Annotated in this window: 54 protein-coding genes and 1 tRNA gene (1 of these 55 running past the window's edge); 43 read left to right on the forward strand and 12 right to left on the reverse strand. The window is 44.0% G+C overall.

The genetic code is table 11. From position 1 onward, the window contains the following. Nucleotides 1-374 precede the first annotated feature (374 nt). Both H0R92_RS10575 and H0R92_RS10580 read right to left on the reverse strand, forming a co-directional pair. A complete protein-coding gene (locus H0R92_RS10575; protein WP_432964353.1) occupies nucleotides 375-1,049 on the reverse strand; it encodes an ImmA/IrrE family metallo-endopeptidase in 675 nt (224 codons plus the stop codon). 1 nt (nucleotide 1,050) lies between these two features. Further along, the gene (locus H0R92_RS10580; protein ID WP_432964356.1) at nucleotides 1,051-1,389 is read right to left on the reverse strand and encodes a helix-turn-helix domain-containing protein; all 339 of its coding nucleotides are present in this window, start codon (nucleotides 1,387-1,389) and stop codon (nucleotides 1,051-1,053) included. Between the two features lie 341 nt (nucleotides 1,390-1,730). On the opposite strand from H0R92_RS10580, the gene H0R92_RS10585 reads away from it, so the two are divergent. From H0R92_RS10585 to H0R92_RS10640, 12 genes are all read left to right on the forward strand, one after another. Further along, entirely contained in the window at nucleotides 1,731-1,976 is a 246-nt protein-coding gene (locus tag H0R92_RS10585; RefSeq protein ID WP_432964359.1) for a hypothetical protein, read from the forward strand. Continuing rightward, nucleotides 1,969-2,427, forward strand: coding sequence for a retropepsin-like aspartic protease (locus tag H0R92_RS10590; protein ID WP_432964361.1), 459 nt, complete (start codon nucleotides 1,969-1,971; stop codon nucleotides 2,425-2,427). The genes H0R92_RS10585 and H0R92_RS10590 overlap by 8 nt, the downstream gene beginning before the upstream one ends. Nucleotides 2,428-2,711: 284 nt before the next feature. Continuing rightward, complete coding sequence (trpS, locus tag H0R92_RS10595) at nucleotides 2,712-3,773, forward strand: tryptophan--tRNA ligase (protein WP_432964364.1); 1,062 nt, start codon at nucleotides 2,712-2,714, stop codon at nucleotides 3,771-3,773. 47 nt (nucleotides 3,774-3,820) lie between these two features. After that, on the forward strand, nucleotides 3,821-4,291 hold the full coding sequence (gene dut / locus H0R92_RS10600) for a dUTP diphosphatase (protein ID WP_432964367.1): 471 nt from the start codon (nucleotides 3,821-3,823) through the stop codon (nucleotides 4,289-4,291). Between the two features lie 41 nt (nucleotides 4,292-4,332). After that, on the forward strand, nucleotides 4,333-5,445 hold the full coding sequence (locus H0R92_RS10605; protein WP_432964370.1) for an LptF/LptG family permease: 1,113 nt from the start codon (nucleotides 4,333-4,335) through the stop codon (nucleotides 5,443-5,445). Between the two features lie 17 nt (nucleotides 5,446-5,462). Continuing rightward, a complete protein-coding gene (locus H0R92_RS10610) occupies nucleotides 5,463-6,503 on the forward strand; it encodes an LptF/LptG family permease (RefSeq protein WP_432964372.1) in 1,041 nt (346 codons plus the stop codon). A 44-nt stretch (nucleotides 6,504-6,547) separates the two neighbouring features. After that, the gene (tgt, locus tag H0R92_RS10615) at nucleotides 6,548-7,678 is read left to right on the forward strand and encodes a tRNA guanosine(34) transglycosylase Tgt (RefSeq protein ID WP_432964375.1); all 1,131 of its coding nucleotides are present in this window, start codon (nucleotides 6,548-6,550) and stop codon (nucleotides 7,676-7,678) included. Beyond that, the gene (locus tag H0R92_RS10620) at nucleotides 7,675-9,069 is read left to right on the forward strand and encodes a HEAT repeat domain-containing protein (RefSeq protein ID WP_432964378.1); all 1,395 of its coding nucleotides are present in this window, start codon (nucleotides 7,675-7,677) and stop codon (nucleotides 9,067-9,069) included. The genes tgt and H0R92_RS10620 overlap by 4 nt, the downstream gene beginning before the upstream one ends. 149 nt (nucleotides 9,070-9,218) lie before the next feature. Further along, the gene (locus H0R92_RS10625) at nucleotides 9,219-9,443 is read left to right on the forward strand and encodes a FeoA family protein (RefSeq protein ID WP_432964381.1); all 225 of its coding nucleotides are present in this window, start codon (nucleotides 9,219-9,221) and stop codon (nucleotides 9,441-9,443) included. A gap of 2 nt (nucleotides 9,444-9,445) precedes the next feature. Further along, nucleotides 9,446-11,467: a ferrous iron transport protein B gene (feoB, locus tag H0R92_RS10630; RefSeq protein WP_432964384.1), complete on the forward strand. Its 2,022-nt coding sequence runs from the start codon at nucleotides 9,446-9,448 to the stop codon at nucleotides 11,465-11,467. Nucleotides 11,468-11,640: 173 nt separating this feature from the next. After that, nucleotides 11,641-12,390, forward strand: coding sequence for a triose-phosphate isomerase (tpiA, locus tag H0R92_RS10635; RefSeq protein WP_432964387.1), 750 nt, complete (start codon nucleotides 11,641-11,643; stop codon nucleotides 12,388-12,390). Nucleotides 12,391-12,416: 26 nt separating this feature from the next. Further along, nucleotides 12,417-13,328, forward strand: a complete 912-nt coding sequence (locus H0R92_RS10640) for a hypothetical protein (protein ID WP_432964390.1) — start codon at nucleotides 12,417-12,419, stop codon at nucleotides 13,326-13,328. Between the two features lie 65 nt (nucleotides 13,329-13,393). On the opposite strand, the gene ilvC is transcribed toward H0R92_RS10640, so the two are convergent. After that, a complete protein-coding gene (ilvC, locus tag H0R92_RS10645; protein WP_432964393.1) occupies nucleotides 13,394-14,881 on the reverse strand; it encodes a ketol-acid reductoisomerase in 1,488 nt (495 codons plus the stop codon). A gap of 181 nt (nucleotides 14,882-15,062) precedes the next feature. On the opposite strand from ilvC, the gene ilvD reads away from it, so the two are divergent. The 3 genes from ilvD to H0R92_RS10660 are packed head-to-tail and all read left to right on the forward strand — an operon-like array spanning nucleotide 15,063 to nucleotide 19,757. Then, a complete protein-coding gene (gene ilvD, locus H0R92_RS10650) occupies nucleotides 15,063-16,754 on the forward strand; it encodes a dihydroxy-acid dehydratase (protein WP_432964396.1) in 1,692 nt (563 codons plus the stop codon). Continuing rightward, nucleotides 16,751-18,490, forward strand: coding sequence for a biosynthetic-type acetolactate synthase large subunit (gene ilvB, locus H0R92_RS10655; protein WP_432964399.1), 1,740 nt, complete (start codon nucleotides 16,751-16,753; stop codon nucleotides 18,488-18,490). The genes ilvD and ilvB overlap by 4 nt, the downstream gene beginning before the upstream one ends. Continuing rightward, nucleotides 18,483-19,757, forward strand: coding sequence for an LL-diaminopimelate aminotransferase (locus tag H0R92_RS10660; RefSeq protein WP_432964593.1), 1,275 nt, complete (start codon nucleotides 18,483-18,485; stop codon nucleotides 19,755-19,757). The genes ilvB and H0R92_RS10660 overlap by 8 nt, the downstream gene beginning before the upstream one ends. 97 nt (nucleotides 19,758-19,854) lie before the next feature. On the opposite strand, the gene H0R92_RS10665 is transcribed toward H0R92_RS10660, so the two are convergent. Beyond that, the gene (locus H0R92_RS10665; RefSeq protein ID WP_432964402.1) at nucleotides 19,855-21,048 is read right to left on the reverse strand and encodes a hypothetical protein; all 1,194 of its coding nucleotides are present in this window, start codon (nucleotides 21,046-21,048) and stop codon (nucleotides 19,855-19,857) included. A 145-nt stretch (nucleotides 21,049-21,193) separates the two neighbouring features. Between H0R92_RS10665 and H0R92_RS10670 the strand changes: the two genes are divergently transcribed. From H0R92_RS10670 to H0R92_RS10685, 4 genes are read left to right on the forward strand one after another with little or no spacing between them, the layout of a single operon-like run. Next, entirely contained in the window at nucleotides 21,194-23,716 is a 2,523-nt protein-coding gene (locus H0R92_RS10670) for a chemotaxis protein CheW (protein ID WP_432964405.1), read from the forward strand. Between the two features lie 39 nt (nucleotides 23,717-23,755). Beyond that, nucleotides 23,756-25,276 carry a CheR family methyltransferase gene (locus H0R92_RS10675; RefSeq protein ID WP_432964408.1) on the forward strand — a complete coding sequence of 507 codons (1,521 nt, stop codon included), beginning with the start codon at nucleotides 23,756-23,758 and terminating at the stop codon, nucleotides 25,274-25,276. A 17-nt stretch (nucleotides 25,277-25,293) separates the two neighbouring features. Beyond that, the gene (locus H0R92_RS10680; RefSeq protein WP_432964411.1) at nucleotides 25,294-25,758 is read left to right on the forward strand and encodes a chemotaxis protein CheX; all 465 of its coding nucleotides are present in this window, start codon (nucleotides 25,294-25,296) and stop codon (nucleotides 25,756-25,758) included. Nucleotides 25,759-25,781: 23 nt separating this feature from the next. Then, nucleotides 25,782-26,216, forward strand: a complete 435-nt coding sequence (locus tag H0R92_RS10685; protein WP_432964414.1) for a response regulator — start codon at nucleotides 25,782-25,784, stop codon at nucleotides 26,214-26,216. 17 nt (nucleotides 26,217-26,233) lie between these two features. Here the strand turns inward: H0R92_RS10685 and H0R92_RS10690 are convergent, their stop codons facing one another. Further along, nucleotides 26,234-26,908: a hypothetical protein gene (locus tag H0R92_RS10690; RefSeq protein ID WP_432964417.1), complete on the reverse strand. Its 675-nt coding sequence runs from the start codon at nucleotides 26,906-26,908 to the stop codon at nucleotides 26,234-26,236. Between the two features lie 34 nt (nucleotides 26,909-26,942). Here H0R92_RS10690 and H0R92_RS10695 point away from each other — a divergent pair. Next, a tRNA-Val gene (locus H0R92_RS10695) sits at nucleotides 26,943-27,016 on the forward strand. A 96-nt stretch (nucleotides 27,017-27,112) separates the two neighbouring features. Here the strand turns inward: H0R92_RS10695 and efp are convergent. From efp to H0R92_RS10710, 3 genes are all read right to left on the reverse strand, one after another. Continuing rightward, nucleotides 27,113-27,676: an elongation factor P gene (gene efp / locus H0R92_RS10700; RefSeq protein ID WP_432964420.1), complete on the reverse strand. Its 564-nt coding sequence runs from the start codon at nucleotides 27,674-27,676 to the stop codon at nucleotides 27,113-27,115. 85 nt (nucleotides 27,677-27,761) lie between these two features. Continuing rightward, nucleotides 27,762-28,757, reverse strand: a complete 996-nt coding sequence (locus H0R92_RS10705) for a class I SAM-dependent methyltransferase (RefSeq protein WP_432964423.1) — start codon at nucleotides 28,755-28,757, stop codon at nucleotides 27,762-27,764. A 2-nt stretch (nucleotides 28,758-28,759) separates the two neighbouring features. Then, nucleotides 28,760-29,410 carry a redox-sensing transcriptional repressor Rex gene (locus tag H0R92_RS10710; RefSeq protein WP_432964426.1) on the reverse strand — a complete coding sequence of 217 codons (651 nt, stop codon included), beginning with the start codon at nucleotides 29,408-29,410 and terminating at the stop codon, nucleotides 28,760-28,762. 170 nt (nucleotides 29,411-29,580) lie between these two features. Here H0R92_RS10710 and flgB point away from each other — a divergent pair, with 170 nt between their 5' ends. The 8 genes from flgB (at nucleotide 29,581) to fliJ (ending at nucleotide 36,489) form a co-directional block, all read left to right on the forward strand. Next, nucleotides 29,581-29,994 carry a flagellar basal body rod protein FlgB gene (gene flgB, locus H0R92_RS10715; RefSeq protein WP_432964429.1) on the forward strand — a complete coding sequence of 138 codons (414 nt, stop codon included), beginning with the start codon at nucleotides 29,581-29,583 and terminating at the stop codon, nucleotides 29,992-29,994. Nucleotides 29,995-30,049: 55 nt separating this feature from the next. After that, the gene (flgC, locus tag H0R92_RS10720) at nucleotides 30,050-30,505 is read left to right on the forward strand and encodes a flagellar basal body rod protein FlgC (RefSeq protein ID WP_432964432.1); all 456 of its coding nucleotides are present in this window, start codon (nucleotides 30,050-30,052) and stop codon (nucleotides 30,503-30,505) included. Between the two features lie 29 nt (nucleotides 30,506-30,534). Continuing rightward, the gene (fliE, locus tag H0R92_RS10725; RefSeq protein ID WP_432964435.1) at nucleotides 30,535-30,876 is read left to right on the forward strand and encodes a flagellar hook-basal body complex protein FliE; all 342 of its coding nucleotides are present in this window, start codon (nucleotides 30,535-30,537) and stop codon (nucleotides 30,874-30,876) included. A gap of 93 nt (nucleotides 30,877-30,969) precedes the next feature. After that, a complete protein-coding gene (fliF, locus tag H0R92_RS10730; protein WP_432964438.1) occupies nucleotides 30,970-32,679 on the forward strand; it encodes a flagellar basal-body MS-ring/collar protein FliF in 1,710 nt (569 codons plus the stop codon). 1 nt (nucleotide 32,680) lies between these two features. Further along, the gene (gene fliG / locus H0R92_RS10735) at nucleotides 32,681-33,745 is read left to right on the forward strand and encodes a flagellar motor switch protein FliG (RefSeq protein WP_432964441.1); all 1,065 of its coding nucleotides are present in this window, start codon (nucleotides 32,681-32,683) and stop codon (nucleotides 33,743-33,745) included. A gap of 10 nt (nucleotides 33,746-33,755) precedes the next feature. Next, a complete protein-coding gene (gene fliH, locus H0R92_RS10740) occupies nucleotides 33,756-34,688 on the forward strand; it encodes a flagellar assembly protein FliH (protein WP_432964445.1) in 933 nt (310 codons plus the stop codon). Nucleotides 34,689-34,702: 14 nt separating this feature from the next. Further along, nucleotides 34,703-36,061: a FliI/YscN family ATPase gene (locus H0R92_RS10745; protein ID WP_432964448.1), complete on the forward strand. Its 1,359-nt coding sequence runs from the start codon at nucleotides 34,703-34,705 to the stop codon at nucleotides 36,059-36,061. Next, complete coding sequence (gene fliJ / locus H0R92_RS10750) at nucleotides 36,058-36,489, forward strand: flagellar export protein FliJ (protein WP_432964451.1); 432 nt, start codon at nucleotides 36,058-36,060, stop codon at nucleotides 36,487-36,489. Before H0R92_RS10745 ends, fliJ begins: the two co-directional genes overlap by 4 nt. Nucleotides 36,490-36,570: 81 nt before the next feature. On the opposite strand, the gene H0R92_RS10755 is transcribed toward fliJ, so the two are convergent. From H0R92_RS10755 to H0R92_RS10765, 3 genes are read right to left on the reverse strand one after another with little or no spacing between them, the layout of a single operon-like run. Next, complete coding sequence (locus H0R92_RS10755; RefSeq protein ID WP_432964454.1) at nucleotides 36,571-38,223, reverse strand: nucleoside kinase; 1,653 nt, start codon at nucleotides 38,221-38,223, stop codon at nucleotides 36,571-36,573. Between the two features lie 15 nt (nucleotides 38,224-38,238). Next, complete coding sequence (greA, locus tag H0R92_RS10760; protein WP_432964457.1) at nucleotides 38,239-40,932, reverse strand: transcription elongation factor GreA; 2,694 nt, start codon at nucleotides 40,930-40,932, stop codon at nucleotides 38,239-38,241. A 28-nt stretch (nucleotides 40,933-40,960) separates the two neighbouring features. Further along, nucleotides 40,961-41,893, reverse strand: coding sequence for a tetratricopeptide repeat protein (locus tag H0R92_RS10765; RefSeq protein ID WP_432964460.1), 933 nt, complete (start codon nucleotides 41,891-41,893; stop codon nucleotides 40,961-40,963). A 159-nt stretch (nucleotides 41,894-42,052) separates the two neighbouring features. On the opposite strand from H0R92_RS10765, the gene H0R92_RS10770 reads away from it, so the two are divergent. From H0R92_RS10770 to H0R92_RS10805, 8 genes are read left to right on the forward strand one after another with little or no spacing between them, the layout of a single operon-like run. Continuing rightward, nucleotides 42,053-43,603: a hypothetical protein gene (locus tag H0R92_RS10770; RefSeq protein ID WP_432964463.1), complete on the forward strand. Its 1,551-nt coding sequence runs from the start codon at nucleotides 42,053-42,055 to the stop codon at nucleotides 43,601-43,603. After that, a complete protein-coding gene (locus H0R92_RS10775; RefSeq protein WP_432964466.1) occupies nucleotides 43,593-44,543 on the forward strand; it encodes a RibD family protein in 951 nt (316 codons plus the stop codon). Before H0R92_RS10770 ends, H0R92_RS10775 begins: the two co-directional genes overlap by 11 nt. Before the next feature lie 57 nt (nucleotides 44,544-44,600). Further along, nucleotides 44,601-45,386 carry a class I fructose-bisphosphate aldolase gene (locus H0R92_RS10780; RefSeq protein WP_432964469.1) on the forward strand — a complete coding sequence of 262 codons (786 nt, stop codon included), beginning with the start codon at nucleotides 44,601-44,603 and terminating at the stop codon, nucleotides 45,384-45,386. Nucleotides 45,387-45,400: 14 nt separating this feature from the next. Beyond that, nucleotides 45,401-46,432, forward strand: a complete 1,032-nt coding sequence (locus tag H0R92_RS10785) for a zinc-dependent alcohol dehydrogenase (protein WP_432964472.1) — start codon at nucleotides 45,401-45,403, stop codon at nucleotides 46,430-46,432. Nucleotides 46,433-46,434: 2 nt separating this feature from the next. Then, on the forward strand, nucleotides 46,435-47,886 hold the full coding sequence (locus H0R92_RS10790; protein ID WP_432964475.1) for a xylulokinase: 1,452 nt from the start codon (nucleotides 46,435-46,437) through the stop codon (nucleotides 47,884-47,886). Further along, nucleotides 47,879-48,805: a RibD family protein gene (locus tag H0R92_RS10795; protein ID WP_432964478.1), complete on the forward strand. Its 927-nt coding sequence runs from the start codon at nucleotides 47,879-47,881 to the stop codon at nucleotides 48,803-48,805. The genes H0R92_RS10790 and H0R92_RS10795 overlap by 8 nt, the downstream gene beginning before the upstream one ends. A gap of 11 nt (nucleotides 48,806-48,816) precedes the next feature. Continuing rightward, nucleotides 48,817-50,388: a hypothetical protein gene (locus H0R92_RS10800; RefSeq protein ID WP_432964481.1), complete on the forward strand. Its 1,572-nt coding sequence runs from the start codon at nucleotides 48,817-48,819 to the stop codon at nucleotides 50,386-50,388. Between the two features lie 33 nt (nucleotides 50,389-50,421). Then, entirely contained in the window at nucleotides 50,422-51,003 is a 582-nt protein-coding gene (locus H0R92_RS10805; RefSeq protein WP_432964484.1) for a flavodoxin family protein, read from the forward strand. Here H0R92_RS10805 and H0R92_RS10810 read toward each other — a convergent pair. Further along, nucleotides 50,997-51,722, reverse strand: coding sequence for a GntR family transcriptional regulator (locus H0R92_RS10810; RefSeq protein WP_432964487.1), 726 nt, complete (start codon nucleotides 51,720-51,722; stop codon nucleotides 50,997-50,999). The two genes, H0R92_RS10805 and H0R92_RS10810, sit on opposite strands and share 7 nt — an antisense overlap. A 188-nt stretch (nucleotides 51,723-51,910) precedes the next feature. Here H0R92_RS10810 and rpe point away from each other — a divergent pair, with 188 nt between their 5' ends. The 7 genes from rpe to H0R92_RS10845 all read left to right on the forward strand — a co-directional run. Next, nucleotides 51,911-52,552, forward strand: coding sequence for a ribulose-phosphate 3-epimerase (gene rpe, locus H0R92_RS10815; RefSeq protein ID WP_432964490.1), 642 nt, complete (start codon nucleotides 51,911-51,913; stop codon nucleotides 52,550-52,552). Further along, nucleotides 52,549-53,559: a tetratricopeptide repeat protein gene (locus H0R92_RS10820; RefSeq protein ID WP_432964493.1), complete on the forward strand. Its 1,011-nt coding sequence runs from the start codon at nucleotides 52,549-52,551 to the stop codon at nucleotides 53,557-53,559. Before rpe ends, H0R92_RS10820 begins: the two co-directional genes overlap by 4 nt. 1 nt (nucleotide 53,560) lies before the next feature. Further along, nucleotides 53,561-54,586 carry a hypothetical protein gene (locus tag H0R92_RS10825; RefSeq protein WP_432964496.1) on the forward strand — a complete coding sequence of 342 codons (1,026 nt, stop codon included), beginning with the start codon at nucleotides 53,561-53,563 and terminating at the stop codon, nucleotides 54,584-54,586. Nucleotides 54,587-54,590: 4 nt separating this feature from the next. After that, on the forward strand, nucleotides 54,591-55,682 hold the full coding sequence (locus tag H0R92_RS10830; protein WP_432964500.1) for a tetratricopeptide repeat protein: 1,092 nt from the start codon (nucleotides 54,591-54,593) through the stop codon (nucleotides 55,680-55,682). Between the two features lie 101 nt (nucleotides 55,683-55,783). Then, entirely contained in the window at nucleotides 55,784-56,953 is a 1,170-nt protein-coding gene (gene recA, locus H0R92_RS10835) for a recombinase RecA (protein WP_432964503.1), read from the forward strand. Between the two features lie 3 nt (nucleotides 56,954-56,956). Continuing rightward, nucleotides 56,957-57,481: a 2-amino-4-hydroxy-6-hydroxymethyldihydropteridine diphosphokinase gene (gene folK / locus H0R92_RS10840; RefSeq protein WP_432964506.1), complete on the forward strand. Its 525-nt coding sequence runs from the start codon at nucleotides 56,957-56,959 to the stop codon at nucleotides 57,479-57,481. Nucleotides 57,482-57,504: 23 nt separating this feature from the next. Continuing rightward, nucleotides 57,505-57,671, forward strand: partial view of a segregation and condensation protein A gene (locus tag H0R92_RS10845; RefSeq protein WP_432964509.1) — the beginning only. The gene runs 580 nt beyond the window's last position; the window shows 167 of its 747 coding nt (coding positions 1-167); it begins with the start codon at nucleotides 57,505-57,507; the stop codon falls past the right edge of the window.

A 57,671-nucleotide genomic window follows, 5' to 3' on the forward strand; every position in this document is an offset into this window, starting at 1 on the left:
AGGACGCTTTCCACTTTGTTAGGAAATGCCATTTACACAGATTTTGTGACAGGCTCGTTTTAAAAAAACAAGGGTGCGCAAGACCTAGAATCATCAGTTTTGCACACCCTTTAAAGATAACTAAGGCTATCGAGCCTTATACTTACTTACCGGAATTACAAGTCTGAATGCTTTGAGACCATACTGTGACGCATAGATTCTCTTGCCGTTCCTTGTAATCCACTTAGTAAATATTACAATTGAAGAACTATTTTTGTTCATAGTTTACTTCTCCTTGACAAATCGCAGAAGACACAGTAAACTATATCAGCTTGAGTTACTCGTCTGCTGGACTTGTCGCTTGTATTACTTGTTTCAATTGTTCTTTAGATTCGTCAGGACACTTGAAACAGCCTCATAAGGCCTTGAATGCTGGTAACATTCAAGGCTTTATTTTTTATAACTTCATTGCGTTTTTTCTCCATGTTTAATTTTAAGACCGCCCGAGTTCTCGCTTCCGCTGCACGCACCGAAACACCGTAAATATCTTTTACCTCCTGTACAGTTTTTCTATCTGAATAGTTACTTTCATACAAGGTACACAAAAGAGGAAGCAGCGTAACAATCGGCATGAGCAACGCGCCTGCGGCATGTTCTGCTTGCCACTCTGCGTCCTCATACGTTTTAATTGGACGCTCCGTATTTCGCCGTGCTGCCAACAGAGCGAGCTGCATCACAATCTTGCTATGTAAAATAATATGCCCTATTTCGTGTGCAAGTGTATATCGACTTCGGGGATTTTCATTTTCAAGTTCAATCATGAATTTTTCCGTTACTTCGATTTTGTTTGCAGGAAAATTCGTCTGAGCCTCGATTGATTCGAGGGGATATTCCTCGACAAGAACAATTTGACATCCGTGAGAATTCCATACAGCCCTTTCCATGTCTTCTTGTATGAGCCGTTCCGGTTCTATTAAATGGTGTGGAATATAGCCTGACAGATACCGCTCGACATAGTTTTCGATAGCCGCCGCGCTTAGCGGCGGCATAGGGTGTGTTTCCAGTAACATATTATTTTCCCCCTCCGTTTCGCAAGAAACTTTCCAGAGCGCTTATGGCTGCAGGGCTTTTTCGTGCTGCAGAAAATGCCTGTGCAAAAGCCCCTTCCCTTGCCGTTTCAAGCACAGCATTCTTGATGTCTTCTTGTAAAAGGCTGTTCAACTCATTAACATCTTCGTTGTAATACTTTGCGATTTTCGGTATCACCTCACTACGAGCTGGCTTTTTTGCGCCTGTCTCCAATTCTGAAAGGTACATGGCAGAAATACCAAGCGCAGTAGCGGCGGCACGAAGCGTCTCCCTTTTCCCGTTTACCCGTAAATCATAAATCCTTGTACCGAATTTAGACATATACACTCCTATAAAAATTTTACCTCTCTCCTATCCTTAGGGAATTATATATTATCTTACAAACTATGTCAATATAAAAAATAAATTACTTTTAGCTTACAAATGGCTTGAATTTAACCCCGCCAAACACTGTATAAAGGTGCTTGGCGAAAACGAAAAATACGCGCCGATAACTATTAAGGAAAACGGCGGGGATAATCTTATTGTCAATGGGCGGGTAATCTTAACAATGCACCGGGTTGTGTAACGTAGTGTGCAGCGGCGTTGTTTAACGGTATGTAAAAGGACAATATATTGACCTTTTGCTTAACGTGGTATATCATAATTAAACGGGGGTAAACATGGATAAATTGAAAGATTTATATTTATGGTTCGATAAAAACCGTGATAGAATAATCGAAGGACATGAAAATAAATTTGTCCTGCTTGCAAATGATACAGTAATTGATTATTACCCCAATATGGAAGCGGCATTGACAGGGGCGCAAAAAAACAACTTTAAAGTAGGTTCTTTTTTAATTCAACGCTGTATTACAAAAGAAGATGATACGCTTGTATATCACAATATGGCGGTAACTTTTGGCTAATGCGTTTACTTATAATATCCCCGATGACAAAAAAAAGTCAATCATAATTCCTGTCAAAGTTGGAATTCACCCGAACATAAACGGCTTCCCCGAAAACAGAAAGGTACTACTTGACGCAAAAGCATTGATAGATACGGGCGCTTCCGGTTCTTGTATAAGTAAGCAATTTGCTAATTCGGTAAAGTTGCCGATAATAAGTTATGGAGTAGTACGCTCCGCCCAAAGTTGCGATACAGTTCCTATTTATACGATAGATTTAGCTTTGCCGAATAACGTAATGTTTACCGATATTCAGGTTACGGAGTTTAACCAGCAATCGGAATTTGCCGTAATAATCGGAATGGATATATTTATGCATTGCGACATGGCTATTACCAACGCAGACAATAAAATGTGTTTTTCAATACGGATTCCGGCAGGACAAGAACATATTGATTTTACAAAAACATAGCTGTACACAGAATTGTATACAAAACTGCGGTTTGTAGCGTTATCCGTAGTGCAACGAAAGCGGTTAAATCTTTGTATTGCTTATCGCTACATATCACCATTTAACGGGCGGTTCGTTTTCAATTCCCCCCATCTCCAACCTTTGAATCCGTATATGTTCTCCGCGTTGTATAATCGAAACGGCAACACCGCGCACAATACGCAGCCGATAATAGCTTTTCGGCGTCTTCCATTAACCGTATCTTTTTGCTATACTGTTTTTAATATCATACACAGTGAGGACTTATGGCAGACACATATACGGCAGCGCTTGAGCGCAGTAACCGGCTTGAACGGGATATTCAAACAAATCCGAAAAAATATCGGGTATTGACCGGAGACCGTCCCACCGGAAGGCTCCACATAGGACACTATTTCGGTTCCCTGCAAAACAGGGTGCGCCTTGCACGTTTGGGAATTCCCGTCTATATTGTCATAGCCGATTATCAGGTTTTAACCGACCACGACGCTTTTGCCGAAATAGCTCAAAACACCAAACAGCTTGCAATCGACTATCTTGCGGCGGGCATCAAGCCGTCCGAAGACGTTTTTATTTTTCCGCACAGCTATGTGCCCGAAGCGAATCAGCTTATGCTGCCGTTTTTAACTTTGGTAACAAATGCCGAATTAAGCCGCAATCCCACGGTAAAAGAAGAAATCGGTTCGGCCGGCTTAAAAAGCGTCAATGCGGGAATGTATACCTATCCGGTACATCAAGCTTGCGATATTTTGTTTTGCAAGGCAAACCTCGTACCAGTCGGTAAAGATCAGCTTCCGCACTTGGAAATGACACGGACAATCGCGCGCCGCTTTAACGAAAAATTTTGTACCGACAAAGCCGCATTCCCCGAGCCGGAAGCTTTGTTAAGCAAAACGCCTTCCATCCTCGGTTTGGACGGAAGTCAAAAGATGAGCAAAAGCCGCGGAAACGCGATTATGCTTTCGGCAAACGAAGACGAAACGGCCGCCCTTATAAAAAAGGCAAAAACCGATTCCGAACGCTTTATCACTTATGAACCTGAAAAACGCCCCGAAGTTGCAAACCTTCTTATGCTCATTTCCCTGTGTACTGCAGAAGAACCTCAGGCTATTGCCGAAAAAATTGGAGAAGGCGGCGGCGGAAAATTAAAGGCTGTTTTAACCGAAGCTTTAAACGAAAAACTGCGTCCTCTTCGCGCCGAACGCAAAAAACTTGAAGCCGATGAAGCTTATATCCGTCAAGTGCTTACCGACGGCGCGCAAAAAGCGCAAAAAATCGCCGCCTGTACTTTGGAAGAAGTGAGGACGGTTATGAATATGAAAATATGAATATATCGGTTGCCTCGGCGGTTTACCGATATGCGGAGTGCGGGTCTATGAACCATACTGAAAAAGACGAAAAAAAATCAAGCGCCGTTTGTGTAAAATGCCTCGTTTCTGCCGGTGCGGTTCTTCCTTCGTATGAAAGCGAGGGTGCCGCCGGAGCCGATATACGGGCCTTCCTTGGTGAACCTCTATGTATAAAAAGCGGCTGTTATGCCGCGGTTCCTACCGGCCTTTGTTTTGAAATACCCGAAGGGTATGAAATACAGGTACGGCCCCGTTCGGGACTTGCCGCAAAAAAAGGTGTTACCGTTTTAAATGCGCCGGGAACCATAGATTCGGATTACCGCGGCGAAGTAAAGGTTATTTTAATAAATCACGGCAAAGAAGATTTTACCGTATCAAACGGAGACAGAATCGCCCAATGTATTGTTGCTCCGGTTTTGCGCGCCGAATTTACCGCAGCTGAAAATCTTTCGCAAACTGTGCGGGGTATGGGAGGCTTCGGAAGTACCGGGTTATGAAAACGTTTTTTTTACGCTTGCCTTTTGTTCGAGAGCGGCGGATGAAAAAAGTTTTGCTTCGCTATTTGTTTCGTGAACTCAGCGTATATTTTTGCGTATCGTTTTTATTTTTCTTTTTGATTTTTTTTGTCAATCATATTCTTTTAAATGCTTCCGATATATTGGAAAAAAGGGTGCCTTTAACTAAGGTTGCCTTGTTTATTTTTTATGCGCTTCCTTTTGTTATCGCTCAATCCGCCCCCTTTGCAACCTTGGTAGGATTTTTAATGTGTATCGGCCGTATGGTAACCGATAAAGAGTTTTTAATATTGCGTGCCTGCGGCATATCACCTTTTTTTGTTTTACTGCCTGTTGCCGTAACCGGTTTACTTATTTCCGTATTTTCGTTTATGGTAAATGACTATTTGCTTCCTTTGGGGACAATTTCGTACAATAAACTGTATATGTCTATTATTGTTTCCAATCCCGCCGTAGAACTGGAACCTCACTCGATAAAACGTACTCAAAATTCAACCCTTGTTATCGGAGATGTTTCCGGGCAACATGTATCGGATTTATTGCTTTTTGATACCGATTCTTCCGGTCAGCAGCGGGTTGTCATTTGTTCGGGCGCGGATATTGCCCCTCATAAAGACGATGCCGTTATAATGCAGCTTGATATGAAAGATGCGCTTGTTGTTTTTTTCGATCAAACGTATAGAGATTCCTTTGATTATATGCATTCAAGCCATGCAATGTTAAATGTATTTTCTTCATCGTTTTTGCCGACATTTGCCGGTAACAATCCTCAGGAAATGACATCTCATGATTTAAAACTGAAGTTAAAAGAAATGGAAACGTCCGGTTCCGGAGTAAACCGGTCCGTCCGCAATACATACCGAATAGAATATTACCGCAAATTTTCCCTTCCGTTCGGCTCTCTTTTTTTTGCTTTTTTGGCATTTCCTTTAGCGGCATTATTTGCAAAACGGAACGGTCAAACCGTCGGCTTGGTTATCGGTATCAGTATAGCCGTATTTTATTGGGCTTTGATGATTTTGGGCCAACAGTTCGGCTTTCGAAACGGCCTTAACGCTTTTTTTGCCATGTGGCTTCCGAATTTATTAGTCGGTATGTTTGCCCTTATCTTTTTTTTCTTTTTGGTACGCGAATGATTTTAATACGCTATATTTTGAAAAAGTTTATTCCCGTATTTTTAGGTGCACTCGGTTTTTTTTCCCTTGTTTTGCTCCTTATAGATTTGCTTACCAATTTGTGGCAATATATGCTCGAAGGAACGCCCGTGCCGGCCATACTTTATATTTGCCTTTTGTACCTTCCGAAAGCAATTTCTTTTTCAATACCCCTAGCGGTTTTGTTCGGAGCCGCCTTTACTCTCAGTTCTTTGTATGCGGCAAATGAGTTGACGGTGGTTTTTGCTTCGGGAATATCATTGTTTCGATTTACCTTGCCTTTACTTTTGTTTTCGCTTTTATTGAGCGTCGCATTTTTCTTTTTTGAAGATATTGTGACCGTTCCCTTTTACAAAAAAAAGATGGATATGCAAAAGCAAGCGCTCAATCAACCCGTTTCGTATGACAACGATCGTATCGTTGTGCTTTCCGAAGGCGGTTTTACCGTATATCGTGCCGATTATTATGATGATTTACAAAAACGCCTCTATGATCTTATGATTTTTATTCGCAATCCGGACAGAACATTAAACCGTATAATATCCGCCGACAGTGCATTGTGGGACGGCGATAAATGGATTTTTTTTAATGCGGTTACTTATACACATAAGGATTCGAAAATTATTTTTTCCGAAGGAAGCGATTTTATCTGTGTTGAAGAACCTGAAATCTTTAAAAACATTTCGGTTTCGGTTGAAGAAGTCGGTACCGCCCAGGCACGGGAATACATTGCAAAATTAAAGCGGACGGGCCTTCCTTATGCCGAAGAAAGTTCCTTGTACCATAAAAAATTTGCCTTTCCGCTTATTACCTTTATTGCCGTGTTCCTTTCCATCGGTTTGGCGGGAAAGTCGCGTAAAAATATTTTACTTATCAGTTTAGTATCCTGCGTGAGCGCTGCGGTCGCTTTTTACGTAACGCAAATGGTTACAATGCTGCTTGCACAATTCGGTTACATATCGCCCTTTGCAGGTGCATGGTTCCCCGTTTTTTTGTTTACGGGAATCAGCATTGCCCTGCTCCGTTTTGCGCGTACTTGATTTGATTGTAAAAAACACCGATTATTTTATAAGGATTATAATACATGAAAGAGATTTTTACCTGCACCCATAAAGACGAACATTGCGCGGCCCGCTGCGGCGTTTTGGAACTTCCGCACGGAAGCGTACAAACCCCCGTATTTATGCCTGTAGGAACAAACGCAATCGTAAAGGCTCTTACCAAAGACGATTTGAACGAAATAGGCTTTGAAATTATTTTGGCAAATACCTATCACTTGTATTTGCGTCCCGGAGCCGATGTTTTGGAAAAAGCCGGCGGTTTGCACGGGTTTTCGCAGTGGCAAAAAAACTTTTTAACCGACTCCGGCGGTTTTCAAGTGTTTTCTCTCGCACCCTTCCGTAAAATCACGCCCGAGGGAGTGCGCTTTCAAAGCCATATAGACGGTTCCAAACACTTTTTAACGCCCGAAAATGTTGTAGACATTCAATCCCGCTTTCAAAGCGATATACAAATGCAGCTTGACGTATGCACCGGCTACGGCATAAGCGAAAAAAAAGCGCTGGAAGCCCTGCGTATCACCGAAGATTGGACAAAACGCGCTTTCGAACGCTGGAATTGCCGAAAAAATGACGGCTATAAGGGCTTTTTATTTCCGATTGTACAGGGAAACTTTTATAAGGATTTACGAAAACGCAGTGCCGACTTTGTATCCTCGTTAAATCCTGCGGGAATCGCAATCGGCGGCCTTTCGGTCGGAGAACCGCCTGAAATTTACGAAGAATTCTTACATTACACCGCTTCTCTTTTACCTCATGAAAAACCGCGCTACGTTATGGGTATCGGCACCCCCGAATACATATTGGCGGCCGTCGGCGAGGGTATCGATATGTTCGACTGCGTGCTTCCTACGCGCAACGGACGAAACGGCTCGTATTTTACCAAAGACGGCCCTATCGCGATAAAAAAAGCGCAGTATGCCGCCGATTTTTCACCGATAGACAGCGAATGTACGTGCAAAATCTGTAAAACATATTCGCGCGCATATTTACACCACTTGTATAAACAAAACGAAATGGGCGCTTCTATGCTCGGAAGCTATCATAACCTTGCCTTTTTGCATACAATGATAAAAGAAATCCGCACGGCAATCAACGAAAACCGCTTCGACGATTACCGCCGCTCCTTTTTACAGCGCTACGGAGGAAATAAATGAAATCGAAATATAAAATCGGCCGCGCCGCCCTTTGGTGTGTGTGTTTGGTTTTATGCACCTTTGTTTTCAGTGCCGAAAAAGGCGCTGCAGCCGGCTCCGGCGGAGCAGGGGGTGCGGAAAATGTACAAGCCGAAGAAAAAAGTCAAACCGAAAAAAGAAAAGAAACCCTCTTATACGGACTTGAAGGAGAAGTCGTAAACCTCATCGATACCCTTATAAAAGAAGGCGAAGCGGAATTTTTACCCGAATTGCACAATGTATTCGCTTCGGCAAAAAGTACGGCTCTCAAAGATAAAATCATTACCTACTATACCGAATTCAAATATGAAGGCTTAAAAGACTATACTCTCGGCATTTTGGAAGATCCCTATGACGAAAAAAAATCGACGGTTATACTGCTTATACGGTACGCCGAAAAGCTTGCAATCGCCGAAGCCGCTCCCTTTCTTAAAGCGATTATCGAAAGTGAAAACGAAGCTTTTTTTGAAAGCGCCGTAAGCGCCCTCGGTACTATCGGGACGGGAGAAGATGCCGTCTTTTTTACCGAATTGTTTGCCGGCGATTTAAGCATTATACAAAAACAAAGTATTGCAAAAGCCTTGGGAAAATTAAAAGCCGACGAAAGCTGGGATATGCTTGTCGAAGCTGCGGAAAATGAAGATGAAAACACCTTTGTGCGTATGTATGCGGCCGAGGCTATCGGAAACATCCGCCCCGAAGAAGCCGGCGCAATCCTTTTACGATTGTTTGACAGTACCGACCCCAATTTGCGCCAATATGTCGTTAAGGGCTTTGCCAAAAATACTTCCGATGAAGCCCGGTCGGTGCTTTCGGCGGCTCTTAAAGACAATCATTATAAGGTCCGTTTGGAAGCCGTCGAAGCTGTCAAGGAGCAAAAATTAACCGACGCCGCAGCTTCTCTTTTATACCGGGCAAAAAACGATACGGAAGCCGCGGTAAAATATGCCTGTTTCGACGCTTTGTCATCTTTTCACGATGCGGACGGTGTCGAGTACATGATTTCCATTTTAAAGGAAGAAAAAAGAGGAGACACTCTCAAGGCAAAAATTGCCGCCTCTCTTTTGAAGTATGATGTAAAAGCGGGAGTCGACGCAGTGACGGCCCTTGCTTTAAAAACCGTCGGCGACGATAAAAAAAAGAACCTGCGGTACGCACTCGGAAAAGAATTCGCCAAATATGAAAATGCGGCCTTCGAATCCGTATGTGAAGCCTATATGAAAAGCAGCGACGTTGCAACCAAGGGAACGGGCTTGGATATATACAAAAAAAATCCCTTTGCGTCCCTTGAACCCCTCGTGCGCACCATAGCCGACGAAGACAAAGCCGCCCCCATGCGTGCAAAAGCCAAAGCATTGCTGGATACAGAGTAAAAAATACTTGATTTTTTCACAGCATAGGTTTAGAATTGATATCAGTTAGTTTATACTAATTTATGCCGTATTCTGATTCGTTATACATGACGGACGCACAAGTATAACAAGTACAACGAGTATAATAAGCATAATAAGGAGAAGTCGATATGTGTAATCTCAGTCAAGTAAAAAGCGATACCTTTGCCCGGATTACGGAAATTAACGGCGACAGCCATTTTCAAAGCCGCATTACCGCCATAGGCTTAACAATCGGAAGCGAAGTTAAAATAATTCAAAACAATAAAAAGCAGCCCATCCTTTTTTATAACCGCGATACACTGATTGCCTTAAACAGAAAAGAAGCCGAAAAAGTTTGTGCGGAGGTAATGTGAATATGAAAAATATAACTATTGCATTGCTGGGACAGCCCAATTCCGGAAAATCGACTTTGTTTAACGGGTTAACCGGTGCAAAGCAGCATGTGGGAAACTGGCCGGGAAAAACAGTAGAAAAAAAAGAAGGATATTTTACACACGGCGCAAGCCGGTATACCCTTGTCGATTTACCCGGCAGCTACGGTTTGTCCGCACATTCGGATGAAGAAATAATTACCGGCGAATACATTGCAAACGGAAAACCCGACTTGGTTGCACTTATAGCGGACGCATCCCAGCTTAACCGCAGTTTATTTATGCTTGCCGACTTTGCCGGTATACGAGTTCCTGCCGTATTGATTATGAATATGATGGATATTGCCGAGCGGCAGGGGAAAAAAATAGATATAGCGGGCTTTGAAAAAGAACTGGGCATTCCGGTTATTCCCCTGGTTGCCGCCGATAAAACATCTTATAAGGATTTGTTCGCTTTTTTGGACGGGTTTACGGGTAAAACCTTTTTAAACGAAGATTTTTCCGAAAATATGTATATCAACCGCCTTGGAGATTATTACGCAAAAATAAAGAATTGTATTCCGCGTGAAGGTATAGGAGTTTTTTCACAAACATGGATAAGCGTAAAGCTTATCGAAAAAGACTCAAAGGTAACGGAACTTGTACAAAGCAGCCTGCCTGATGAAATGTCCGCAAAAATAAAAGAGCTTTTAAAACAGGTTACAAACGGTAACTTGGATACGGGAAGCTGTAAATTTGAGCGGATTGATACGCTTATAAAAAATAATGTCAGCCAAACCGAGCATATGTTTACACGCAGTAAATTCGATATTCTTGCAACAAGCAAAAGATGGGGTAAACCGCTGGCGATAGGTATTATTATTGTAGGCCTTATAGCCTCGATGCTAATCGGTTTTCCCCTTATGGGCGTATTCGGCCTTACCGTTACATGGCTTGCAAAGCTTTTGGCCGCAGGATTGGCATCCCTCGGAACGTCCGATGTATTGATATCGCTTGTATGCGGTGCGATTATGACTGCCGTCGGTTTTGCGCTTCAAATGGCGAGCTTTGTATTCGGCGTAAGCCTTGTGTTCGGCTTTTTGGAAAACGTGGGTTATATGGCGCGCGTATCCTACGTGTTTGACGACACAATGTCTAAAATCGGATTGCAGGGAAAAGCCGTTATGCCTTTTTTAGTCAGTTTCGGCTGCAATATCGGCGGGGTAACGGGAACACGGATTATAGATTCGTGGGAACAGCGGGTTATGACCATAGCCCTGTCATGGGTTGTGCCCTGCGCGGCAACATGGGGCGTTATAGGTTTAATAAGCGGAACTTTTTTCGGAAAACAGTCGATTTTTATTATTTTAATTTTATTTGCAACGGCTTTTTTGCATTTTTTTATCACGTACACGGTTTTTAAAAAATCCCTTTACAAAGGCAAAAGCCGCAGCGGTATGATAATGGAACTGCCGCCCTACCATAAGCCGCATTGGAAAAATCTTTTTTCATCGGTTTTAAGCAAGATGGGCGATGTGTTAAAGCGTGCTTTAAGCATTATCGTATTGATTTCCGTTGTTTTTTGGGCACTTTCTTTTACGCGCGACGGCAATGTAACGAACAGCGTTATTTACAAAGTCGGCACGTTTATAGAACCCGTTACGCATTTTTTTGGGCTGCCCTGGCAGTTGTTTATGGCCTTTGTCGCTTCTGCGATGGGCAAAGAATCGGCACTCGGCGTACTGGCGTCCCTGTTTAATTCTTCCGGTATATGGCAGGCCGTTGAAGTGCGAAAAGCCGTAGATACCCTTGCGCTCGGTAATGAATTGCTTGCGGTTATATCGAAGGCGGAAGCCTTAGCCTTTCTTTTTGCCTTCTTTTTTAACATGCCCTGTCTTATGTCTTTGGCGGCAACCGCGCAGGAAACACACTCCAAAAAATGGACGCTGGCAATAGCTTTCTATTATATTGCCTTTTCTTTGATTTTATCGGGTATAGCATACAGAATAGGTTTATTGATTTTTTAATAAAACGCTTTAATAAAATCTTTTGTCTTTTTGCGTCCCGCCCTTGCGCACAATCGATAAAAAATGCTATAGTAAGCTTTGATAAATGCCGCAGCATGCGGCTGTTTAAACTATTACCGCCCGGAGCATTACCGCGCATTTTCAGCTTTGCGGGGCGGATAAGGAGATTTACTATGAGAAAATACTATATTGCCGGAAACTGGAAAATGAACAAAACAAAGGCCGAAGCGGTTGAGCTTGCCAAGGGCCTTGTCGCCGCTTTAAAAGACGGAAAAAACAAATACATGGTTGCCCCCTCGTTTACAAACCTCGATGCTGTTGCTCAGGTATTAAAGGGGTCCAATATTTTACTCGGTGCGCAAAACATGTCCACCGAAGAATCCGGCGCACATACGGGAGAAGTATCCGTACTTATGCTTAAAGATTTGGGCGTACAAGCCGTTATTTTAGGACACTCGGAGCGCCGCCACATCTATAAAGAAGACGATGCGATGATTAATAAAAAAGTCAAGCTGGCTTTAAAACACGGCTTGGAAGTCGTTTTGTGCATAGGCGAGCTTTTGGAAGAGCGCCAAGCAGGTAAAGCCGAAAAGGTGTGCGAAGAGCAAACCCGCAAGGGACTTGAAGGCGTCAGCGCCGCCGAACTTGCAAAAGTTACTATCGCCTACGAACCCGTATGGGCAATCGGAACAGGACAAACGGCAACCGCCGACGATGCACAGGCAATTCACGTGTATGTACGCAACATCCTTGCCGAAATGTACGGGCGCGAAGCGGCCGACAAGGTTATCATTCAATACGGCGGTTCCATGAAAGCCGAAAATGCCGCGGCTTTGCTTGCAAAGCCCGATGTGGACGGCGGTCTTATCGGCGGCGCTTCTCTTAAAGTCGATACCTTCGAGCCCATCTGCAAAACCTATTGATACTCTAAAGCGGGAGCTTTATGGATATGCACATTAAACAAGTAAAGACCCCCTTCCTTCCGTCAAAGCGCCGTTTCGGCGATAGGGCGGAAGGACGCCGTATCCGTTCTATAGAACCTATGGCGGTCGTTGCCCCCTTTATTATGCCCGACAGAATAGGCTCTCAAAACCTCTTTCAAGACAGTGTAAATCTTTCGGCCGTTGAGCATTTTGTACATAAAAAGCGGGAAGAGGGATTGGCAGGTTTCGGTATTATGCATGTACTTATAGCCGCCTATGTCAGGACCATTTCGCAGCGTCCGGGTATAAACCGCTTTTTAAGCGGATTAAGACTGTATGCGCGACACAACATAGAAGTCGTTATGGCGGTAAAAAAGGCAATGACTTTGGAAGCCGAAGAAACCATGATGAAATTCTTTTTCGATCATAGGGCGACGGTTACCGATATATTCAGCCAAATGACTGAAAAAATAGAAGCATATCAAAACAAAAAAGAAGAAAAAGAAAACGCCTTCGATAAACTTGCCCGCGTTCTCGGCTATATGCCGCGTTTTCAACTGAAGGGAGCAGTCGCGCTGTTAACATGGCTCGATTTTCACAATTGGCTTCCGGAACGCTTGCGCCGCTTAAGCCCCTTTCACTGTTCCGTCGTTTTTTCATCGATGGGCTCTTTGGGTATTCAGCCTATTTTCCATCACCTATATGATTTCGGAAACGCACCGGTTTTTATTACCTTCAGTACAGTGCGCAAGTCTACGGAAATTGCCCGCGACGGCAGTGTGCATAGAGTACGTCATTTGGATTTGGCGGTTACAACGGACGAACGCATTTGCGACGGTTTTTATTATGCTTCGGCTTTTCACGAACTGCGCAAATACTTAAAAAATCCCGAACTTTTGGAAAATCCGCCGGCGCAGGTAGTTGCGGATATAGATTAATTATAAAAAACGGCCCGAATACCTCACCTAAAGTTGAAAAAACGGCATTCGGGCTATAAAACATATCAGCCGGCTCTGTTTATTGCTTTCATGGAAGTCATATAGCCGCGAAGCTTTTTACCGACTATTTCAATCGGATGGCTTTGGATTTCGGCATTGACGGCCGTCAACTCCGCATTGTCCACTCCGTTATCTTCCGCATCAAGGCCTTTGCCGATAACATCGAGATTTACTTTTGACATAAAATCGGCAAGAAGGGGACGGCAGCTGTTGTCGAATAAATAACAACCGTATTCGGCCGTATCCGAAATAACCTTATTCATTTCGTACAGCTTTTTGCGGCTTATAAGGTTTGCAATAAGCGGTGCTTCATGCAAGCTTTCATAATAGGCGCTTTCCGCTTTAATGCCCGCATCCGTCATCGTTTCAAAAGCCAATTCGACGCCTGCTTTAAGCATAGCTGCCATCAATACTCCTTTGTCGAAGTATTCTTGCTCGCGGATGGGTGTATTCGTTGCGGGCGTTTGTTCAAAAGCCGTTTTTCCCGTTGCTTCGCGCCATTTTAAAAGATCCGCGTCACCGTTGCCCCAATCCTTCATCATCATAGAACTGAATGAACCGCTTATAATATCGTCCATTTGCTTTTTGTACAAATCCGACATAATCGCTTTTAATTCTTTACTCAACGCATGGGCTTTGAGTTTTGCGGGGTTGGATAGTCTGTTCATCATTCCCGTAATACCGCCCCATTTCATCGCTTCGGTAAGGGTTTCCCATCCGTATTGCACAAGCTTTGCCGCATAACCGGCATCGATGCCTCCGGCAACCATTTTGTCAAAGCATAAAAGACTGCCGGTTTGCAGCATTCCGCATAAAATAGTTTGCTCGCCCATCAAATCCGATTTTACTTCAGCTATAAAGGAAGATTCCAAAACGCCGGCACGGCTTCCGCCGGTACCGAAAGCAAGGGCTTTAACCGTTTCCCATCCCTTATGTTCCGGATCGTTTTCTTTGTGCACGGCAATAAGGGTAGGAATACCGAAACCGCGCTTATATTCAACGCGCAGTTCCGAGCCGGGCCCCTTGGGCGCCATCATAACAACCGTTATATCGGGACGGATTTTCATCCCTTCTTCTACAATATTAAAGCCGTGGCTGTACCATAAAACCGAACCTTTTTTCATAAGGGGGAGTATTTTTTCAAGTACCGATGAATGCTGTTTGTCCGGTGTTAAGTTTCCCACTACATCGGCTTGAGGAATCAGTTCTTCAAAGGTGCCGACTGTAAAACCGTTGTCCGTTGCATTTTTCCAGCTTGCGCGTTTTGTGTCGATTGCTTCTTTTCTGAGGGCATAGCTTACATTTAATCCGCTGTCGCGTAAATTCAATCCCTGATTTAGGCCTTGTGCGCCGCAGCCTACAATGACAATCTTTTTATTTTTCAAAACGTTACATCCGTCGTCGAATTCGGATTTTTCCATAAAACGGCAGTGTCCTAACTGCAATAAAGCTTCCCGCCAGGGGATTGCGTTAAAATAATTCGCTTTTTCCATGAGTTCCTCCTCAAGCACCTATCTTGATGTTTTATACTAGCGAAAATGTGCGTAAAGGTAAAGGGGAAAATCATAAAAACTGTATAAATACTGAAATGAATTCAGTAAAAATTAAGTTTTCGCCCGTTTTCAGCTTGACCCTAAGCACTCTAATCACTAAAATACGAAAACGGAGCGATTTATGAAAAGCGATAATGTAAAAAAAGGCGTGCACCGTTCGCCTCACCGTTCTTTATTTTGGGCAATGGGCTATACACAGGAAGAATTGGACAGACCCCTTGTCGGCGTATGTTGTGCAAAAAACGAAATTATTCCCGGCCATACTCATTTGGATAAAATTGCCGAAGCGGTTAAAGCCGGTATACGTATGGCAGGCGGCACCCCGATAGAATTTCCGGCCATAGGAGTGTGCGACGGTATCGCTATGGGACACGAAGGAATGCGCTATTCTCTTGTAACGCGCGAACTTATAGCCGACTCCATAGAATGTGTCGCAAAGGCTCATCAATTTGATGCATTGGTGTTGATTCCCAACTGCGATAAGGTGGTGCCCGGTATGCTTATGGCCGCAGGCCGCCTCGATTTACCGACTGTAGTGTGCTCAGGCGGCGCCATGCTTCCCGGAAAAATTACAAGCTGTTCCGGGCCGGACTGCTCGAATCCCTATGCCGGCCGCGGCTTAAGCTTATCCGATATTTTTGAAGCTGTAGGTTCTCATTTGTCGGGTAAAATAAATGAAGACGATTTGGACGAAGTGGAGCACAATGCCTGCCCCGGCTGCGGCTCCTGTTCGGGAATGTTTACCGCAAACAGCATGAACTGCGTTACCGAAGTGCTCGGTTTGGCCCTTCCGGGAAACGGCACGATACCGGCGGTAAGCGGTAAGCGTATCGCCTTTGCAAAACACAGCGGCATGGCGGTTATGAGCATGCTCGAAAAAAATATAAGCGCACGAAAGATTTTAAGCGAAAAAGCCTTTTACAACGCTTTAACCGCCGACATGGCTCTCGGCTGCAGCTCCAATACCGTGCTGCATTTGCCCGCCGTTGCCCGCGAAGCCGGTGTGCGCATCGACTTAAAGATGATAAATACCATATCGGAGCGGACTCCCAACCTTTGCCGTCTTGCTCCTGCAGGCAGTACCTTTATAAGCGATTTGGAAGAAGCCGGCGGCATACCCGCCGTTTTAGCCGAACTCAATAAAAAAAATCTCATCGAAACCGATTTGATAACCGTAACGGGAAAAACGGTCGGTGAAAACATCGCTTATGGGCGTAACCGCAACCCCGAAGTTATCCGTCCCGTTGAAAATCCCTTTTCGAGCGAAGGCGGTATTGCCGTTTTATTCGGCAATTTGGCACCCAGGGGAACCGTTGTAAAGCGTTCGGCCTGCGCCCCCGAATTGATGAAGTATTCGGGAAAGGCAAAGGTATTCGATTCGGAAGAAGACTGCTATAAGGCGGTCGAACAGCGAAAAATCGAAAAGGGCGATGTGGTTGTTATCCGCTATGAGGGCCCGAAGGGAGGGCCGGGTATGCGCGAAATGCTTGCCGTAACCGCCGCCCTTGCAGGTCAGGGCTTGGACAAAGACGTCGCCCTTATTACGGACGGGCGTTTTTCCGGAGCGACCCGCGGCGCTTCATTCGGACACTGCTGTCCGGAAGCTGCGGCCGGAGGTCCCATAGGCTTGGTGCGCGACGGCGATGTGATTTCTTACAGCATACCCGATTATTCCATACGCCTTGAAGTAAGCGATGAAGAACTTGAACGGCGTAAAGCCGAATATAAGATACCCGAATCCCATGTAAGCGGCTGCCTTATGCGCTATGCAAAATTGGTATCGGGGGCCGATGAAGGAGCCGTATTGCAATGAAGTTAACCGGAGCACAAATAGTTATAGAATGTTTGGTTGAACAGGGAGTTGATACCGTATTCGGCTATCCGGGCGGAGCCATCCTGCATATTTATGATGAACTGTATAAAAACCGGCACCGTATCCGCCATATATTAACCGCCCACGAACAGGGAGCCGCCCACGCCGCCGACGGTTACAGCCGTTCCACGGGAAAAACCGGTGTTGTGCTTGCAACCAGCGGTCCGGGAGCTGCAAATTTGGTTACCGGTATAGCTACCGCCTATATGGATTCCGTTCCCTTAGTTGCTATTACTTGCAACGTTGCAACGCATTTGCTGGGTAAAGACAGTTTTCAGGAAATCGACATAACCGGTATTACGATGCCGATAACAAAGCACAGCTATATCGTGCGGACTGTAGAACAGCTTGCCGCGGCTATACGTGAAGCCTTTATTATCGCTTCTGCAGGCAGACCCGGCCCCGTACTTATCGACATACCCAAAGACGTAACCGCCGCCCTTGCCGAATACGAACCGGTGAAAAAAAACGGTATTACCGAACTTTCGGTTTGCATTCATAAACTCGGTGCTTTGGCGCGTGCGGCAAACCCCGAACCCGTAAGTGAAAAAGAAATACAAAGGGCCGCCGCTTTAATAAATCAAGCCGAACGCCCGGTTATCTGTGCCGGCGGCGGCGTACTTTGTGCCCGCGCTTGGGACGAACTGCAAATTTTGGCGGAAAAAGCATCGATTCCGGTATGCCAAACCCTTATGGGACAAACCGCTTTTCCGGCCGCACATCCTTTATGTACGGGAATGGTCGGAATGCACGGTACAAAAGCTTCAAATACGGCAATAAGCAATTCCGACCTTATTATAGCTTTGGGTATGCGTTTTTCCGACAGAGTTATTTCCAATGCGGCAAGCTTTGCTCCCAAAAGCGCTGTTTTGCATATTGATATCGACTCGGCCGAAATCAACAAAAACGTTCCGGCCGCCTGTGCCTTGGTGGGAAATCTAAAAGATATTTTAAGCCGCCTTATTCCCCTTATAACGGTAAAATCATCATCGGAGTGGAACGCCAAAATTGCGCAGTGGAAAAATCACCTTCCGTCCATGTATGCAAAAAAGACAAAACTGCATCCCAAATTCGTTTTTGAGCATATTTACGCCAAAGTAGGGGATAGGGCGATTATCAGTACCGAAGTAGGCCAGCACCAAATGTGGGCGTCTCTTTTTTATCCCTTTTCCGTTCCCCGCTCTTTTTTAACCTCCGGCGGATTGGGTACTATGGGATACGGAACCGGTGCCGCTATCGGCGCACAATTGGGAAATCCCGACAAGGTTATCGTGCATATAGCCGGCGACGGGTCGTTTAGAATGAATTGCAACGAACTTGCAACCGTCGAACACTATAAACTGCCGATTATTATTATTATTGTAAATAACGGTACCTTGGGCATGGTGCGCCAATGGCAAAAACTGTTTTACGATAAACGCTATTCTCATACTACACTCGACAGAGGCCCCGACTTTGTAAAACTTGCCGAAGCATATTCCGTTAAAGCATTCCGCGCCCGTAACGAAGCGGAATTTACGGATGCGTTTGAAAAAGCCCTCGAATGTGCAGTATACGCCGAAAACAGAGAACCTGTTTTAATAGACAGCTATATCGATATAGATGAGCTTGTTTTACCCATGGTTCCTGCGGGAAAAGCGATAGACGATACCTTATTGGAGATAGATGATGATTAAACGTAACCCCGCCTTTCAGGCTTTAAAAGCCGGATATTTGTTTCCCGAAATCGCTTCGCGCCGCAAAGCATTTGAAGTTTCCCATCCTGAGGCAAAAATTATCAGTTTGGGAATCGGAAACACAACCGAGCCGCTTACCCCCCATATCAGCAGCGCAATGGCCGATTACTCCCGTTTTTTATCGACACGGGAAGGCTATTCGGGGTACGGCGACGAACAGGGATTAAAAGCGCTGCGTTCGAAAATTGCCGAAACCTTATATGCGGGAACGGCCGATGAGTCCGAAATTTTTATTTCCGACGGAGCGAAGTGCGATATAGGACGTATTCAGCTTTTATTCGGTGCGGATGTCGGCGTCGCGGTGCAGGACCCGGCTTATCCGGTGTATGTGGACGGCTCGGTTATCATCGGAGCCGCTTCGTCTGTGTCTGCAAAAGCCGAACCCTGTGCAAAATCTTGCAGCGAAACTTCAACCGGGGCGCATACGGGATATGCGGGAATCGTGTACATGCCCTGTACGGCTGAAAACGGCTTTTTCCCCGATTTGTCGGTTGTCCCCGAAAATTCGCTTATCTATTTTTGTTCGCCGAACAATCCTACGGGGGCGGTTGCAACAAAAGAACAGCTTAAAAAACTTGTCGATTGTGCCCTGCAAAAGGGCTGTGTTATTATCTTCGATGCCGCCTATTCCGCTTTTATACGCGACGATTCTTTGCCGAAAAGCATTTATGAAGTTGAAGGTGCGCGCCGTTGTGCGATTGAAATCAATTCGTTTTCAAAACCTGCCGGTTTTACGGGAGTACGGCTCGGATGGTCGGTAGTTCCCAAAACTCTTGTGTATGAAGACGGAACGCCCGTAATAAACGACTGGAACCGCATTATGACCACCGTCTTTAACGGCGCTTCGAATATAGCTCAAAGAGGCGGTCTTGCCGCCCTCGACGAAACGGGGTTAAAAGAAATGCGTTCGTTAACGGATTTTTATCTTGAAAATGCACGCCTTATAAAAGCCTGCCTACAAGGCGGTAATTTTAATTCCATGGGGGTACGCATTTACGGAGCGGACAATGCTCCCTATGTGTGGGCACAGTTTCCCGGTAAAAAAAGCTGGCATGTGTTCGATGAAATCCTTAAGCAGTGCCGAACGCTTACAACTCCCGGATCCGGCTTCGGGCCTTCAGGTGAAAGTTTTATACGCTTTAGCGCCTTCGGTTCGCGCAGCAATATACAAGAAGCGTGCACGCGCTTGTCCTCGTTTGCCTTATAAGCCCTTTGTAACCCCCTTTGCCGAAAAAAAACCTTCGGATTTGCGGATTTGCAGCCTTGTTGTTTTTTTGCGTTTGCGATTTTCGGATGCGCTTTATTTAAAAGCGTACCGTATACGCTGCCGAAAGCGAAACGGCCTTTGCCAAATTCCGATATTCCAAAGGTTTTAAAGGCAGCCGTATTTTAATTGAGCCGTGTGCTGTGTTAAATTCGGCAAAGGGAACAAATTGAACCGATAATTTTTGCATACTGAAGGTATCGGTCAGCGGATTTACCGTAGAAGCGCATACTATACCGCCGAAAACTCCCTGCGTTGATTTAAAATACAGCGGAATCGATTTTATCATAAACGAAGCGCCCAGCGGGTAATCTATATACGGAATATTTTCATATACGGCCTGCGGCAGATGAAACATACTCAGTGAAAATAAAACTTTTTTTACGGCAAAACGCGGTTCAAAAAAAACGTATAAGTCTGAAAGAGAAACGATGCTTTCCGTCGGCGCCGGTTTTGTTTGTATGCGGGCAACACCGCTTTGCAAAAACACATTTACAAAAGGATTGTCGCCGAGTAAAAGACTTAGGCCTGCATGAAAATCCGCCCGCCGTATTATAAGCATAACGTTGTTGCCGTTTGAGTCTTTTCGTTCTATCGGTAAGCTCGTACCGAAAATAAAATCGACTGCCAATGCATTGGAAATACCGGCTATACGGACATCCATATTAAAACAGGGCAAAGACGTTTTTTGGCTATAATATGCGTAAAACGCATGTGCAATCGGAATTCCGTATTTTATCGTAACGGCACCGCCGATACCTTTTATCGGTACCATTGCCGGCGATTCAAAGCCGATTTCTTTTTGCAAAAGATACGAGTTAAAAGGAGCGGCTCCCATATACCGCCGGGCAAAAATGTCGCTCCCTCCCGGTTCGTATTCCCCTCCGAAAAGGGAAAACTGTGCCGTATTTTTTTCTATTCTAAAACGATACATTACGGAAATTTCATCTACATTAAACAACGACGGAATATCTTTTAAATTGGGAGTTCCGAACATATTTTTGGTTTTTACGGAAATACCGGTATTGGCTAAAAAACGTTCGCCTATTTGAATTTGCGTATTATAGAATCCGCGAAAATGCATTTCCGTATTTTGTATATTCGATGCGGACAAGATATCGACGGCACCGCCGCTTGCGGTATTGGAAAAAAAATCTGCCGAAAATCCCGATACGGCGATTGCCGCAAAAAGGATAAAACAAGCAATATGTTTTGCGGATTTTAATATGGTCATAGAAATTCTCCGAATAATAGTATCCCGTACATATATCGGCAAAAAGACAGCCAAACTTAAGGGGCAAAATGACACTGAAAAAAAAAACGGCAATCAAAGATTTTTCCCCTTGACTTATCTGCATATATGACTAGAATATATTAGTATGAGTGATTACCTTGATATTAATAACGAGGAATTGCTGAAGGATTTCTTCAGTGAAGCCGAACAGCAAGTTGAAAATCTGGAAAGCAATATTCTTGTTATTGAAAATGATCCTACGAATCATGAAGCTATCGATGAGATTTTCCGTGCCGCTCATACCTTAAAAGGCGGTTCAGCTACTGTTGAAATGACCGAATTATCTACATTTACCCATGCGGTGGAAGACGTACTTGACGAATTGCGATCCGACACCATTCCGGTTACCGAAGAGGTTGTAGATGTTCTTTTATCATCGATTGACGTTATCAAGGCTATGCTTGAAGCCCGTGCAAACGGCTCGATATATGAAGAAGATGTGGAGCCCCTTAAAAGTAAACTTCATTCTTTTGCTCAGTCGGCCGGCTCCAAAAAAGATAAGGCATCTTCAAAAACTGCGGCAAAGGCCGCCGCAAAAGCTGCAGCGGCTCAATTTATGCCCACAGCCTCATCTTCTCCCGCCGCCGGGGAGTCTGCCGCTTCCGGCGGAATTCCCGACGAACTTCCGTCGCCCGCCTCCTATTTGTCGGAATACGATTTGCTTGAATTAAAGCAAATTTGCGCTTCCGGAGAAAAGTTGTGGGGAGTGACCGTCGTATTCGATGAAGCAAACCCCATGAATTCGGTCGGCGGTATTCAAGTGTTTGCCGCTCTAAAAGAAAAGGGGAGTGTTTTAAAAACCATTCCCGACTTCGAAGACTTATATGAAGATACCTTTCATCCGCAAGTCGTATACTATATTTCATCCGCATTAACCGGCGACGATATAGAAGATGCCGCATTTTTGGACGATGTCGTGCTTGCCGTCGATGCACAAAATTTGGATAATGCATCTGCGCCTTCAAAGCCCGCATCCCTGCCTCAAAAAGAGGAGGCACCCGCTCAAAGCGAATCGGGCGAAACTGAACAAAACGCCGCATCCGAACCTGTTGCCGTCGCCGCACCTGCGGCAGAAATAAAAACTGCTGTAAGCGCGCCCAAAAGCGCCGGCAAAGAAAGTTCAGCGGAAAGTTCCTCCGACGAGTCGAAGCCTGCAGCCGCTTCCGCTGCTGCAAAAAAGGCGGCGGCCGGCGCATCTTCCCATGCCTCGTCTTCGGGAAGCGTACTCCGCGTCGATTCAAAGCGCATCGATTATCTTTTAAATCTTGTCAGTGAAACCGTTATTGCAAAAGCCGCTTTTAATCAAACGGCCATTCAAGTAAACGAATTGCAAAGCGAATTACAGGGAATCGAAGCTTCTTATAAAGATCAAGTGCGTACCTTATTCGATCAAATTCCCAATTATCTTGAAAACATTCAAAACGGTAAAAATATAAAGGACATTAAGGCTATGCTTACCCAAGACTTCGGTTCTTTATATACCATGTTCGATACCTTCGATTCCAAATTCAAAGGTTTTGCCGGCAAATTCCGTTCGTATACGCAAAATTTGGGCCGCATAGCGGGAGAATTGCAGGAAGGCGTAATGAAAATCCGCATGGTTCCCATCAGTCAGATTTTTTCGCGCTTTCCGCGCGTTGTGCGCGACCTTTCCCGCGATTTGGATAAAAAAATAGATTTGATTATTGAAGGTGAAGATACCGAATTGGATAAATCGGTTGTTGAAGATCTTTTGGATCCGATTATGCACTGTGTGCGTAACTCTTTGGATCACGGTATAGAAGCCCCCGACGTTCGTGCCGCGGCCGGAAAAAACGAAACCGGAACCGTACATTTGCGTGCCCGCAATGAAGGCAATATGATAGTTATCGAAATCGAAGACGACGGAAAGGGTATCGATGTCAATGCCGTCAGAACAAAGGCGGTTGAGCGCGGTTTAATTCACCCGGATAAAATCATTACCGACCAGGAAGCGTTTCAATTTATATTTGATGCCGGATTTTCGACTTCAAAAACCATCAGCAGCGTTTCCGGCCGCGGCGTAGGCCTTGATGTCGTTAAAACGCAAATCGAAAAACTTAACGGTACGGTTATCGTTACTTCCGAACACGGTAAAGGTACGATGTTCAGTATTAAATTACCCCTTACTCTTGCCATTATTCAAGGTCTTTTAGTCAGAGTCGGCAATGAAGTATACTCAATCCCGATTGCATCGGTTATTGAAAGCCAGCGTATTAAAACGTCGGAAATAAACCGTATCGATAATTACGAAGTATTAAGCGTACGCAATGAAGTTATCAGCGTTTTGCGGCTCGGAAGACTGTTCGGTATACGGAATACGCAAGAAGCCGATATGGCATTTATTGTTATTGTAGGAACTGCCGATAAAAAATTAGGTATTATGGTTGACTCACTGATCGGAGAAGAAGATATAGTTATAAAACCGCTTAAAGATCAGTTTGCCAGTTCTCCGGGTATTGCAGGCGCGTCTATTTTAGGCGACGGTTCCGTTTCGCTTATTATAGATGTCGGACAGCTGTTGGAATTGGGCGTCAAACAGGAATTAAGCGCGCGCGAAAAAAAAACGGTACAGGCGGACAGGCTGTAATTACTTCATAGGTTTACAGATACTCGAAAGGGGTTATACATGGAAAAAGTACTGGAAAGTGTACTGGATATGCAAGTCGCTGAAGAAGCAGGCATCGATAAAAAAGAACAAATCGTAAACATAGATTTTAAAATGGTAACGTTTTCACTTGCGGGAAAGGAATATGCCATTGATATTCTTAAAATTAAGGAAATAGCGAAGGCGGGCCGCTTTACCTATGTTCCGAACAGCGCCCCCTTTGTTATCGGCGTATATAATTTGCGCGGTGAAATAATTCCGATTATTGATCTGCGCTTATTTTTTAATATTCCGGTTCCGGAGCGTTCCGCCGAAGATCAGGAAAGCATTATCATTGTCAGTTTCGGTGAGCAAAAATACGGAATTGTCGTAGACCGCATAGATCGTGTTGTGGGAATTCAAAGCAGTACGATACAGCCGCCGCACCCTCTGTTCGGCGATATCAATATAAAATATATTTACGGTGTCGTTGAAAATGCGGATCGTTTATATATTTTGCTTGATATTGACCGCATTTTCGGTATTAAGGGGGTTGAAAGATACGAGCCGCAGGATATTTCCGTTTCGGGTATGCAGCAAACAATGCAGCAGCTCCCGCCCCAAGCGGCTTTTGAACCGCCCGCATCAAAAACGGAAAAAGCTCCGACTATGGCCGATGTTTTTTCCGCAGCGGAAAAAGACAGGATAAAAGACACTTCCCAAGACAAGGCGGCTTCCGCTTCCGCCGCTTCTTCGGCGGCTTCTGTTTCGTCTGCGCCTTCTTCTTCCGCCTCCGCAAAAGCCGAAGCGCAAAAGCCGAAAGAAGATCCCGAATTTTCATTTGTTGCTCAAGAACTTGCATCGTTTAAAAAGTTCTACTTGTCCGATATAAACGAACACTGGGTGCATAAACGCTATGCCGAATGGAAAAACGAGCGTACGGCGGCGAATGTTCAGATTTTAAATGCGGATGATGCCGACGCTTTTTTAAGCCCCTTTTATTCGCGCTGTACGGGCAGCTTATGGACAAACGAGTATGCCGAAGCGATTTATGCGGTGCTGCCCGAAAATCATGCAAAACAGATTTATGTATGGAATCCCGGCTGCGGTGCGGGCTATGAAGCGTATTCGCTTGCCTGTCTTTTGAAAAAACGGTATCCGGATGCGAAAATCCGTATATATGCACAGGATACGGATTTACTTGCGGTTTCCAATGCTCCGCTTATGTTGGTGCAAAAAAGTCCCGCTTTTAGCTGGTATGATGAATATCTTTCGCAAACGGTATCCGGAGAGTGGACCTTTGCACCGGATATAAAAGATACTATTTTGTTTGAATATCATGATTGTACACATTCAAATCCCGTTTCGCAAGTAGATCTTATATTTGCAAGAGATTTTTTATCCTTTGTACCCGAAGCAAACAAAAGCACCGTACTTGAAGATTTTTATGAAAAGATTCGCGGTAACGGTTTTGTTGTTGTCGGCGATAATGAAGTTCTTGCCGATCGAAATAATTGGTTCGAAGTTATGAAAGATACCGTCATAACATATACTAAGCAATAGTTTTTTAGGAGGACAAATTGCGTGTAGAGTACATCAATCCTTTTGTTGAAACCGCATTCAGTGTTTTAACGGAAGTATTAAACGGTGAAGTCAAACGTGGTGATTTATATCTTAAGTCAACATCAATGCCGGTAATGGGTGTGGTTGCCCTTGTCGGTCTTGCCGGTGATGTCGAAGGCCGTGTTCTTTTTGATATGACGATGGAGACGGCTATGAAAATAGCTTCCCGTATGAATATGGAAGAATTAACGGCTTTTGACGAATTGGCAAAGGCGACTATTACCGAGTTAGCCAATTTGATAACCGCTCAAGCCGTTACAAAATTGCATGATTTGGGTTTTAAATTCGATTTAACCCCTCCAGCTCTTTTTACCGGTGAAAAAATGGAAATCGCAAACAACGAAGTCGAAGCATTAATTGTTCCTATGATTACCCAGCAGGGCAAAATAGAAGTCAATGTTGCTATTCGTGAAAAAGCCTAAGGGAACTAGAGGAGAAAAAAAGTATGAAAACAAAACAAGATTTTCCGTCGATAAATGAGAGGCCGCCTGAGGGGGTAAAAGAAGACGGATCGAAGGTTCGTGTTTTGGTCGTTGACGATTCAATGTTTGTTGCAAAACAGTTGGGACAAATTTTAACCAGCGAAGGGTATGAAGTTGTTGCAACCGCCGGCGACGGTCAAGAGGGTGTTGAAAAGTATAAAGAATTATGTCCGAATGTCGATATCGTAACAATGGATATTACAATGCCCAAAATGGACGGAATTACGGCTTTGGAACAAATAATGGCTTTTGATAAAAATGCCCGTGTCGTTATGATAAGCGCGCTCGGAAAAGAAGAATTGGTAAAAAAATCCCTTCTTTTGGGAGCAAAAAACTATATCGTAAAGCCTTTGGATCGTAAAAAGGTTTTGGAACGAATCGGCGCTTCGTTAAAATAAACGAGGTAAGCGGGCTATTATAAACTTTCAAACGTGAGTTTATAATAGCCCTTTTTTACTTTTATAAGCGATTCGGGTCTGTGAGCCGCTTGTTGCAAAATACAGTTTATTCTGTGTATATACGTGTACAATGTTTTTGTATGTGCATCCGTATGTATACCCCAGAGTGCAAAACTCATTTCTTCCAAAGACAGGGCTTGTTCCGCCTTGCGTTTTAAAAGGCTGTACAGTTTTTTTTCCGCAGGTCTGAATTCTTCCGGCGGGTTTTTTAAAAGCTCTATTTTATTTGCCGCATTTTTAAGTATTGTTTCTATCTTTTTTTTTGTTTCGCAGCTGCACTGTTTGTTTTGAAAAACGGGAATACTCAGTTTGTGTATATTTTGTGCATCATATAAAAATATCATAAAATCGAATTTGTCGAAAAAAATACTTGCACGGATATAAGGTTCTATTTGGGTGTTTTTATCGGCAAAAATAAAAAAATCTCTGTCCAAAATAATGCAGTCGGGAACTTTGCAGCGGATTTCTTTAAATAAGGCGCTTAAATTCCATACGGTTTTACATGTACAGTTTTCATAGGAAAGCGCATAGCGTAAGAGTCCTTTTAATCCGTTTTTTTTACACAATAAAAGAAAATACAAAACCTGCGGCTCTTCCAATACTTTAGCCCGCGAAATTAAGCGCTTGACCAAAATACTGCTATATGATATCTTTAGCGGTATGTACGGGCGATTAGCTCAGCTGGTTAGAGTACTACCTTGACATGGTAGGGGTCACTGGTTCGATCCCAGTATCGCCCATCCGTATTATTCATTATACCACAAGATTTGCAGTTTCACTACAATTTTATAATAAAAAAGGCTAAAAACTGGAGTTTTTAGCCTTTTTTTAACCGTTTATTTATTTACACGCTCCACATAATCGTTTGTTTCCGTATTAACAAGGATTTTTTCGTCCTGTTTTATAAATAAGGGGACGCGCACGGTTAAACCCGTTTCGGTAACGACAGGCTTGGTTGCACCCGATACGGTATCTCCTTTAACGTAATTTTCGCTTTCGGCAACGGTAAACACCATTTTTTGCGGAATTTTAACGTCGATGGGTTCGTCGTCCCAAAGCAAAATGGGATACACTTCGCCTTCTTTAAGATAATACTTTAAATTTTCGTTTAAATCTTCGGGAACATTAATACTGTCGAAGCTGACGGTATTCATAAAGATGTGGTTGTCGCCGTCCGAATATTGGTATTGTCCGTCTACGGTTTCCACTGTTGCGTCTTCGACAAGGTCGGGGGTTTTAATGGTTTGCGTTAAAACCGAACCGTCTTTTAAGTTTTTCATTTTAACTCGGGCAAAAGCCGTTCCCTTTCCCGGATTTACAAATTCGCGTTCAACTACTAAAAAGGGTGCGTTTTTAATAAGCAAAACCGTCCCTTTGGCGATATCGCCGCCTCTAATCATTGTTTTCCTCTCAAAAAATAATATGCTTTATTATAATGAATTTTATCTGCCGTTGCAACAGATTACAAAAAGGTTTGCTTTTAAATCAGTTTCGGTGGATTTTCCAACAGCGGTGGATACGCTTGTTTCGGAAGTCTTCGGGGATTGTTTTTTCGCTTATGTCGCTGACGCTGAAAGGATGCGGGTGCAGGCTGCGTAAAGCGTTTTCGTCAAAGGTAAGACTGCGGCTGTTTGTCGAAAAATAAAGTATACCGCCTTTGTTTAAGCGGCTTAGGCACAGGGAAACTAAAAGAGGCCAATCGCGGTTTATGTCGAGGACGGTATCGGTTTTTTTTGAATTAGAAAAAGTCGGCGGATCGAGGACGATGATATCCCATACTTGCGCACTGCGCCGCAAAAAACCGAATACATCGCTTTGAATAAGTTTAAAACGAGTTGTATCGGTAAATCCGTTAAGTGCAAGGTTGTGCCGTGCGCGCTCCAAATAGGGGACGGATAAATCCACGGAATCGACGCGCGATGCTCCGCCTGCGGCCGCGTATACGCTAAAACTGCCGGTATAACAAAAAAGGTTTAAAACACTTTTATTCTTTGCTTCGGTACGCACCGTATCGCGTAAAATTCGGTGATCGAAAAACAAACCCGTATCGACATATGAACAAAGGTTAACCGAAAACAAAAGACCGCCTTCCCGTATACGGATACACACATCATTTTCCGCTTGTTTTGCATATTGTGCCGCTTCGGTTTGTCTGTTTTTTTGCCTCCGGCGGCGTTTTACGAATATATGTTCCGGTAAAACGTTTAAGGTTTTCAAAGCCGTTTTTTGCATCGCTTCAAGCCATAAGGTTTCTTCCGTTTTATCTTTTTCGTAGGGGCGCTCGTATAAATACAGCACAAGATAAACGGTACCGTTTATGTCTTCATAGCGGTCGAGGCAAAGCGGAATTTCGGGAATATCGCGATCGTATAAGCGGTATGCATAGACTGCCGTTCGGCGCGCCCATTTTTTCAAATGGCGCTCGCGTTTACAAAGCCGGTTTGCAAACATAAGGGTTTGGGCGGCCGTTTTTGAGTCCATATCTATTTTTTTATGCGGTGCGGCTTTGTATTGTTGAGCATAAGGCTGAGCATCGCATAGCCGGACGTTAAATCTTCGCGCTGGCAAACGACTCCGCGCGGCAATTTGAGCTTTACGTTTGTAAAATTCCAAATTGCCTTTATGCTGGTTTGGGTTACCCTGTCGGCGGTTTCCTGTGCATAGGCTGAAGGAACCGTGATAATGGCTATGGTAGCTTTTAGGTTGTTGACTTGTTCTTTAAGCGTTTCAAGTGAAAAAACGGGAACGCCGTGAATGCTGCTTCCTATTTTGCGCACATCGGTGTCGAAAGCCGCGACAAAGTTCAAGCCGTGAAACTGGAATTCCTGATATCCGGTAAGGGCGGTTGCCAAATTTCCGGCACCGATAATAATGGCGTTTTTTTGTTTATCCCAGCCTAAAAAATGCTCGATGGCCGCTATCAAAGCCGCAACCGGATAGCCTTTTTTCGGTTTTCCGACAATACCGGTAATGGCTAAATCTTTTCGTACCTGTATGGGTTCCAAATCCAGTTCTTGGGCAATAACGGTACCCGAAATAAACTCATATCCTTCGCTTTGCACGTTTTTTATGATATGTAAATAAGAAGGCAGGCGGCGGATTGAAGGCGTTGCCGGTATTTTTTGTCTTACCAAAATAGGCTCCCTATAATAAAGTTTCTTTGTAGTATACAGTAAAAACGCAAAATTGTGAAGAGGCGGAAAGTATAATATATATCACGCGATTTTAAAAATCGTTTTTTCTAAACTTTAATTATGCGAATTCCGAAAATTAAAGTACGGGTAACCGGACAGGGAGGCTTATAATGAACGGTCTTACACGGACTTTGGATATTCTTCATCGCGCACTTGATGTGAATGCACTGCGCTATCAGATTACGGCGCATAACTTGACAAATGCCGAAACGCCGAATTATAAGCGTACCGAAGTTAATTTTGAAAGTCAGCTTAAACGGGCTTTCGAATCGGAAAAAACGGCTCAAGATCATGCACGGCTTATTACAAGCGATCCGCGTCATATAAGCAACGACACCTTTATCGATTATCGCACCGTTGAGCCAAGACGTGTAACCGATTATTGGAGTACGGTACAGCCGAACGGCAGCAATGTCGATCCGGAACAGGAAGCTATGAATGTTTTGAAAACCCAAATGACGTATCAATTATTAAGTCAGCTGACGGGTTTTCATTTTTCACAGGCAAAGGTTATTTTAAAGTAGGTGCAAAGCCGGCTTAAAGCAGCCGAAAAATCGGCTTAAAGTAAAGAGGTAGGATATGGGACTTTTTTCAAGTATAAATATTGCGGCAACGGGTTTAAGCGCACAGCGTTTCAGATCCGACGTTATATCCGATAATATTGCAAACGTATCGACAACCCGCACGCAGGACGGCGGTCCTTTTAAACGTTCGCGCGTTATTTTAGCGTCGGCTCAAAAAAAACCGACGTTCCGCAGTCCCTTTGTGCCTGAAAGTTTGGATAAGGGAATAGGCGAGGGGGTGCGCGTTATGAGAGTCGAAAAAGATACCTCTGCGGGAACCTTGCTTTACGATCCGACACATCCGGATGCCATTCAATCCGGTCCGAACGCCGGCTATGTCGAACTTCCGAACGTAAACATTGTAAACGAAATGGTGGATTTGATTTCCGCGTCGCGTGCATATGAAGCGAATACAACGGTTATTCAGGGAGCAAAAGAAATGTTTCAGCAAGCCCTTGTCATAGGTCAATAATCGCGGTACAATAAAGAAGGAGGGGATTCATGATTGATGCGTTGAAGTTAATACGTTCGGATGCCGCACATATAGGAAGCGGCCCGATGGTTTTTTTAGCGGGGAAAAGTACGGTTTCGGCTTTTGAATCAAATCCGGGTAAAGCAAACCGTACCGCATTCGACCGTTACTTACTGGATGCGGTGCAATATGTAAATCAAAAGCAAATTGATGTTACCGATATGGAACAGCAGCTGGTAACGGATCCCGATTCCGTAGACCCGCACGATGTAACGATTGCAATGGCTAAAGCGAATCTGTCGCTTTCCATCGCGCAAAATGTTATAAGCCGTCTTACGCAGGCATGGAACGAAATTACTTCCAACAGGTAGACAAATTCCGTAAACTGTGCTATAATAAGACATTATAAATTACAGAAGTAAGTTCGTTCACGGAAGCGGCTTTCGCTTTCGACGGGAGGGTGCATGAACGAATGGCTCAAAAAGCTTTTTCTTCAAATTAAAGAGTTATGGTCAAAATGGACCTTAATTCAAAAACTTATTCTTATCGGAATTTTGGCGGCGCTTATCGTCGCCCTCATTTTTGTTTCCGTTTTTTCTTCACGTCCGACAACCGTTCCCCTGTTCAGCGTTCCGGTTACCGATCAAACGATACGCGACAAAATCGTGTACCGGCTTGCACAGGAGAATATTCAAACCCATGTAACCGATGCGGGTATGATTTCGGTTAACGACGAAGCGACCGCCCGCAGAATGCGTGCAATCCTCGTGCGTGAAGATTTGGTGCCGGGCAATGTCGATCCGTGGAATCTTTTCGATGTGGAGCGTTGGACGGTAACCGATTTACGGGAAAGCGTCAATTTACAGCGTTCCATTACGGCTCAAGTAACCCAGCATATCGAATCTTTGGACGAAATAGACCGTGCGGAAGTGGTACTCGGTATGCCGGAAAAAGCTTTGTTTACTGCGGATCAAAAGCCGATAACCGCTAGTGTTATTTTGACGATAAAGCCGGGAAGCGATTTTGCTTCGAAGAAAAAAAAGGTTGAAGGCGTTCAAAAATTGCTTATGATGGCCGTTTCGGGCTTAAAACCCGAAAACATTACTATTGTCGATTCGGCCGGCGATGTTTTAAACGATTTTGACGGCATGGCGGAAATGGAACGTGTCGATATTATCGCAAAAGAGCAAATTCTTATTGCAAACCTTGAAGGCGCATACAGTAAAAAGATTCTTGAAACCCTCCAAAAGAATTTCGATAAGGACCGCGTGCGCAACTTGAATATAAAAATCGATATGGATATGTCGAAAAAAGAGATCAATTCAACCGAATATTTTCCCTTTACGATGCGCCCCGACAACAAAGACACGCCTTACGACGATTCGGAGCTTTTGGAATCCGTAACGATTTCCTCCCAAGTTATAGACAGAACATGGCGGGGTACCGGCTATAACCCCGAAGGTCCTGCCGGCCCGGAAGGACAAAATCCTCCCGTATATTCCGATATGTCCAATTTATACGGTATCGATCAGCAGCGTTCCGAAACGCGCAATCAAGTTATAAACACTCGGCAAACGCAGGAAACAAAAAGTCCGGCTATCGACCGCGTAACCGTTTCGGTAAACATAGACGGTTTGTGGAAGCGTAAAACGGATCCGGAAACGGGTAAATTGCTGATAACGCCTGCCGGAAGCATCGAGCGCGAATACATTCCCGTACCCGCCGAAGATTTGGAAAAGGCAAAACTTTTGGTGCAGGATGCTATAGGGTATAACCGCGACCGCGGCGATTCGGTTACCGTTACGAATATTGCCGTTGACCGGAGCGCTCAGTTTGCCGCCGAAGACCTTGCCTATATGCGCGCCGAACAAACGCGGCGTACCGTTCTTTTATCGGTTATCGGCGTCATAGCGGTGTTAATCGCCTTTATTTTATTCCGCATTATTTCGCGCGAAATGGAACGAAGACGGCGGCTTCGCGAAGAAGAATTGCTGCGCAAACACCAGCTTGAGCGTGAAAAAACGCTGTGGGAAGCCGAGCAGGCGGGAATGGAAGTTACTATGTCCGTTGAAGAACGCGAACGCGCGGAACTTCAGGAAAGCGTTATGTCCATAGCGCGTGAGCATCCGGAAGATGTGGCGATGCTTATACGTACATGGCTTATGGAGGAATAAGATGGCGGGACCCCAATCAAAACCCGTTTCGACTGTAAGCGGCGGAGCTAAAAAAGGAAAAGATTATAAAAATCTCAACGGCCGTCAAAAAGCCGCTATTTTTATGGTTGCATTGGGAGCCGATATATCGGCCGAAATTTTTAAACATTTGCGCGAAGACGAGGTTGAAACCCTTACCTTCGAAATTGCCCGTTTCGATACCGTAGACGCCGAATTAAAAGACGCCGTTTTGCGCGAATTCCAGGATTTGATTAAAGCGCAAAACTTTATTACTTCCGGCGGTATCGACTTTGCACGCGAGCTTTTGGAAAAATCTTTGGGAAGTCAAAAAGCCATCGATATTATTAACCGGTTGACAAGTTCTTTGCAAGTGCGTCCCTTTGACTTTATCCGCCGTACCGATCCGGCGCACCTTTTGAACTTTATTCAGCAGGAACATCCTCAAACAATCGCCCTTATTTTGGCTTATTTGGAACCGAATAAAGCTTCGATTATTTTACAAAATCTGCCCGATGAAATTCAAAGCGATGTTGCGCGCCGTATTGCGACGATGGACCGTACGTCGCCCGATGTTTTGCGTGAAGTCGAACGTGTTTTGGAAAAAAAGCTGTCCACCCTGTCGAGTGAAGACTATACGGCTGCAGGCGGTGTCGAAAGTATCGTCGAAATCTTAAACTTGGTTGACCGTTCTTCGGAAAAGTCCATCATCGAATCTTTAGAAGAAGACGATCCCGATTTGGCCGAAGAAATTAAAAAGCGTATGTTCGTTTTCGAAGATATCGTTATGCTGGACGACCGCGCCATTCAAAAAGTTATGCGTGAAGTCGATACGCAGGAACTGGCGAAAGCGCTTAAAGCTGTCGATACTGAAGTACAGGATAAGATTTTCCGCAATATGTCCAAGCGCGCCGCAAGTATGCTGAAAGAAGATATGGAATTTATGGGACCGGTACGCTTAAAAGACGTTGAAGAAGCACAGCAAAAAATCGTATCCACAATCCGGCGCCTTGAAGACAGCGGCGAAATTGTTATTGCCCGCTCCGGAGAAGATGAACTTGTAGTGTAGGAGTAATGTTATGGCGAAAACGGTTTTCCGTCCGACGGAAATTACCAAATCCGATCAAAAGGTGCTGCTCAAGTTAAGCCATACCTTTGAAACCGAGCCCGAAGAACCGGAAGCGGAAGAAATCCCCGAATATGTCGGCCCTACCGCAGATGATTTACGCCGCGAAGCGGAGCTTTTTAAAAAAAATTGGGAAACCGAAAAGCAAAAGCTGTTGGCGGATGCGGAAGTTGAAGCGCAGGAAATCGTAAAAAAAGCCGAACAATCCGCCTTCGATGAAGTTAAACGAAAAACGGATCAAGCTGCGGTTATAAAAAAACAAGCCGAAGACGAGGCGGCCCGTATCATTAAAGATGCGGAAAACCGTTCGCTGGATATTATACAGGAAGCCGAGCGGCGTTACGAAAAAAATGTCAGCGATGCCCGCAAAGAAGGTTTTGATAAGGGGCACGAAGACGGTTATCAAACCGGCCGCCAAGAAGTTTTGCGTCTTATAAACCGGCTTCATGTTATCGTTGAACGCACAATGGACAGGCGTAAAAATATTTTGGAAGAAACCGAACAGCAAATTGTCGATTTGGTACTGCTCATTTCGCGAAAAGTCGTAAAAATTATATCGGAAAATCAGCGCAATGTTATTATGTCGAATGTGCTGCATGCTTTGCGCAAAGTAAAGGGGCGCGGAGATGTAACGATACGAGTTAACCTTGCCGATATGGATTTGACGAGCGAACATGTAAAAGATTTTATAGAATCCGTAGAAAGTGTAAAAAGCATAACGATTGCCGAAGATTCGGCTGTCGATAAGGGCGGCTGTATCGTTGAAACCGATTTCGGATCGATCGATGCGCGTATTTCAAGTCAACTTGCGGAACTTGAGCAAAAAATACTTGAAATTTCTCCCATAAGAAATATTTCCGGTGCCTCCGTCGTTGAGCGGGAATAGAGATTTTTAAGCTCATGGAAACGATTTTTACCAAATATGTCGAAAGAGTGGAACAAACCGAAACGGTGCACTATATAGGGGCGGTAATCAGGGTGCGCGGAATGCTCGTTGAAAGCCGCGGCCCGCAAGCGGTTATCGGTGAAATCTGCAAAATAGCCGTTCCTTCAGCGCAAACGTATATTTTAGCGGAAGTTGTCGGCTTGTACGATACGACCGTTCAGCTTATGACATACGGCGACACAAAGGGTATAGAAATCGGCTGCACGGTAACGGCATCGGGTTCCGTTTTGCAAGTTGCGGTGGGGCGCCAGCTATTGGGCAGGGTCTTGGACGCAACGGGTAAAGCCTATGATAAAAAAGGCGAAATTGCCGCATCCGTTTTTTATCCCGCCCTCGCATCCCCTCCGGATCCGCTTGACCGCATGCCCGTAAAAAAACGTATTGTAACGGGTGTGCGCGCAATCGACTCTTTGTTGGCTGTCGGGAAAGGACAGCGTTTGGGCATTTTTTCCGGTTCCGGCGTCGGAAAATCTACCCTTTTGGGAATGATTGCCCGCAATACCGATGCGGATGTTAACGTTATCGCATTAATCGGAGAGCGCGGCCGTGAAGTGGTCGATTTTTTACAGCGTGATTTGGGCGAAGAGGGCTTAAAACGTTCGGTTGTGGTTGTTGCGACTTCGGATCAATCGCCTATAGCGCGCATTCGGGGGGCGTATACGGCAACCGCTGTCGCCGAATATTTCCGGGATCAGGGAAAAGACGTTATGCTTATGTTCGACTCGGTTACCCGTTTTGCGCGCGCCCAGCGTGAAATAGGACTTGCCATAGGGGAGCCGCCTGCGCAAAGGGGGTATACGCCGAGTGTTTTTGAAACCCTGCCTAAATTGCTTGAACGAAGCGGTACTTCTCAAAAGGGAAGTATAACCGGTTTTTATACGGTGCTGGTTGACGGGGACGATATGGATGAACCTGTTTCCGATACGGTACGCGGAATTTTGGACGGTCATATTGTATTAAACCGAAAATTGGCTCAAGCGTATCATTTTCCGGCAATCGATATTTTAGCGAGTATCAGCCGTCTTGCCAAGCGCGTTTCCGGTCCGCAAACGCAAAAAACGGTGGCCGCAATCCGCCGTTCTATGGCTATATACGCCGAATCCGAAGATATGATAACCGTCGGCGCATATCAAAAGGGGTCCAATCCTGAAGTGGATGCGGCGATAGATTTGCATCCGGCTATCGAAAAGTTTTTAATGCAGGAAGAAGGCGAAAAAACGACGATTGAAAAAACATTAACCGATTTCGGCGCATTGGCCGGTATTGAAATTCCGTCCGAAGAATGGGACGATAAGGGTGCGGCTGCAGTATGAAGCGTTTTTCATTTAATTTGCAAAAATTACTTGAGCTTCGTGAATTTGAAGAAAAAAACGCAAAAACGGCATTGGCAGCCGCTATTTCGGAAGCGGATAGGATAAAAGCGGATTTGCACAATCTTGCAGCCGAGCGCGTGCGTGTAAACAAAAACCGAAACGACAGGGTGGATGTGCGTACGCTTATGGCGTTGGAAAACTATGTAAAACGCCTCGACGTGAAAAAAGACGAGCTTTTGGAAAACTTGGCCGCATCCGAATTGCTTATAGAACAGCGGCGTGAGCTTTTTAAAATTGCCATGCAAAAATCCAGTGTGCTGCATAAGTTAAAAGAAAAACAATTTTTTACATGGCGGAAAGAAAATACTAAAGCGGAAGAATCTGCTTTGGAAGATGCCGCCTATTCTCAAAAATACGGGGCTGTCTAAAAAACGGAAGTTTTTTAGACAGCCCTCAGTGCTTAAAAAAAGATTCGGAACAATCCCTTTAATCGGAACAATTCGTTTTTTTTAATATTTAAAATCGCTTCCGCCGATAAATTCCCGTATAAGCGATTGACCAGGAACGTAATTTGCCGGAATGGGTGAAAAGTTATTTAAAAAACGCAAAAGGCGGCCGGCTTCCGCATATTCGCGCTGTAAAGGCGTTACGCAGCGTAAAAGAGGTTCGATATATATTTTTAAAACGGCCAATTCGTAATCGAGGGCGGTATTGAGCATTGCATCCGCATTGTCTTGGAAGGGGAAAATATGAAGCCTTTCGCCTTTTTGAACGTTCGGCCACATTTTTATCGTATCGGCGGCCGATTTGCCCCTAAATTGGGAATCGCGCACAATGCGGCGTATAAGCCTGTTATCGCTGGTCGGGATACGGTTGTGATCGTCCAAGTTAAGCTGGGTTAAAGCCGAAAGGTAAATTTTAAATTTATGCTCTTTGTGTACCGAAGGGGTGAGTTTGTCATTTAACCCGTGGATGCCTTCCATTATAAGGATGTTTTTCGGATCCAAGCGCATGGTTTTTCCCGTGTAATAGCGTTCGCCTTTAACAAAGTCATAGGAAGGAAGTTTTATTTCTTTGCCGTCGAATAAATCCTGTAAATCGCCGTTTAACTGTGCGACATCGAGGGCTTCCAAAGCTTCGTAATCGTAATCGCCGTTTTCATCCTTCGGAGTTAATTCGCGTCCGACATAGTACGAATCCAATTCTATTACTTTCGGCTGATAACCGAGTACTTGCAGCTGCATGGACAGTTTTTTTGAAGTTGTGGTTTTGCCGGAACTTGAGGGGCCTGCAATAAGAACGGTTTTTACATCTTGACGTTCTTTTATTTGGTCGGCAATGTCGGCTATGCATTTATTTTGCAGGGTTTCGGTTATATTTATAAAATCGCTTACTTTGCGCGTGGCTATCAATTCGTTTAAGTCGGCAGCCGATGTAACTCCAAGCATTTTTCCCCAATCTTTATACCGCTTGTATACGTTGAACAATTGAGGAATATCTTCGAATTTACCGATTCGATCGGGTTCGGCAGTTGTCGGATAGCGCAGCAAAAAACCTTCGCCGTAAGGCATTAAATCAAAATGCGTCAAATAACCGGTGGAAGGCAAAAGAGGAGCAAAATACAAATCGGAAAAACCGTTGAGCGTATTGATTTTAAAATGCGGCGGACATATGAAATTCAATTGTTTGCGTGTTTCGCGCATATTGAGTTTTTCAAACAGCCCTATAGCTTCTTCATACGAAATAAAGCTTTGACGTATGGGATAATTTTTTGCTGTAAGCTCCTGCATTTTTTCTTTGAGTTCCCGTATCGAGTCAATCGATATCGGCGTATCCGTATCCAGCGTATAGTAATAACCGTATCCGAGACTGTGTCCGACGGCAAGGCGTTTTCCGGGAAAAATTTCATGGGAGGCAGCCGCAAGCAAAAAGCATAAGGACCTTCGGTAAATGGCCGATCCTTCGGAAGAACCGGTACATACGGGTTCCAATGTTCCGCTGTTTTGGAGCGGCTGGGCGAGTGAACATATTTCGTTGTTAAAACGGACGGCTATAATTGAAGATGCCGCTTCATCAAAAAAATCCAATAAATCGGATGATTTACATCCTGCCGCAACTTGTATAACCTTTGCGCCGCTCAGAGTTATTGTAATGGTATTCATAGTCGTTTTTATCCGTTAAAACTTAACCGCTTTTATGCTCGTTACGGTATAAGCATAGCTTTGTTCGTTGATTTCAAAATTCAATTCGTCGCCTTCTTTTGCATTCATAAGAGCGTTACCGAAGGGCGACATATACGAAATGATTTTGTTGTCCGGATCCGATTCCCACGGACCCAAAATCGTGTATTCTTCTTCTTGTCCGGTTGTTTTATTGTGTAAAAAGACGGTATTGCCGAAGGATACGCGGGCGGTTGTAATTGTGGACGGATCGAAAACTTGGGAACGGTCTATTTCGTCCTGCAAACGCGAAGCGGCGCTGTTTAATTGTTGCTGGCGTTCTTTTGCCGCCTTGTATTCGGCATTTTCCCGTAAGTCGCCCTGTGCAAGAGCTTCGCCGATTTCTTTTGCATTTTCCGGTATTTCAACCGTAACGATGTGTTCAAGCTGCTGTTTTTTTTGTTCAAGCATTTTTGCCGTAACGATAAGACCGCGCGTAACGACCGTTTTTTCTTCCATACCGTAGAATTTAAATCCGGGATATTTTTCCAAAATACGGTTACGCATATTCATTTTAATCGCCGGATCCAAATCGCGTACATCGTTTACCAATGTGTACAAACGGGTAATGGTATCTTCATCGTTGTCGAGCATATAATTGAGCAGCGTTTGGTCTTTAAACAATAAAAGCTGTATTTGCCGGTCTATTTTTCTGTTTTCCGTAGTATCGTGATGGTTTGCAATTTCACGGTAACTTAAATCCAAAATATGTATGAGCGTCATTAATTGTTTTTCGAAACCGATACCGGTTTGCTTAAACCAGTCTTCATTTTGACATTCCCGGAAAAAGAAAATAACGGCTTCGCGGCGTTCGCGGTAGTTTTCAAAACTGTCAAGGGCAAGCTGTTTTACCAAGTCGGTATGTCCGTTATTTAACAAAGCGGTTAACATATCCTGCTGTAATACGGTGGGAAACAAGCGTACGTATTGTTGCGGCCAATCGGGAAGAAGGGTGCGTATGCAGGTAAGAAAATCCTTGCGCAAATAAGTGTTTTTTGTATCTTTAAGTGCCGTATATACCGCATTCGGGTTTTCCAATTCGTTGTACAATTGTTCAAACGTGTAGGAGATATTGGGATTCATGTGCGGATAGCGCGTTATAATGCGTTTAATCACCAAAAAGGCAGCCAGTGTTTGTTCGTTTACCGAAGAAAAAGCACGCAGGTAACCGGTAAAATACGAGAATATGTCGGCGAACAATTCGGATTCGGCGTCGGCATCTTCGGCAAAGCGCATTAAAATATCTATGCGCATAAAAAACTGCTTTTGCGCTTTGAATTCGTTCGACAATTTTTCTTCTTGAGAAATAGCACGGTCGCGTACGGTATACATGCTGATATCGTTGGGGTTTACGCCGAAGGTAGGATCGTTTTCCAGTACTTTGCGCGCTCCCGTATTCCAGCTTGTCCATTCACCGGGGCTGAGAATTGTCGGAACCAATTCGGCTTTAATGCGTTTAAAGTCGCAGTTGTTGCCGAAACTTTTTATAATAACTTTTAGTGCCCCGGCTTTATCGGCTTTAATCATTTTTGCCAATTCTTCTTTCGATTTTGTTGCTTTTAAAACCCATATGTGGTCTTTATCGAGGGGCTGCAAAGCGTTAACCGCCATTTTCAGCGACATACTGCGTATGCCGAATTTTTTACCGAAATTTATTGAAATTTCATCGTCTTTTACTTTGCGTATAAGACCGACGCCCCACGAGCGGTGAAAAACGAAATTTTTTGCATCGAAGGCGATGTGCTTTTCAAAATCGCTTATCGCTTCAAATACATTGCGCCAGCTTTGCGTTAAGTTTGAAATACGGATATAATCTTCAAGTTGGCTGTGATCGGCGTATTTGCCGCGGAAACATTCAACCAATTCTTTGCGGGCCGGAGCGTCTTTTTCGTCTATACTCAAAATAAGTTTTAATATATCGATGGCGGTATTCCAGTCCTGTTTTTCTTTATAATACACATAAAGTTCTTGCATTAAAGCGGCACTGCGCACATCGCTTATCGATTTTGCGATTTTGCGCTGCACAAGATAAAAAAAGTCGATTTCTTCGGGAATGAGCGCTATCAATTTCGACCAAATTTCTTTTATTTGATTTATAGTTTTACGATTTACGTACCGAAGAAGGGCTTTTTTGTAATAATCGACCGCATCTTCCATATTGCCGTCTTTTTCATATTTTTCGGCTAAGAGTTTTGCTATATCGGCTTCTTCGTAATCGAGTTTTACCAAGCTTTCATATACTTCCCAAATCTTTTCGCTGTTTTCTTCACGGTATGCATTCGCCAAGGTTCGCAGTGCGAATTTATTGCTTTCGTCTTCGTCTAAAATACTTTCGCACAAATAAATAACGATGGGGTTTTTATGATTGTCCTGAAAGATATTTACCAGCGATATAAGCGAAGAATTGTCGAGGGTCTTTTTTTTCAATCCGAGCATACCGGAAATATAGAGGGCAATGATACTGTTTTTTGTATGTCCGAGATGTTCGTTGCAGGCGTTTTGAACTTCGTCCATACAATTTTCGGCGCGGGCTTTTTCAACCACGGATGCAAGTTCTATAAAATGATTTTTTGTATAATTACCGATGGCTGCCCGTGTCCATTTTTCTTCATTCAGCATATCCTGAACCGACTTTACTAAACTTTCCGACATGTTTTTCTCCTTCACTATTCTGCCCGCTTTATACCGTATACATACCGTATATTGAATTATCCAGCAGTTTAATTTTCAATAACAGTTCATTTATCCGGGTACGATCGCTGTTCATTGTCGTATAGTGGTCTATAAGCCAAAAATAATGGTTTATAAGACGCGGTACAAGCAGTTCCGGCTCTTTTTCGCTTTCCTTTAATTCATTTTCAAGAGCAAAAATCGCTTGTTTTAACTTTCCGGCTTCAAGAGCACGCAATTCCCTTTTTATATTAAATACGCCGTATAAAACGCCGTATACCGGTATCCATTCTTGCAACACTTTTCCGCTGTAGCCGGCTTCAGCCGTTCTTTCGGCAAGGCGGCAAAACAGTTCCGATTCCAAAAAAGAATTATCGACCCTTTGGGGATCGATAAAAAAAGCTTCCCGAAACAAAACCTTTGCCGTTTTTTCCTGACCGCACAAAGCGTAACAGTCCGCCAATTCGGCAATAGTATCTACCGAATTCGGATTGAGCGTATTTGCTTCTTGAAACAGGGTTATACCCGTTTCATAATTGCCCAACAGTTTATTGCACAGTCCCGCTTTCGAAAGCATTTCCGCTTTTAAAGTTTTGTTTTTTTCGTTCAGCATGGAACAATAATTTTCCAATGCCGAAGTACACACAGCTTTTTTTACAGTATATAACGCCTGCTCATACAGCCGGTCGCTTTCGCGTATAAATACGGTAAAGCGTTTCCATTGATCCAATAAAAGCTCCGCACGCCGGTACGCATCGGGTAGTTCCTGTACGCTTTCAATTATGTCGCACCAAAAATTAACGCATTTAAGCGCAAACAATACCTCTTTGTTTTCAAGATCGTTTGAAAGTGTATGTTCAAGTACCGCTTTTGCCTTCCGGGGATTACCCTCTTTGAGCGAATTAAAAGCTGCGGCTAATCCTGTCTCAGACGGAGTACCCATAATATCAACACTATTATCGCAGATTCGGCGTTTTTAGTCAATTACGGAATATTCGCACAGTATATTTAAAAATCATAAAAAAAGGCTTGACATATAATGTTTCTCGGTTTAGGATATTGTATATACAAATATTGTATATACAATATTGAGGTAAGAAAGATGAATGTAAAATACGGTTTGAAACGATATTTTTCAGCAGGAGATATAGGAGCCTTTTTCGGTATTTTGGGCGACGTTTTTTCCAAAATTTCGGTTATTATCGGGGTTTTGTTGTTCGGAGAAAAGATGCCGGCCGATTTGGTTTTAGGACGTATTTTACCGGGTATTGCTCTAGGTTCCATACTCGGATGCATTATATATTTTTGGGAAGCGTATAGGTTAAGTGTAAAGGAACAAAGAGATGACGTAACGGCTTTGCCGTTCGGCGTAAGCTCTACGCAAGTGTTTACATGGCTTTTTATTATTATCGTGCCTATATACAGACAAACCGGCGACGCCTATCTTGCTTGGTCTGTGGGACTGGCAAGTTGTTTTTTCGGCGGTTTTATCGAAATTATCGGAGGTTTTGTTGCAGGTTTTGTACGGCGCTATATTCCCCAATCGGCGCTTATCGGCAATATGGCTGCAGCCGCCCTTGTGTGGCTTTCGTTTAACGGGGTTGCAAGCGTTTTTAACAAGCCGCAAATAGCCCTTATATCCTTGTTTCTTGCGTGGCTGACAATATTCCGTAAGCGGAATTTGATACCGAAAGTACCGAATTCGGTTTTAATTTTAATTGCGGGCGCTTTATTTGCATGGTTTACAAAATCCGCAACTTCGGTACAAGTACGGCAAGCAATACAAAATGTGGGCGTTTACCCGCCGTCGTTGTTTTTATCCGATATCGGAACGGGGCTTTCCAAAATCGCGCCCTATCTTTCGACAATTATACCTTTGCAAATCTCAAATTTTTTGGCAACTATGCAAGCGGTCGAAAGTGCCGATTTGGTCGGCGATAAATATCCGCTGCGTACATCTATGATTAATGACGGTGTAACTACAATCGTTTCCGCATTGTTCGGCAGTCCTTTTCCTACAACGGTGTACTACGGACATCCCGGATGGAAGCGAAGCGGCGCAAAATGCGGGTATTTATTGTTTATGATTATTCCCTATATTATGCTTTTTTTCGGGCTGCCCTTGCTTATCATTGCGGTTATTCCGTTTGAAGTTATTATGGTTTTTTTAATTACGGTCGGGCTAACCGTTGCAATGGAAGTACAAAACAATTTAAAAAAAGATTACAGTATTGCCGTGTATCTTTCGTTGTTTCCCATCTTTGCCCAATATGTCGTAACCTTACTGGATAACGTACTGCATACCCTTAATACTTCGCTGACAAGCGTCGATATGGAAGCTTTTGCTGCGGCGGGTATTGCGATAAAGGGCTTTATGTATTTGGCAAACGGGGCCTTTGCTTCAAGTCTTTTGTACAGTATATGGATTGCCTATATTATACAAAAAGAATATGTTCGGGCAGCCGTTACCTGTGCGATTCTTGCCGGACTTTCGGCAATCGGCTTTATACATCAAAGCGCATTGTCGTTATTACCTGCGGACAATATCAAATTTATCCTTATATATTCGGCGCTTGCCCTTGTATGTCTGCAATTACATTTTCAAAAATCAAAGTCAATTAACTTATCAGGAGGTGTCTATAATGAAGATTGAAGAGATTCAATTTAACTCGAATCAAATTAAGCTTACACGGCTTTTTTGCCGCACAAAGGAACTCGGATATATACATGACGGGCTGAAATGCAAAAAGGTGGAGGATGTGTACGGCGATTTTTTATTCCCGCCGCATAATAATTCGCGCACTTATACCTTCGGCTCTTATGTTATGTCCATAGACGGAAAAATAGCCTTTGAAGACAATGAAGTGGGGCCTTTAATTGCAAAAAACAATTATCTGGATCCCGACGGAGGCTTTGCCGATTTTTGGATTTTGAATTTATTGCGGGCAACCTGCGATGCCATTATTATCGGAAGCGGCACTTTAATAAAAGAACCAACCTATTCCGGAAGTGCCTATGATCCGGATCTTTTACAAGCGCGTTTGGCACACGGAAAACCCGTTGCCCCGCTTACCGTTATTGTAAGCCGCAGCGGTGAAAATCTTCCCTACGCCAATCAAGTATTTCACACTGAAGATATTCCCATTTTAATTAATGTGTCGCCGGAAGGCTTAAAAGGCTTACTTAAAGAGATTCCCGCCAATCATGTTATTGTAACCGATAAAATGATTGACGAAAAAAAGACCGGACTGATTGATGAATTGCGGGGAAAGCTTATGGTTTTTGTTACCGGAAAAGGTCGGGAAACCGATGCGGATGCCTTGCTTACAGCATTAAAGCGTATGGGAATAGACAGCGCTTTAATCGAATCGCCTACATATTGTCATTATTTAATGAAAAACGAATTGCTGGATGAAATTTTTATCAATACGTCCTGTATTTTTGTCGGAGGTTCGGCGGCCGCCATCGGCAGTTATGAAAAATCATTCGGTTCGACGGAACATCCGCATGCCGAAATTGTAAGCATGCACATGCATAGTCCGCATTTTTACTATATTCGGTATAAAATGAACTATAGGGCAACTAAGGTTTAAAGCAAAGTACAACCGATTGTACATTAAGTAAAATATTTTTTTTAAAAGAGGTAATATATGTTCGGAAAAATTCGTAGAATGAGCCGTATTTTTAAGAATGACGGCCGTGCATTGATTGTAGCAATGGATCACTGTTCTTTTAACGGTACCAATCCGGGATTGGAAAATCCGGGTAAAACGCTTGAAGAAATTAAAACAGGCGGCGGCGATGCCGTTTTGGTTAACTTCGGCGTTGCCCGAAAATTTGAAAAAGAATTGAGCGGTTTGGGGTATATTGCCAGATTGGATCTGCCGCCCACCTATATGAGAAAAGCGCACGATTCGCGTTTGGTTTTCAGTGCGGATTCGGCAATGCGCTTAGGTGCCGACGCCGTTATTATAAATATAGGACAGGGAGCCGGTATAGAAGAAAAGTCGTTTGAAGGATTGGCGCGCACTGTCGAATATTGCGACACAATCGGTATGCCCGTTTGTGCGGAAGCGGTTCCCGGCGGCTTTGATGCCGATCCTTCTTTTCATGCGCTTGAACATATTGCAAAGGGAGCGCGCATCGGAAACGAAATAGGCTGCGATTTTATGAAAATACGCTATGCCCCCGGATTCGAACGTATCGTACAAGATTCCTTTGTTCCGCTGGTAGTATTGGGCGGGTCCCGTTCGGAAAACCCTAAAGACTTTTTACAAGTCGTTTATGATGCCGTACAAAGCGGGGCGGCCGGAATTGCGGCAGGCCGTAATGTATGGGGATGCGGCAAAACGGTTCAAATGGTAAAGGCGCTGACCGCTATCATTCATAAAAATGCCGATGTCGATTCTGCCTATGATATTTTAATGAGCAACTGATAAGAGAGGGATGTATGAAGGCAGCCATAATACAGGACGAAAGGAAAATTCAAATAATAAATGTTTCGTTACCGGAAATAAAAGACGATGAAGTACTTGTTAAAGTTGTCGCAGTCGGTTTGTGTACTTTTGAACAGGGGTTTTATTTCGGGCATAAAAAAAGCTATCCCTTTGCCGGAGGCCATGAAATTGCGGGCATTGTCCGGCAAGTCGGAAAAAACGTAAGTCAAAAACTGAAAGAAGGCGACAACGTTGCAGTGTTAAGTTTAACGCGCTGCGGGCAATGCTATGCTTGCCGACAGGGATTCGACAATCAATGTGAAAATAATTTTGATGTCGAAAAGATACCCGGTTATGCCGGCCCCGGAGGTTTTGCCGAATATTTTATTGCAAAAGATTATGAAGTGTATAAACTGCATGAGCAAACGCCTTTAAAATATGCGGTGCTTACCGAACCGCTTGCCTGCGTTTGCCACAGTTTGGATTTGGGCAAGCCCGAAATGGGGGACAATGTATTGGTTTCGGGTGCGGGTTTTATGGGGGCCTTGCATATTTTATTGCTGAAAAAACGCGGGTGCCGGGTTCTTGTTTCCGAACCGAACGAACTGCGCCGCAAAAAAGCCCTTGCTTTGGGGGCTGACATGTGTGTGGATCCGATTAACGAGGATGTAAAAAGTGCCGTAGATTCATTTACCGCAGGCAAGGGGTTGAACAAAGCCTTTTTTACCGCCGGGGGAAAAACGGCTTTGGAGCAGGCTATTGCCGGTTTGAGTATCCGCGGTGTTTTAGTCGTTTACGGCAGCACGGGAGAAAAAGATATTTTGAATATCGACCCGCGCTTGTTTCATTATCGTGAGATTACGATTACCGGAGTAACCAAGCATACGAAAAAATCAATTCAAACGGCTGTTGATATTTTAATGCAAAAAGATTTTGCGTTTGAACGATTTTTATCGAAAGAAGTACCCTTTTGCAATCTCGCACAAGGCTTTGAAATGACACGCGAACCGGACATGTACAGAGTTTTGGCTTTTTGGGAGGAATAATTATGTCATATATTTTAGGCTTTGATATCGGAACAACCGCTTCAAAAGCAATATTGACCGATTGTAACGGAAAAATATATGCGGAATTTTCCCGTCAACATGATATTCAAATTAAAAATCCCGGATGGCAAGAAGAAAATATGAGTCTGTGGTGGGATGAGTTTTGCCAAGCCGTTTTTTATTTTGCTTCAATCAATCCGCAGTATCCGCGCGGCATCGGCGCAATAGGAATTACCGGCCTTATTCCGGCCTTGTGCGCCGTCGATACTCAAGGCGAACCTCTTGAGCCTGCCATATTGCATACCGATGTACGGGCTTTTCGGGAACTTGAGTACCTAAATACCGTGCTCGAATCTCCGATTTCTCATGCCTTTATGCTTCCGAAAATCAAGTGGCTTGCCGATAACCGAAAAGACGTTTTTAAAAAGATTTACAAAATAATGGCGCCTCACAATTACCTGGTATACCGTCTGACAAAAAAAGCCGCAATCGATTATGATACCGCATATATGGTAGGCGGTGTGTTTGACGAACAGTCGTTAAATTGGAATTTTGATGTAATTCGAAAATTAGGTTTGCCCGAATCGATTTTTCCCGATATGTTTCCCGCCAATCATATTGCTGGAACGGTTTGTAAAGACGTTGCCGACCGATTGGGCATAAACCCGCAGGCACAAGTTATCGTCGGAGTGGGGGATACTTTTTCGTCGATTTTAGGCGGCGGCGCCCAAGATAAAAATCACCTGATGATTTATTTGGGAACATCGGCAACCATATTGTATGCTGAAGGTTCGCCGAAACATTATATTAATATTCCGCATTACGGTCCCGGAAAAGCCCAATTTATCGGACGGATTGCCTCCTACGGCGAAACGGTAAATCATTGGCGTTCGATTTTTGCAGTCAATGATTGGGAAAAATTGGAGCAAGCTCTTGAGGCAAAACCTGCGGGTGCCGATAATTTATGGTATTTTCCGCATTATAAAATGCAAACGGACAAAAGTTTTTTCAGTCTTGATGCCGAACACCTTTTAGGTTTAAGCGGCAGCCACGATTATTGTTCCATATATAGGGCCGTTATTGAAGGTATTGCATGGAATATACGCCGCAATATCGAAGGGTTGAAGGGCCCCGTTAAACAAATAAATATCTTCGGCGGCGGTGCAAAAAGTAAAACCGTATTAAAAATAATGGCCGCCGTTTTGGATCGGCCCGTTACGGTAAATCCCAAAAGTTCCACCGCAATAGGTATCGCCTTTCTTGCCGGTTTATCCGCCGGCCTTATAGACGATTTTAATCGTCTTACCGATACCTGGTTTAGCGACAGTTTTACCGTTGAAGTTGATGCATCGTTAAGCGCTTGTTATAAAAAAATCGCACCGATTTACTACGAAATGAGCGAACAATTGGAAAAAATAAACGGTCTTTTTGCAAAAAGGGGATTGTATGAATAAATTTTCAGCTCAGGATATTGCACTGAAACCCTGCTTCCGCTCGGAAACCTTACATTCGTTTACACATATTCCCGTTCCTTCGGAAAAAATATGCCGTGTGCGGGGCGAAAATCTGTGTTTTCCGCCAATAAACGATACAAGACCGTATACGATTGCGTCGTTTGTCAATTCGGTTGACGGACGGCTCGCCTTTAACGATAAACCGAGTGCGTTTTATATTGCGGCAAAAAATATGTATGCGGGAAACGGTTCGACCGCCGATTTTTGGATGTTAAATGCACTTCGTTGTGTTGCCGATGCCGCACTTATAGGCGGAAATTCCATGGCAACGGATGCGGATTATCTTATGACCGTTTTGGATGACGATTTACAGCGTGACAGAATTTCCGCCGGTCTTCACGAACATCCGCTTAATATTATTATGTCGCTTGATTGTACCGATGTTCCTTTGGAACATGAACTGCTTAAGCAAAGTACCGTGCCGCGCTTGTTGGTTACTTCGCCTAAGGGATATGCGCATATAAAAGCGCATTTAAAAATACCGTATAAGTTATTGGAAAAAGATACTCCCTGCGATTTGTTTAAAGCGGAAAAAGAACTGCCGGTTTTTATAAGCGGCACGGACGCTCTTACCGACGTAAAAGAAATAATGCATTTTTTACGGAAAAACGGCATAAAACTTCTTTTAATCGAAGCTCCGGGATATGCGCATTACCTTATAACACAAGGAATGATGGATGAGTTTTTCCTTAACCGTTCCGGTATTTATGTAGGCGGAAACGATACGATGGTTTTCGGCAAACATACAAAGGGATTTAAAGCGGATGTACATCCGCACATGAAATTGTTGTCGTTTGATATTTACAATGAATTTTTTACGTTTGGTAGATATCAATTTATGTATGACGATATTATATGAGGAGGTTTTTCATGAGTAATGAAAAAAAGATACCGTGGTTTTTTAAAGGAGATGTCGATGCCGCGGTAGGTGTGTTTTTCGATGGATTTTCGAAAATAATTATCGGTGCAAGCGTGTTGATGGGTGTACTCAAAATGCCGTCGGAATTTGTATTCGGAAAACTTGTTGCGGCAATAGGTTTGACGGCGCTCATTTTTTTGGGCTGGAACACGGTGTTAGCGCGAAAAACAGGTGAAAAAACCGGTAATAAATCGATAACCGCTTTGCCCGGCGGTATTGCTGCAGGAACCTTTTTTATTTGGCTTTTTGCAATTATGATGCCGACCTATATGGCGACCGGCGATTTTATGCTGGCCTGGCATGTCGGGTTATGGGCTAATATTTTTCACTCGGTGTTTAATATTTTGTGTGCGTTTATTGTCGATAAATTGCTAAAAAAAATGCCGAGTGCGGCGGTTTTCAGTTCTTTAGCCGGCGGTGCGCTTGCATGGCTTGTTATTGCAACCTTAGCCGACGGTTTTTCAAAACCTATTATAATTTTGCCCGCTCTTTTTATCCTTTTAACGATGTATTTGGGAAAAATACAAATCAAAGGTCTTTCGCCCGCCGTTTTGGGTATCGGCGTTGCAACGATTATTGCGTGGGTAAGCAAAAATATGGACGGCCAAGCCCTGCAAAAATCCTTTGAAACGGTCGGTTTTTATTTTCCCTTACCGCAATTTGCATTTTTATCCGCCGAAGCATTTAAAGCTGCGGTAAAATACCTTCCGATGGTATTAGCCTTTGCCTTTGCCGATGTTATAGCCGCAATACAGGCGATTGAACAAGCCGAAGCGGGCGACGACCATTATAACAGACGCACTGTTCTACTCGGTGTCGGTATTACCAATATTATCGGAGCGATTTTGGGAAATCCGTTTATTATCGGCTGTTATTGGGGACATCCGGCATGGAAAAAAGCCAAAGCCGGCCCCGCATATACAACCTATGTAGGCTTGATATACTTTATCTTATGTTTAACCGGTCTTGTCGCAATTGCGACAGCCGTTTTACCCTCGGCGGCAACCGTTGTATTGATTATTTTTGCCGGTATGAATTCGGCTGCACAAGCTTTTGAAGTAAACGAAAAGAAGTATTATCCGGCAATGGCCTTGGGGGTTGCAATTCCGATTTTTGAATTGATTTGGGGCAAGGTCGGCAATGCCATAGGCGGAACAAAGGCCGCAATAGGAGCGGGATTACAAGCTGCGGGATTGAACTTTGATGTGTCCGCTGTTAACGTTACAAGCGCGGAACTTGCCGGAGCGGGATTGGCGCAAGGTTTTGAAACGCTTGCTCAGGGTTCCATGCTTATAGCGATTATCTTCGTTTCCGCATTATGCTTTATTATCGACAGAAAATGGGTCGGTGCTGCAATAAGCTTTGTTATTGCAGCCCTAAGCGCCTTTTTCGGACTTATTCATGCGCCGGCTGTCGGTTTTAACGTCAGCCCGCTGTATACGGTCATTTATCTTGTTTTTGCAGCGGTATTTTTCGGCTTGAAATTTATCGTTAAACCGCTGAACGCCGATACGGAAGAATAAGGTAAAACGGTAAAGGTAAACAAGGGCAAAGGTATGAAAACGGTTATTATAAACGGATCTCCGCATAAAAACGGACATACGGCGGCTTTAATACGTGAAATGACAAGCGAACTGAACGGTGAAATAAAACAATACAATGCATATGATATGAAAATCGGTGCGTGTATTGATTGCAAATACTGTTTTAAAAAGCCGGGATGTTCGATAAAAGACGATATGGAATCTTTTTGTAATGACATGGAAAATGCCGATGTGTTCATCGTTGCATCCCCGATGCATTTCGGCATTGTATCCGCGCCTTTGTTTACCTTGGCGACAAGGTTGCAGCGGTATTGGCCATATAAAAACGGAAAAAGAAATATACCCGATACCTTATCGCCTAAGGTCGGCTGCCTGCTTATGACGACCGGCGGCAAATGGGTTAATATGGAATTATTGTCGGACGGGGCGGTTAATTTTATTTTTGATCATACAAATACAAAAACGCTCGGTTCGATTTATGCATATCAAACGGATTGCAATGCCGCCGATACACAGCTTGATGTACTTGCCGAAGTCCGACGTACCGCACAGCGTATAAACGGCATGGTTTCGGAAAAATCTTTTTCTTATTGATATTTTACTTCCAAAATATATTGATCCGAACGGTACCAGCTGTACGTTAATTCGATTTTTTCTCCGGTATCCAAAGAACCGATACGTGTTATATACAATAAAGGAAAATTCGATTTTACGTGCAGTTTTTTTGCCAAATGGGACGGGCAGGGAATAGCTTCTATGCGGTCAACCGCCGAAGCAACCCGGTGTCCGGTTATTTCATAAATTTTGTGATATAAAGAATCTGTTGTAAAATCCGCTTCAAGTAAATTATGCACCTTATGTGCATTAATATACGCCGTTTGTAAAACCATAGGCAAGTTGTTTACCTGCCTTAAACGGGATATTTCATATACCTCATCTGTGGCATCCAATTCAAGGATTTCGGCAATATGCTTCGGCGGTATACATACGCTTTGTTTAATAACTTGCGATGTACAGGTAAAGCCTTTGTCGGTCATATAATCCATAAACCCGAAAAAGTGACTTGCATTGCCTTCATAGCGTATGGAATTGACGAATGTTCCCGCTCCGGGAATGCGGGTTACAAGACCCTTTATCGTTAAGTCACGGATTGCTTTGTTCACCGTCATTCTGGAAACGCCCAACTGTTCGGCCAAAAGTTCTTCGGACGGAAGCTTATCGCCGGGTTTAAAAACTCCCGAATGAATTTTATTTATAAAGTATTGGGTAATTTGCATGTATAAAGGAGAACTATTGTTCTTTAAATCTAACATATAGTGCCTCTAAATCGGTTGAATTATATACGTTAATTTTGGCTTCCGTATTTAAATAGTTTACCAAAATTACAGCGAAGATACAAGCTGCGTTCTTTTACCTTTTTTATACCGCGCATCCTTTGCGCGTCAATTGAAAAGCGATTTCACCCATTTACATAATTTAACTTGTTTGCTACTATATATATATGAAAAAGCCTTTGCTTGCGCCGTCGATTTTGTCGGCCGATTTTACCGACCTTGCATCTTCTTTTAAAAAAATGGAAGACGGCGGCGCCGGTTGGATACACGTTGATATTATGGACGGTTCGTTTGTGCCGAATATTTCTTTCGGCCAGCCGGTAGTCGGTGCGTTGCGTTCTTTGACAAAGCTGCCCTTTGATGTGCATCTTATGATAAACAATCCCGAACGCCATATCGAATCTTTTGCAAAAGCCGGTGCGGATTTTCTTACCTTTCATTGGGAAAACGTTATACACAGCCACCGTTTAATAGAGCAGATTCATGCACTGGGGAAAAAAGCGGGGGTAAGCATTGTGCCTTCAACTCCCGTCAGTGCACTTGAAGCGCTGCTTCCTTATACGGATTTGGTGCTTGTAATGTCGGTTAATCCGGGCTTCGGCGGTCAACAATTGATTCCGCTTTGTTTGGATAAGATTTCGGCCCTCGTTCGTATCCGCGAAGAAAAAGGGTATTCCTACCTTGTTTCCGTAGACGGCGGTGTAAACGGAAACAACGTCGAGCATGTTGCCCAAACCGGTGTTGACGTAATTGTTTCCGGTTCGGCATTTTTCGACGGAACTTTGCAATGGGAGAAGCACATAAAATGAAAATAAAGTCACTGTTTTCGTTATGTATTTTGTTTTGCCTTTTATGTCCTTATGCCTTTGCGGATACGGATACTGCAGAGCCTGCCGCTCTTGCAAGCGCCGGTTATCGCTACGGCGAAGATTTGGTGTACGGCTTGGAAGCGTATAAAAATAAAGACTGGTCGAATGCATTGTTTTTTTTGCGAAAAGCGGCAGGGGTTCGGCATACGTCGTCGGAAGAAATATGGCTGTTAATGATTTTGTCCGAAATGAACGTAAACGATTATTATGCCGTTATCCGCGATGCCGATATTTTTAAACGCCGCTTTCCTCTCAGTCCGTATATTCCGCATGTAGAATATCAAACGCAATTGGCCCGCTTCGGCTTGGAATTATATGAGGATGCTGCAAAAGGCTTTTCATCCTTTATATCGCAATATCCCGGTCATACGTTAATACCCTCCGCTTTGTTTTGGACGGCCGAATCCCTGTACCGCCTGTATGAATACGGTAAAGCCCGTCCCCTTTATAAGCGCGTCGTTGACGAATATCCGGAAAGTCAAAAATATGCCGAAAGCATGTACCGTTTGGAGCTTTTAAAGCAGCGTGAACGCGAAGAAAAATTATTGTACTTGCTCCGCGTTACCGGAGAAGAAGCCGCCGCTGCGCGTGAAGATTATGAACGTCAAAACAAAGTACTTCAAAGCGAAGAAACAATACAATTAAAGCGCAAGGTTCAAAAGCTTGAAGAACAGGTGGAAATGTTACAAAACGCATATGAAGAATCTCAGCGGCAAAATGCGGCGCTGAATTTGCAAGTAAAAGAATTGCTTTTAACAAACGACCGATTAAGTACCGAAGCTGCCGAAGCGGTTGAAACTGCCCGTGCCGCACTTGCGCCTCCCGTAGCCGCTCAGGATCAAAGCAAAGAGGCCGCCCCTTCGTCCGAATACGATGCAATGATTGCCGAATTAAAACAAAAAGCGCAAAAGCTTGAAAAATTGCTCAATCCTCAGGGGGGATTTTAACATGAAACGTTATATATATATTTGTATTACGCTGTCGGCGCTTTTTTATAACCTGTTTGCGGATGTCGATATAAAAAGCGGAAAGCTGCGCCTTGTGATTGAAGATTATGACGGTACGGTTTTTTTATACCGCCGAAACAATCAGGGGGACTATATTTCTTTACTTGATTCGAAACGCTATACCGTCAATTCCGGTTTTTATGTATTGTCCGGTAAAAATGTTCAAAAACTGACCAGAAGCGGCGGTATGCATATCAAATCCTCCGAAACGGGCAGCGGAGCGCAATTAGTGTTTACTCTTAAAAATAAATACAGCTGTACCGTTTTATTCAGTTTTTTTGCTTCGGACGAAAAAGAAAACGACAGTGTCCGCATTGATGTTGCCCTTGAAAATATCGGGGAAGAACGCCGATTGACGGGACTTCGGGTATTCTTTGATACATGGCTCGGTGAAACTTCCGGAAAACATTTTTCGACCGCTGTGCGCGATTCTATTGATTCGGAATGTTTTTTTACCGACATGAGCCGGGACCGCTGGATACAATCGTCAAACGGCGACGTTTCCATGCGTTTGCTTTTATGGGGCGAGGGAATAACGAAAATTCAAACCCTTGCGATTGCAAATAAAGATGTATTGGGCATCCCCGTATGGGCACCGCGCTTTGTTCCCGAGCGGAAATTCGACTCGATTACTTCCTACAATAATTCGGCCCTTTCGGTTTTTTGGGAACCGAAATACCTTCAGCCGCATGAAAAAACGGATATCCGGTTTTATATCGCCACCGATGCAAAGCAAAGCGCACTTCCCGAATTGCAGGCCCTGCAAAGTCCCACAGGTGCAAGCGCCGACTCTTTGTTATACGCTTCTCCGTCATCAGGTAAAGATCCCGCGCTTGAAGATGCATATATACGTTTTCTCATTGCCCGGGTACGTGAATTGGAAGCGAATCCCGATTCCGTCGATCGTGAAGAAATCTTAAGGCTTAATGCCGAAATAGATGCGGTGCTTTTAAGATCCGGACGATAAAATCATGCAATCCGATACTTTAAAAAAGGCCGAACGTTTGCTTGCTTCCCGGCGTTTTTCGGAAGTGATAAATCTTTTGGAACCGATGATTATAGATTATCGGGAATCTTTTTATTTTCACTACATGCTGGGAACCGCTTGTTTATATGTCGGAGATATAGGCGGTGCCGAACTTTATTATAAAAAAGCGCGTAACCTTAAGATGACCGACCCGCGCCTTATAAATGCCTTGGCCGTACTTTTTTTGCGCCGCGGAGAAATAAATAAAGCCGTTGAATATTACCTTGAAGCTCAAGAGTACGACAGCGAAAATCGCACCGCAAAAAATGCGCTTAACTTTATAAAGAAAAACAGCAATCCCGAAAACCTTGTGCATTATGTGCGCAGCGGAAAAATAAAGCGCTTGTATCCGCCGTTGGGCGTCCGCCCGGCCCTTATATACGGTATGTCGGTTTTTATTGCGGCGGTTGTTTTTGTTTCGGCCGGAGCATTTTTTATGTTCAAATCCGCCTTTTTGCCTAAAAACGACAGAGCGGATCTTTCATCTTTTGCCCTTACTGTGGATGAAAAGCAAAATGCTCTTGTTCAGGATACCGCTTCTTCGGTGTTCCGCTGCGTTTTAACAAAAAAAGAACTTGAAAAAGCCTATGCCGATGCGCAGCTTTTTTTCCAAAAATACCGCGATAATGCGGCTCAAGTGGAAATCAATCGTATATTGAATTCAAACGCTTCGGCGGCAATCAGACAAAAAGCGCGTTTACTTATGGACTATTTAACCGAACCGGGATTCGATACCGTTACCGATATATACACCTATGCGCAAATCCATGCCGAACCTTGGCTGTATATGGGCTGTTGGATTGTATGGGCGGGCAGGGTAACCAATACCGTGCAAACTCCAAGCGAATACCGCTGTGATTTTCTTATCGGTTATGATACTATGGAACGCATGGAAGGAATCGTGCCCCTTGTTTTAAAGCAGCCGGTGGAAATCGATACGGCTTTACCGGTTACGGTACTTGCAAAGGTGGGCAGCGAAAACGGAAAACTTATTTTGCAGGGAAAATCGGTACATCAGCCGCTTCCGGAAAAATAGGAACCTCTAAAAACCGACGTTTTGGAGTTAAAAAGAATTTTTAAAAAACGGCGCCGTTTTTTGCGCGGTAACACCTATAATATATATGAGGAGATATAATCATGGCAAAGATAATGAATGAAATACCTGCGGCAACCGATACGCAGGGAAAATTGCAAGCTCTTGAAGCTGCACGGCTTCAAATTGAAAAACAATTCGGACAAGGTTCTTTGATGAAATTGGGAACTGCGGCAAATGCGGCCGGGATTGACGTTATTCCCAGCGGTTCGATTTTATTGGATGAAGCTTTAGGTATAGGCGGTTATCCCAAAGGACGTGTCATCGAAGTATACGGTCCCGAATCGTCGGGTAAAACCACCCTTACGCTCCACGCTATCGCCGAAGCGCAAAAAATGGGCGGCATTGCGGCTTTTATAGACGCCGAACACGCACTGGATCCGGTGTATGCAAAAAGTTTGGGCGTTAATATCGATGAACTGTGGGTATCTCAGCCGGATACGGGTGAGCAAGCTTTGGAAATAGCCGAAAGTTTGGTGCGTTCCGGCGCCGTAGACGTTATTGTTGTAGACTCTGTTGCCGCCCTTACCCCGCAAGCCGAAATCGAAGGCGATATGGGCGATTCTCATATGGGACTTCAAGCGCGTCTTATGAGCCAAGCTTTGCGTAAATTGACCGCCATTATCGGCAAGTCTAAAACTCTTCTCATCTTTATAAACCAAATCCGTATGAAAATCGGCGTTATGTTCGGCAATCCGGAAACCACTACCGGCGGTAATGCGCTTAAATTTTACTCGTCCGTGCGCCTCGAAGTACGCCGTATAGAATCGATTGACGTAAAGGGCGAAGAAGACGCCGTCGGAAACCGTGTGCGCGTAAAAGTCGTAAAAAATAAAGTCGCCCCGCCGTTTAGAAAAGTCGAACTGGACATTATGTTCGGTAAGGGTATTTCGGCGGTTTCGAGTTTGCTCGATTCGGCGGTACGCCACGGATTTATAGATAAAAAAGGCGCATGGTATACAAGCGGTGAAGAAAAACTCGGGCAGGGAAGAGAAAACGCCATAGCTTTTTTAACCCAAAATGCGGATTTTGCCGCCGATATCGAAAAGAAAATACGCGAAAAACTTTTTCCGGGGCAAGTGCTGGTAAAAAAAGAAGCAAAGCCTGCTTCTTCCGCTAAAGCAGCTTCGATTGCGGGCGGAAACGGCGCCGTATCGTCGGCCGCTTCATCTGCCGCGGCACCCGTTACGGGCGGAAACGGAGATTTGTTTTAAAAGATGAAAAACGCGGTTGTGCTCGGACTCGGTTCAAATTGTCCATTGGAATCGGGTTCTATTATTTTAAAGCCCTGTGAAATTTTGGAAAAAGCATGCCGCGCTTTGTCGTATATTTTATCGGATATCCGTTTTTCTTCGGTGTACGAAACCGAACCGATGTATCTAAAAGAACAAAGCAATTTTTACAATATGGCGGCCGCCGGTTTTTTTCAAGGCAGCCCGCTTGAACTTTTGAATGCCGTCCAAAAAATTGAAGCCGATTACGGACGCTGCCGCGATAAAGAACGGCGTTTCGGTCCGCGCACCTTGGATATCGACATTGAATTGTTTTCGAATTTAAAAATAAAAACGGAACGTTTGACGATTCCTCATCCCTTACTTTACGAACGTCCTTTTATTCTTGTTCCCTTACTCGAGATTCTTCCTTTTTTTGCCGACATTAAAGACAGAGCTTTTTATGAACGCTGCTTGGAACAAAGCGGTCAAGACGGCGTACGAAAATTGTGCGGTTCTTTTAAGCTTTAAAAGGCGATGTGCAGGAGGTTTGTGTGGACGAAGATGTAAGGCAAGCGGAAAGCGGACAAGCGACTATTTTCAGGCTGGAACAATTTGAGGGGCCGCTTGATTTATTGCTTTTTTTAATTAAAAAAAACGAAGTGAATATTTATGACATTCCCATCGGAGAAATAACGGAACAGTTTTTGGAATACCTTGA

Source organism: Treponema sp. OMZ 840 (assembly GCF_050937815.1).
GTDB lineage: Bacteria > Spirochaetota > Spirochaetia > Treponematales > Treponemataceae > Treponema_C.

Coding starts and splice junctions, on each gene's coding strand:
- H0R92_RS10575 (WP_432964353.1), bottom strand. CDS start 1,049: ATGTTACTGGAAACACACCCTATGCCGCCGCTAAGCGCGGCGGCTATC.
- H0R92_RS10580 (WP_432964356.1), bottom strand. CDS start 1,389: ATGTCTAAATTCGGTACAAGGATTTATGATTTACGGGTAAACGGGAAA.
- H0R92_RS10585 (WP_432964359.1), top strand. CDS start 1,731: ATGGATAAATTGAAAGATTTATATTTATGGTTCGATAAAAACCGTGAT.
- trpS (WP_432964364.1), top strand. CDS start 2,712: ATGGCAGACACATATACGGCAGCGCTTGAGCGCAGTAACCGGCTTGAA.
- dut (WP_432964367.1), top strand. CDS start 3,821: ATGAACCATACTGAAAAAGACGAAAAAAAATCAAGCGCCGTTTGTGTA.
- H0R92_RS10605 (WP_432964370.1), top strand. CDS start 4,333: ATGAAAAAAGTTTTGCTTCGCTATTTGTTTCGTGAACTCAGCGTATAT.
- tgt (WP_432964375.1), top strand. CDS start 6,548: ATGAAAGAGATTTTTACCTGCACCCATAAAGACGAACATTGCGCGGCC.
- H0R92_RS10620 (WP_432964378.1), top strand. CDS start 7,675: ATGAAATCGAAATATAAAATCGGCCGCGCCGCCCTTTGGTGTGTGTGT.
- H0R92_RS10625 (WP_432964381.1), top strand. CDS start 9,219: ATGTGTAATCTCAGTCAAGTAAAAAGCGATACCTTTGCCCGGATTACG.
- feoB (WP_432964384.1), top strand. CDS start 9,446: ATGAAAAATATAACTATTGCATTGCTGGGACAGCCCAATTCCGGAAAA.
- tpiA (WP_432964387.1), top strand. CDS start 11,641: ATGAGAAAATACTATATTGCCGGAAACTGGAAAATGAACAAAACAAAG.
- H0R92_RS10640 (WP_432964390.1), top strand. CDS start 12,417: ATGCACATTAAACAAGTAAAGACCCCCTTCCTTCCGTCAAAGCGCCGT.
- ilvC (WP_432964393.1), bottom strand. CDS start 14,881: ATGGAAAAAGCGAATTATTTTAACGCAATCCCCTGGCGGGAAGCTTTA.
- ilvD (WP_432964396.1), top strand. CDS start 15,063: ATGAAAAGCGATAATGTAAAAAAAGGCGTGCACCGTTCGCCTCACCGT.
- ilvB (WP_432964399.1), top strand. CDS start 16,751: ATGAAGTTAACCGGAGCACAAATAGTTATAGAATGTTTGGTTGAACAG.
- H0R92_RS10660 (WP_432964593.1), top strand. CDS start 18,483: ATGATTAAACGTAACCCCGCCTTTCAGGCTTTAAAAGCCGGATATTTG.
- H0R92_RS10665 (WP_432964402.1), bottom strand. CDS start 21,048: ATGACCATATTAAAATCCGCAAAACATATTGCTTGTTTTATCCTTTTT.
- H0R92_RS10670 (WP_432964405.1), top strand. CDS start 21,194: ATGAGTGATTACCTTGATATTAATAACGAGGAATTGCTGAAGGATTTC.
- H0R92_RS10675 (WP_432964408.1), top strand. CDS start 23,756: ATGGAAAAAGTACTGGAAAGTGTACTGGATATGCAAGTCGCTGAAGAA.
- H0R92_RS10685 (WP_432964414.1), top strand. CDS start 25,782: ATGAAAACAAAACAAGATTTTCCGTCGATAAATGAGAGGCCGCCTGAG.
- efp (WP_432964420.1), bottom strand. CDS start 27,676: ATGATTAGAGGCGGCGATATCGCCAAAGGGACGGTTTTGCTTATTAAA.
- H0R92_RS10705 (WP_432964423.1), bottom strand. CDS start 28,757: ATGGACTCAAAAACGGCCGCCCAAACCCTTATGTTTGCAAACCGGCTT.
- flgB (WP_432964429.1), top strand. CDS start 29,581: ATGAACGGTCTTACACGGACTTTGGATATTCTTCATCGCGCACTTGAT.
- flgC (WP_432964432.1), top strand. CDS start 30,050: ATGGGACTTTTTTCAAGTATAAATATTGCGGCAACGGGTTTAAGCGCA.
- fliE (WP_432964435.1), top strand. CDS start 30,535: ATGATTGATGCGTTGAAGTTAATACGTTCGGATGCCGCACATATAGGA.
- fliF (WP_432964438.1), top strand. CDS start 30,970: ATGAACGAATGGCTCAAAAAGCTTTTTCTTCAAATTAAAGAGTTATGG.
- fliG (WP_432964441.1), top strand. CDS start 32,681: ATGGCGGGACCCCAATCAAAACCCGTTTCGACTGTAAGCGGCGGAGCT.
- fliH (WP_432964445.1), top strand. CDS start 33,756: ATGGCGAAAACGGTTTTCCGTCCGACGGAAATTACCAAATCCGATCAA.
- H0R92_RS10745 (WP_432964448.1), top strand. CDS start 34,703: ATGGAAACGATTTTTACCAAATATGTCGAAAGAGTGGAACAAACCGAA.
- fliJ (WP_432964451.1), top strand. CDS start 36,058: ATGAAGCGTTTTTCATTTAATTTGCAAAAATTACTTGAGCTTCGTGAA.
- H0R92_RS10755 (WP_432964454.1), bottom strand. CDS start 38,223: ATGAATACCATTACAATAACTCTGAGCGGCGCAAAGGTTATACAAGTT.
- greA (WP_432964457.1), bottom strand. CDS start 40,932: ATGTCGGAAAGTTTAGTAAAGTCGGTTCAGGATATGCTGAATGAAGAA.
- H0R92_RS10765 (WP_432964460.1), bottom strand. CDS start 41,893: ATGGGTACTCCGTCTGAGACAGGATTAGCCGCAGCTTTTAATTCGCTC.
- H0R92_RS10770 (WP_432964463.1), top strand. CDS start 42,053: ATGAATGTAAAATACGGTTTGAAACGATATTTTTCAGCAGGAGATATA.
- H0R92_RS10775 (WP_432964466.1), top strand. CDS start 43,593: ATGAAGATTGAAGAGATTCAATTTAACTCGAATCAAATTAAGCTTACA.
- H0R92_RS10780 (WP_432964469.1), top strand. CDS start 44,601: ATGTTCGGAAAAATTCGTAGAATGAGCCGTATTTTTAAGAATGACGGC.
- H0R92_RS10785 (WP_432964472.1), top strand. CDS start 45,401: ATGAAGGCAGCCATAATACAGGACGAAAGGAAAATTCAAATAATAAAT.
- H0R92_RS10790 (WP_432964475.1), top strand. CDS start 46,435: ATGTCATATATTTTAGGCTTTGATATCGGAACAACCGCTTCAAAAGCA.
- H0R92_RS10795 (WP_432964478.1), top strand. CDS start 47,879: ATGAATAAATTTTCAGCTCAGGATATTGCACTGAAACCCTGCTTCCGC.
- H0R92_RS10800 (WP_432964481.1), top strand. CDS start 48,817: ATGAGTAATGAAAAAAAGATACCGTGGTTTTTTAAAGGAGATGTCGAT.
- H0R92_RS10805 (WP_432964484.1), top strand. CDS start 50,422: ATGAAAACGGTTATTATAAACGGATCTCCGCATAAAAACGGACATACG.
- H0R92_RS10810 (WP_432964487.1), bottom strand. CDS start 51,722: ATGTTAGATTTAAAGAACAATAGTTCTCCTTTATACATGCAAATTACC.
- rpe (WP_432964490.1), top strand. CDS start 51,911: ATGAAAAAGCCTTTGCTTGCGCCGTCGATTTTGTCGGCCGATTTTACC.
- H0R92_RS10820 (WP_432964493.1), top strand. CDS start 52,549: ATGAAAATAAAGTCACTGTTTTCGTTATGTATTTTGTTTTGCCTTTTA.
- H0R92_RS10825 (WP_432964496.1), top strand. CDS start 53,561: ATGAAACGTTATATATATATTTGTATTACGCTGTCGGCGCTTTTTTAT.
- H0R92_RS10830 (WP_432964500.1), top strand. CDS start 54,591: ATGCAATCCGATACTTTAAAAAAGGCCGAACGTTTGCTTGCTTCCCGG.
- recA (WP_432964503.1), top strand. CDS start 55,784: ATGGCAAAGATAATGAATGAAATACCTGCGGCAACCGATACGCAGGGA.
- folK (WP_432964506.1), top strand. CDS start 56,957: ATGAAAAACGCGGTTGTGCTCGGACTCGGTTCAAATTGTCCATTGGAA.